This window comes from Breznakia pachnodae, from assembly GCF_030814225.1.
GTDB classification, from domain to species: Bacteria; Bacillota_I; Bacilli_A; order Erysipelotrichales; family Erysipelotrichaceae; genus Breznakia; species Breznakia pachnodae.
On record NZ_JAUSUR010000003.1, the window covers coordinates 1 to 57,671 of the forward strand.

Here is a 57,671-nt window from a genome sequence, read left to right on the forward strand (position 1 = left end):
GACGAGGAATGAGTTTCTCAGACTAGAATAGATAACTAAGAAATAGATGGAACTATAATATTAATGCAATCACTAGTGGAAGATGATTGGTCGGTGTTATAGATGGAATTCCATCAAAGTGTATACAAAAAAGATATATCTATTTCTTCATCGCACCACCTTTGAGTAAAAGGAAGGATGAAGAGAAGTTGTATCTTACAGGGCTTCAAGAAAGGTGCCTGGTATTAAGTCTTTGTATTTAATATGATTTCGTAGAAATCTTTTCTTGTGACATTTTTGAAGTTGAACTGAAAATGAATGTTTTTATAATTTATAAATATGGAAGTGCAAAAACATCAACGAAATGGGGCCTAAAATCACTTTTATGAAAAACATAAAAAACTTTACATTTTCGTGAAATAAAATAATTAATTTTCAGAAATTTTTAGTGTTGATTTGTACTATAATGTTTAATACAGGGAGGTAACACATATGATAGAAAAAATACAAAAACGTGACGGTCGTGTCATCACATTTGTGCCAGAAAAAATCACAAGAGCAATCTTTTTAGCTGCTAGTGCTGTGGCCAAAGAAGATGGTGGAGAGGCCGATTATGAAATGGCTGAAAGACTAACTGACCAGGTGACTGGTTATATAAATAGTGTTTATAAAAGAACCGTTCCAAGTGTGGAACAAGTGCAGGATGCAGTTGTACGAGTTCTGATTGAAACCGGTCATGCGAAAACAAGTGAGGCATATATTTTATATAGGAGTGAGAGAACAAGAGTTCGTAATTTAAGAACAAGACTGATGAAGTCAATTGAAGAAATTACATTCTCTGATGCAAAAGACTCTGATATGAAGCGAGATAATGCAAACATTGATGGTAATACCGCAATGGGAACGATGCTTCAATATGGAAGTGCAGTGTCAAAAGAATACTGTCTTTCACAGGTGATTAATCCTAAATATGCAAAGATGCATGAAGCTGGAGATATTCATATTCATGATTTAGATTTCATGAACATGGGTACACTTACATGTTGTCAGATTGACCTGGACAAGTTGTTTCATGGTGGATTCTCAACAGGACATGGTTTTTTAAGAGAACCACAAGATATTTCTTCATATGCGGCTCTAGCTGCAATTGCAGTTCAAAGTAATCAAAATGATCAACATGGAGGACAAAGTATTCCTGCATTTGATTTTTATCTGGCAAAGGGGGTTGCGAAAACTTTCCGCAAACTGTACATCAATAATTTACAGAAAGCGACAGAATTAATTGCTGGAAAAACGACTGATATAAAGGACATGGTTAAAAGAGTAGAAGGTCTTACAAAAAAGAAACCAACACTGGATATGGACTATGAATTCTTAGATGCATTAAATGAAGAACTGAAAAAAGAATTAAACATCAGTGATGAAACAGTTAAAAATATGAATACGTTTACTTATAAAGAAGCTCGTAATGAAACTGATAAAGCAACATATCAGGCAATGGAAGGATTCATACATAACTTGAATACAATGCATTCCAGAGCTGGAGCACAAGTTCCTTTTTCAAGTATTAACTTTGGTACAGATACATCTGTCGAAGGTAGAATGCTAATGAAAAACTTATTGCTGGCGCAAGAAGCAGGACTTGGAAATGGTGAAACACCAATCTTCCCTATTCTTATTTTTAAAGTAAAAGAAGGCGTTAACTATAATCCTGGTGATCCAAACTATGACTTATTCCAATTAAGTATCAGAGTTAGTGCAAAACGTCTGTTCCCTAACTTTGTATTTGTGGATGCACCATATAATCTTCAATACTATGATCCAAATGATTTCACTACTGAAATTGCAACCATGGGTTGTCGTACTAGAGTATTTGCGAATGTGAATGGAAAAGCTACTCCAGTAGGTAGAGGAAATAACTCATTTACAACAATTAACCTTCCACGTTTGGGAATCAAACATGGGGTTGTTGGAAAGAAAGGATTCTTTGATAAGAGCGCTTTCTTCCAAGAGTTGGATGAAGAATTAGAATTAGTAATCTCACAATTAATGGAACGTGGAGGAATTCAATCAGGAAAACGAGTGAAGAACTTCCCATTCCTAATGGGTCAAGGAGTATGGCTGGAAAGTGAAAACCTTGATTGGGATGATACATTAGAAGAAGTAGTAAAACATGGAACATTCTCAGTTGGATTTATTGGATTGGCAGAGTGTCTGGTTGCCTTAATCGGTGAACACCATGGAGAAAGTGAAGCGGCACAAGAGTTGGGGCTTGAAATTATTGGTTATATGCGTCAGAAATGTGATGAAGCAACGGATAAATTCAAATTGAACTTTACTGTTATTGCAACACCTGCAGAGGGACTGTCAGGACGTTTCACAAGAATTGACAAAAAGAAATATGGAGAAATTCGTGGTGTAACAGATCGTGAATATTATACAAACTCAAACCATGTACCAGTATATTATCCAATTTCAGCATATGACAAAATTAATAAAGAAGCACCATACCATGAACTTACAAATGCTGGACATATTGCATATGTGGAACTTGATGGAGACCCTATCAAGAACTTAGATGCATTTGAAGCGGTGGTTCGTCATATGAAAGAAAGTGGTGTTGGTTATGGAAGTATTAACCACCCAGTAGATAGAGATCCAATTTGTGGATTCTCAGGTGTAATTGATGATAACATTTGCCCAAAATGTGGACGTGATGAAAATAAGAGTTCTGTCAAATTTGATCGAATTCGTAGAATTACAGGGTATCTTGTAGGAACGTTAGATCGTTTCAATGACGGTAAAGCAGCTGAAGAGCGCGAACGTCTAAAACATAACGTTTATGAATCTCAGAGTAGCAAGTGATTTAACTTTTGACAGTATTGTTGATGGCCCTGGCCTTCGTGCAGTACTGTGGACTCAAGGATGTGTTCATGGCTGTAAGGGATGTCATAATCCAGAGACTTGGGATGTAAATGGTGGTAAGATAGTTGATACAAACGATATCATTGAATCAATTAAAGCCAGCAAATTACAATCCGGACTCACAATATCTGGAGGTGATCCATTTCTTCAGCCTGAACCAATCCTGGAGATTGTGAAAGAGATATCAAAGATACCACTATCCATATGGATCTATACAGGGTATACATACGAACAGTTACTAAAAGATCCTAAAAAAGCAGACATTTTAAACTACGTAGATGTTTTGGTAGATGGTAAATTTGAAGAGGATAAAAAATCCTATAAGTTATTATTTTGCGGATCTTCTAATCAACGTTTGATTGATGTGAAGAAAACAAAAGAAGCAAATGAAATCATATTATGGAAAAGTGATTACTCAATTGAAATTGAGTAATCACTTTTCTTTTTTTGGCATGCACAGTTTAATCTGATAACTATTCTCTTTGTTATCAGTTTGAACGAATCCATTGAGTGTCTGAACCATTTTAATGATTTGATTAAATTCAGACTCTTGCATTTTATCTTCAATTAATGCAGGAGATGCAGATGTGAAAATCTCACATGTGACAATCACCCAGCTTGTTTGAATCTTATTATAGAGTTGAATTTCATTAGGTACATCGGATGGAAGAGAACTAATAGCAATGGATACATTTAATAGAGTTGCAAAAGTAAAACAGATATCATCTTCATCAAATAGTGAATCTTCTGCAATTCTTATTAATGCATGAAACTTTATACCTTGCTGTTTGCAAATTTTACTTGCATCTAAAATGATAGAATCAACCAGTGGATTGTTAGAAAACTGAACATATTCTTCATCTATTTGTCTGGTTTTCGCTAATAATTCATCAATCATATTCTTAAGCTCTTCTTTAGAGTAATCAATAAAAGCATATTCTAAAGAATGAAGTAAATCCATATAATCATGTTTGATTTTACGTAACTCTTTAATATAATCCATATTTTGATCATAGTGATTTTTTTGTGTAGCAAGCTGTGTCTCTAATCGTTCGGTCTTTTTCATAAGTTTACTTGTGGAATCCAGACTGACATAATAGAAAAACAAAATAGTATATGAGATAAATAACATAGAGGTTAATGCAAAGTGATATATAGGAATTACGATATTGGTACTTTCTACATAGTATATAAAGGAAGCTAGTGTCATAAAAATGACATATAGAAATAGAATTGCAGAAAGAAAATTCAAGATATATTTATTCTCCATTGCCTGATAGATTTTTTTTCTTGGGAAAACAATAATGATTACTAAGAAAAACACAGTAGATAAAATAATGTTAATGGTAGCAACATAGTTCCCATCCGGTACGATATCAGAGAATAAAACATTAAACGGCATATCATTTAAGATACAATAGAGAGAATTTGTAATTCCCTGTGAAGATAGCAATATGAAAAGAACAATACTACTTGCAAATAATTTTCGCTGTATACTTGATTTAAAGAATATCATAGTGGATGCAAATGTGAAAATAAATACTACAACCATTTGTAATGGATAAATCAAGGTAGATGTAATATAAGCTACCAACGAGTTTGCGATAAACAGATAGCCATAATATATAATCTTATTTGTTCGAATAGGATATATCTTTTGGAAATAGTAAAAGGCAACAATGCAATATAGATTACCTAGCAGTGTGTAGAAAACAGGAAATGGAATAGACATTTCTATTCACCTGACTGAAGGTATTGAGAGAATCGTTGTGTAACTTGGGTATAATAAGATTTACCAATTACAAGGGTTGTGTCATCGCTCAAAGTAACTTCAGAACGATTTAATTTCTTTATATAAGCAAGATTTACGATGTAAGAGCGATGAATTCTACAGAAACTATGTGGTGCAAGTTCTTTTTCAAGATCGTCAATACGTTTATAGTATTCGTAAGTTGTATCCACACAGTTAATACACATGATTCTTCCAATAATTTCAAAATACACAATACTATTCATTGGAATAGAATAAGTAGTGGAATGTTTCTTAAACAAGAACATTCTTTCTTTTTTCTTTGATTGTTCAATTGCTTTTAGAAGCACTTGTTCAGCATGGTCAGCTGATAAATCATCTTTTAATAAGTAATGTAAAGGGTTTGAATCAAAAGAATCAAAAACATGTTCACGACTTGATGTAATAAAAATAATTTGTGCCTGACTTCCCAACTGACGAAGCTTATTTGCTACATCGATTCCATTTGTAGCTCCCATTAGAATATCTAAAACAATAATATCAAACTTAAAATAATAGTCTTCTGCATAAAATAATAAAGCTTCTCCACTTGGAAATGAAGTGATTTCAATATCTAAATTATGCTTTTGTTTAAACTTGTTGATGAAATCCTCTTGTTGCTTCAACATCAAAGGGTTATCATCACATAGACAGATTTGGATCATGTTGACCTCCCTAGTTGGCTTGTTGTATCCAACATCAATGTAACTGTAAATAAATTGTTATCAAATGTTATATTCATTACTCCGTTATACTTTTCGATTGCTCTTTTCACACTTTTGATACCTAATCCATGTTCCTCGCTATCTTCTTTGTGAGTAATAAAATTTTCATCTTCGAGTTTTGGCGGAGTTATAAATGTATTCGTAATTCTGGCGCTTAAATATCCCTCTTTATACTTTAAGGTGATATTTATCTTACGTTCTTCTAAATCTGGTATCTGAGATGCTGCTTCAATTGCGTTGTCCATAAGATTGGCAAATATGGTTGTCCAATCAGCAGGATGTAATGGAATATCAGCAGGAATATGAATTACCGTTTTGGTTTGGATGCTGTATTCTTTAGCCAGCCTGATTTTTTCAGATAATAAAATATCAAGGACTAGGTTTCCAGTTCGAATAACAAAAATTCCATGCTGTACCTGATTTAAGTCATCAAGATACTCCATTGCTTCTTCTACTTTGTTTTCAGATAATAAGGCTGAAATACAGAAAATGTGGTTTCTTCGATCGTGACGGTAAGCTGCAGTAATTTCACTTTGCTTATGTATCTCTGCATAATACATATCTAATTTTCGTAATTCTCCTTCTAACTTCTTCATTGGTATAAATAGATGTTCATTGAGTTTATCACTTTGCAGTTTCTGCAACTCAGCATTTAACTCATCAAATATTTGTACTAATTTTTTTGAATCAGGATCATACCTACTTTCTAAAGAATCATTAAGTGTACTAGCATACATGCATAACTGTTCAATTCTGTGGGCAAGAATCAGGTATGAAGTTTCAATATTGCTGTAGTCGATTTCTTGTAATTGTTGAGATGTCAGAAACTGTTGAATATAGTCTTCCAATGTTTTAATAGATAGCTCCATTTTTTTACCCCCTTCGCTAAAAAACATAAAACTCAAAAAATAAATATATTTTCATGCAAATAATTTACTTTTTAGATAGTTATATTATATAATGAATTGAGAACAATGACAATCAAAGTGCGAGAAATTATTATTAATAGATTATGATTTATATATATAAGCAAAGAAAGCGAGGGTAAAATGTTCAAGGTAGCATTAGTTGATGATAATTCACTTATTCTAAAAGAATATCTTCAAGTCTTTAATGAAATAGAAATAGAAAATAATTTGGAGTTATCAATTCTCCCTTTTGGTAGTGGAGAAGAAATAATGGATTACATTATTCGAAATGTTAATGAGCTTCCTGATCTTTTACTTCTTGATATTACAATGAAAGGAATGAGTGGCATTGATGTAGTACGTAAGATTCATAACCTTGGCATTCGTATACCAATTGTTTTTCTTACTGGTAATGAAGGTTATGCATTTCAGATTGAAGATGAAAACGTTATTAATAGTATTATAAAAAATGAAGTAGGAAAAGAAGAATTTAAGCAAATGTTTCTTGATTATCATTTCCAATATAATAAAGTAAGACAACAGTTACATTTAAAAGATGAAAATGGAAAAATAAAAGATGTAGAAATCAAAGATATCATTTACATTGATAATAAAAAGCGTGTAATTACTGCGAATGGTAAGTTTCACTTAAACGGACACAAAGAAAAGTCAGAAACATTATTTCCCCTTCCTCAATTCCTCCATACAGGAAAGTATATTATGAACTTGGCTCATGTGAAACGAATCAATGATGAAAAGATATTAATGGACGATGATGAAACGCTTACAATTCGAAAAGATGAGTGTAAGCGCTTAAAAATAGCATTTGCCGATTATTTAAGCGAATCCTTACTATAAATAAGGCTTCGCTTATTGTACTTCCAAGGTAAATAAAGTAAAATAAACACATAGTGAAAAAGGAGAAATGTGATGAAGGTCTTGGTAATTGGTAAAGGTGGTCGTGAACATGCACTGGCGGATGCAGCATATCGCAGTGAAAGTGTAAAACAGGTGTTTGCAGCTCCTGGTAGTCATGGTATGAAAGATGTTGCAACAATCGTAGATATTGCAGCAGATAATATTGATGGATTAGTAGAATTCGCAAAAAAAGAAGCAATTGATGTAACAATCGTTGGTCCAGAAGATGTGCTGGCAAATGGAGTTACTGATGCATTTCAGAAAGCAGGACTTACAATATTTGGTCCTACTCAAAACGCAGCGCAAGTGGAATCAAGTAAAGATTTCGCAAAACGAATAATGGCAGACTATAATATTCCAACTGCTGCCTATCAAACCTTCAGCAGTTATGATGAAGCACTTGCTTATGTGGAAGCACAGGGAGTGCCAATTGTAATTAAGGAAAATGGATTAAAAGCAGGAAAAGGTGTAACAGTTGCATTGAAGATGGAAGAAGCGGTTGAAGCACTTCAGATTGCATTTGATATTCCAGATAATCAAGTAGTTATTGAAGAATGTCTGGAGGGTTTTGAATTCTCACTTATGTGTTTTGTCTGCAATGAAGTAGTAATTCCTATGGAAATTGCACAAGATCACAAACGTGCCTATGATAATGATAAAGGACCTAATACTGGTGGAATGGGTGTATATTCTCCAGTGAAAAAGATTACTCCTGAAATTGTGGAATCTGCAATGGAGCAAGTAATGCGTCCAATGGCAAAAGCAATGGTAAAAGAAGGTGCACCATTTACTGGTTTCCTATATGGTGGGTTGATGCTTTGTGAAGATGGAATCAAAACAATCGAGTTCAATGCTCGCTTTGGTGATCCAGAAGCAGAAGTAATCTTACCTCGATTAAAGAGTGATTTTATTCAGACGATTCTAAAAGTTATGAATGAAGAATATGTAGAGTTAGAATGGGATGACGATGTAACTGTTGGGGTTGTAATGGCTAGTGAAAACTATCCACAATCATCAACAAAAGGCGCAATCATCACTGGTTTAGATACTGTAGATTCAAGAATTTTCCATATGGGTACAGCATTTAAAGATGGCAATTATATTACTGATGGTGGACGTGTATTACTGGTGATGGCAAGTGGTGCCACACTGGAGGAAGCGTATGAGAAAGCATATGCAGATGTCCATAAAATTAAGTGTGATAAATTATTCTGTCGTAATGATATTGGTAAGAAAGATATGGAGGATTAGTAAATGTTAAATCGTTATTCAAGAGAAGCAATGCGCAATATTTGGAGTGAGCAATCAAAGTTTGAAGCTTGGTTAAAAGTGGAAATCCTAGCTTGCGAAGCATGGAGTACCCTTGGTGAAATTCCAAAAGAAGATGTAGAAAAACTATGGAAAAATGCATCTTTCGATATTGATCGTATATATGAAATCGAACAAGATACAAGACATGATGTAGTTGCCTTCACAAGAGCAGTTAGTGAAACACTAGGTGAAGAAAAGAAGTGGGTACATTATGGACTTACAAGTACCGATGTTGTTGATACGGCATATGGTTACTTATATAAACAGGCAAATCGAATCTTAATGGAAGATTTAGGAGAGTTTCTTGATGTATTAAGACTTCAGGCAATTCGTTATAAAGATACAGTTTGCATGGGAAGAACGCATGGAGTCCATGCGGAAATCACAACGTTTGGTCTTAAATTTGCTTTATGGTTTGACGAGATGAAACGTAATATTGAACGTTTCAAAGCAGCTGCAGCTGGAGTAGAATGTGGTAAAATCTCTGGTGCAGTTGGAACATTTGCGAATACACCTCCTGAAGTACAGGATTATGTATGTGAGAAATTAGGAATTAACTCAAGTAAGATTTCAACACAAACATTGCAGCGTGATCGTCATGCAGAATACTTTGCAACGATTGCTTTAATTGGAACAAGTCTAGAAAAAATGGCGACAGAAATTCGCCACTTGCAAAGAACTGAAGTAAGAGAAGTGGAAGAATTCTTCCGTAAAGGACAAAAAGGAAGTAGTGCAATGCCACACAAACGTAATCCAATTGGTAGTGAAAACATCGTTGGATGTGCAAGAGTACTACGTGGATATATGGTGACTTCTTATGAAGATGTTGCACTATGGCATGAACGTGATATTTCACATTCTGCTGCAGAACGTATCATTGCACCAGATGCTACAGCATTGTTAGATTACATGTTGAATCGATTCAAAGGTATCTTGGCAAACTTAACTGTATTTGAAGATAACATGCTAGATAATATCAATAAAACTTATGGTGTTATTTTCTCTCAAAGATTTATGTTGAAACTAATTGAAAAAGGTTGGTCTCGTGAACAGGCATATGATTTGGTTCAACCAAATGCAATTAAATCATGGGAAGAAAAAACATCATTCAAAGCACTTATGGAAGCAAATGATGATGTGAAAAAAGCACTTACTCAAGAAGAAATTGATGATTGCTTTAACCCAAAATATCAAGTTAAAAATGTAGATGTAATTTACAAAAGAGTTGGATTACTATAAACTAAACCAAAAAAACGATGACAAATTTTGCATCGTTTTTTTAATTGTTAATACTGTTTTTAATAGAGTTAATGAAGGCTTCGGGATATATAATTCTATTACCGATATCATTGATATAGCTGGTTTCTTTTAATGTTTCTATAATTTCTTCATTACTTAGCTCAGGGTTGATTTGCCAACCTAACGCTAATACTCCAGCTGCATAAGGAATCCCCCAACTTAGTCCGCCTTGTCCATAATATTGAAATGAATGTACTCCCTCTTTATATTCTTCAGCAAGAGTTCTATAAGAGCAAGGGGTAAATATGAAATTATCCCAATAGATTTCTTGTTCATCTGTTGGGAAACCTGCTTTATAACTACTAATATCATCAGGAGAGTTTGAACTGGAATAAGCTGGACCAATAATTCCTGTTGTTTCATTAGAGCGACAATCTAAAATCATTATTCCTTCATCATTTGCTCGTTGAACTGCTTTGTTATATAATTCTTGGTTTTCTTTAAATGGAGAGCCATCACCAGAAGGTGCACCTGATATAGATATAACACGAATTTTTTGATTTTTGTCTAAAGATTGATTTTGTTCGATTATCCAATCAATTCCATCTGCGTAATATTTACTATCAAGTTTCCATGAAGGAACAGCAACATAGTATACATTTGCATTTGGAGCTACTCCAGTTGAATCACCTACTAAAACACTGGTAACGGCAGGTCCATGCATAGAACTTTCATCTTTTTTGGTGTTGCATCCTGTATCGTAATATTTAACTATTTTATCCTTAAACTCAGGATGGTCTAATAACATGTTTTGATCAATGATTGCAACATTCACACCCTCTCCTGTGATGTTTTGATCATGTAACTTTTTGATGTCTAAACCTGGATTTTTTCCATTTTCCATAATCTGTTCTGCATATAGTTCATTTCCTTTAAAGGTTGTATTTTTGTTGAATGAATAAGTAAAAATATCTTTAGCATTATATTGGTTTTCATTTAGTGTTTTTAATTCAAAAATACCTCTAACATCTTCATATGGATTTAATTTATTCGAACTTAAATCAGCACTAGTATGTGAGCAACTAACCAACAAAAAAGTCAGAAAAACTAATGTTAACTTCCTTCTCATTATATCGATTCTCCTTCCATTCTAACCAAAGTATAACATTTTTTTAATGTTTTTCATGGATTAGGATTGCAATTTTTATTTCAAGAGCGTAGAATATACATGGATAAAGAAACCACGGTAAGTAAGGTTACCATAGGGATATCGGTTGCTGCCGCAAAATAGTGGAGACACTATTCGCTGGTTAGCAGGTATTATCGAAACAAGGTAATACCTAATGCAATTACACGCCCTGTGAAGCTAAAGCTCAAACGGGGACAAGAATAGTTATTTTCCTGTTTTCGTTTGGTATGAAAACAGGTTTTTTTATGGAAAGAAACGAGGTGAAGAAAAATGGACGATGGCGTCGCGCGAAAGAAACATATAATTAAAACAGTGCTAATAGATGCTGCGTGCATTTTTCTATTAGTATAGATTATTGTTCTTTTACGACCTTATTGTCAACCAAATCCTTATTGCTAGAAAGGAGATGAAGACAATGGCAAAAAAGATAATTAACAGAAGAGAGTTACAAAAAACAGTTAACAAACAAGAAAAACAAAAAGAACTAGAATTGAAGTTGAAGAGAATGAGTTCTAGTTCACTTGATGAAGTAATGAAAGAGTTTCACACTTCAACTGAGGGGCTTCTTGATTCTCAAGTAGAGGTAAATCAAGAAGAATATGGAATGAATATATTATCTAAAAATCAAAAGGATTCTATATTCAAAAGATTATATGATGCATTTATTAATCCGTTTTCACTTATTTTGATAGGACTTATTTTCGTATCATTCTTAAGTGATGTGGCATTTGTATCGGCATCAGAAAGAGATTATACAACAATCATAATTATTACAATCATGGTTATGTTCAGTGGGATTCTACGCTTTGTCCAAGAGGGTAAATCTTCAGATGCTGCAGAAAAACTGAATGATATGATTGAAACAACTACCAATGTAAAACGAAAAGGCAAAGAACCAGTGGAAACACCACTAGATGAAATTGCAGTTGGTGATATTATTTACTTGGCTGCTGGTGATATGATTCCAGCAGATATGCGTGTATTTCAAACGAAGGATTTATTCGTAAATCAAAGTTCATTAACTGGAGAAAGTGAACCAGTGGAACGAGTATCTGTATACAATCCTGATGTGGAAAGTGTAACAGACTCAAGTAACTTAGTATTTATGGGAAGCAATGTAGTTAGTGGATCAGCTCGTGGCGTTGTAATTAATGTTGGGGATAACACAATGATTGGTGCAATTGCTGGAGAAATTGGAAATACGATTGGTGAAGAAAGTAGCTTTGAAAAAGGTGTCAACAAAGTATCAATGATTTTGATTCGCTTTATGCTAATCATGGTTCCTATTGTATTTGTAGTAAATGGTATTACAAAGAATGACTGGTTACATGCACTTATGTTTGCGATTTCAATAGCAGTTGGTTTAACACCAGAAATGTTACCAATGATAGTAACATCAAGCCTTGCCAAAGGTGCGGTTTCAATGTCGAAGCAAAAAGTAATCGTAAAAAATATAAATTCAATCCAAAATTTTGGAGCGATGAATATTTTATGTACTGATAAAACAGGTACGATTACGATGGATAAAGTAATCCTTCAATACAACATGGATGTGCATGGAAATGAAGATGACAGAGTATTGCGTCATGCATTTTTAAACAGTTACTATCAAACTGGATTGAAAAATTACATCGACCTTGCAATTATTAATAAAAGTGATGATAAAGGTATGAAGGAAGGAATCATTGAACGATACACAAAAGTAGATGAAATTCCTTTTGATTTCCAAAGACGTAGAATGAGTGTTGTGGTTCATGATCTTGAAGGAAAACGTCAAATGATTACAAAAGGTGCAGTAGAAGAAATTCTAAGCATCTGTAAATATGTGGAGTTTGAAGGCAAGGTAGAAGAAATTGATGATGAACTAGAAAATGAAGTATTGGGTGTAGTTAAGAAATTAAACCAAGAAGGAATGCGAGTAATTGCAGTAGCTCAAAAGAGTAATCCAAATGTAATTGGGGAATTCAGTGTGAGTGACGAGTCAGAAATGGTATTACTTGGATATCTTGCGTTCTTAGACCCACCTAAAGAAACGACAAAAGCAGCTATCGAAGCATTACATAATCATGGTGTAGAAGTGAAAGTGTTAACAGGTGATAATGATTTAGTTACAAAGACAATCTGTAAACAAGTTGGGCTAGATGTAGAACATATTATTCTGGGCAGTGAATTAGAAAACATGAGTGATCAAGAAGTGAAAGATGTACTTCCTACAACGAATGTGTTTGCGAAATTAACACCAATGCAAAAGGCAAGATTAGTTGAACTTATGCGTGAAGAAGATAATGTTGTTGGATTCATGGGTGATGGGATTAATGATGCACCAGCAATGAATAAAGCAGATATTGGTATCTCAGTTGATACAGCTGTCGATATTGCAAAAGAATCTGCAGATATTATCTTATTAGAAAAAGACTTAATGGTACTGGAACATGGTATCATCGAAGGTAGAAAGACATTCGCCAATATGGTGAAGTATATTAAGATGACTGCAAGTTCAAACTTTGGAAATATGTTCTCAGTGTTGGTTGCAAGTGCATTCTTGCCTTTCCTACCAATGAGCGCAGTACAATTGATTCTATTGAATCTTGCATATGATTTATCATGTACAGGATTGCCTTGGGATAATGTAGATAGTGACTATCTGATGAGACCAAAGGACTGGGATGCAAAAGGTATTTCAGGATTCATGAAATGGTTTGGTCCAATCAGTTCAATCTTTGATATTGCGACTTACTTGTTATTATATTTTGTGATTTGTCCAATGATGTGTGGAGGGTTATTGTTTCACGAAATTGCAGATCCACAAACACAATTATTATATATTGCAGTATTCCAAACTGGTTGGTTAATTGAATCAATGTGGACACAAACATTCGTTATCTACTTATTACGTACTTCTAAAGTACCGTTTGTACAAAGTAGACCATCATTGTTGGTTGGTGTTCTTACAACAATTTCAGTTGTTGTAATGACAGTAATTCCATATACTCCAATTGGTGAGTTTTTAGAATTAACACCATTACCATTTATTTACTATGTATGGATTGTAGGGTTTATGGTGCTATACTTTGCACTTACAAGTTTTGTGAAACATATTTATGTGAAGAAATATGGAGAATTATTATAACGAATAATGAGTATTAAAAATATATGATTTCCACCACTTACTGTAGTTTTAATACAGCAAGTGGTGGAAATGTAATAAATTTAAATAGAAAAGTGAACAATCATACATATTGATTGTTCACTTTTTGTTAATTGTTTTCTTTTAAATTAGCTGTTATTTTTGGTGTTATTTTCAAATTGTCCTGTTTCATCGCTAATAGAACTCCACCTTTATCAGGTGTAAGAATAGGTGGTATCAAAGTTACATTAATATTACTTAGTCTTTCCTTTAGTGGTTCAATTACAAATTCCCCACTATTGAAAACACCTCCAGAATAAGATACTAATACTACTTTGTCTTCCTTTATCTCATGGTAGATAGTTTCGATGATATCTCCAAGTTCTTTTGCTGCATCTTCATACAACTTAATTGCATGGATATCACCTTGCTGCGCAAGAATGGAAACATGTTTCGCAAGACTGGCAATTTTAGTACGATCATAGTCCCATTCCACAACACATTCCTTCAACATATCTGAATCATTTGTCCATCCCATTGTTTCCTTCATATACGAATGAAGTAATGTTTTTTTATCTCTACCATCACTTTGTCTTGTGAATAAACGAAGTAGATTAGATGCTAACCAGAATGCACTTCCCTCATCACCACCAAACGCATGATGCCATCCTCCACAACGAAATAGTTTTCCTTCTTCATTAAGCCCCATTCCAATAGAACCAGTACCTGCAATCACATTAATTCCAGGGTGACCAGCAAGTGATCCTGCTAATGCGTTTTCAGTATCATTTCCAACTTGAAAAGGAATAGGATTTAGTGCTTTTTTAACTGCTTGTTCAATCTTTGGATTATCTTCTTCTATATCTCCATATCCTGCGCATGCTGCAAAGACATTGGCGATATCCTTCCTTTGAATGTTTGCTTTTTCTAGACAGTCATTTAAACCGTCATTGAATACAGATGTAACGCCATCCAGACCACACTGTAGATAGTGGCAAGTTGGCTGGATAGAACTGGTTATAAAGACCCCGTTCTCATCACACAACGTGAACTTTGTTTTGGTTCCCCCTCCATCGATCCCTAAGTAGTACTTCATGTTTTTATTTCTCCTTTGTAGACTCGCGAATAACAAGTTTAACTGGTAAGGAAATATTCATTACCTGATTGTCTGATCCATCTAAAATATCATGCAGACGTTTGATTGCGAGTTGACCAATTTGTTTGGTTGGTACTTCCACCGTTGTAAGGGGTGGAATGGTATGTGCTGACATTGGAAGATTGTTAAATCCAATGACCGATATATCTTCAGGGCATTTTAATCCTAATGCAAATATCTTTCCCAAGATTACAGATGCTAAGGTATCACTACCAGCAAAGATTGCATCAGGTGGGTTATCACTGGTTAATAGTTCTTCTGTGTATTTTCCACAAAGTTCAAGATCCCAGTTGCAATCCTTTACCCACTCTTCTTTATATTCAATATCATGACGACGTAGTGATTCGCGATATGCCATCATTCTCAATGATGTATCAAACTTCTCGTTTTGACTTGCACCACCAATGTATGCAACTTTCTTGCAGCCAGTTGAAAAGAAGTAATCCATAACGAGCATTGCTGCTTCAATTGCATCAAAAGAAATTGAATTAATTCCTGGTAGGAATGGATCGATTCCAATGATATTTGGAATGTTTTCTTTTAGTTTATTAAAGATATCTTCAGGTAGTTTTTCCATAAGAATTAAACCATCTAAGTTTAGTTCTAATAATTCATTTAACATATCCTGATTTCTTATTTCATTATAATTTCTAGCAATCACTGGTTTGATTCCCAGATTTTCTGCCGCTTCTTCTGCTGAAGATAAAATTGAAGTAAAAAATGGGTCAGAATATTTTTCTGAAGTAAGGGCCAAGATAAATCCTACTTTCCATTGAGGATTCTTCTTGGAAGTTTTCTTTTTATAAATATAGTTCAGCTCTTTTGCTGCATTATATATGTTTTCTTTTGTCTGAGGTGCAACTTTAAATGTTGGATCTTCTGACAGTACTCTCGCTGCACTTGCCAGAGATACTCCAGCGACTTTAGCGACATCACGTAGATTTGCCATAAAAACCTCCTGTTTACTAAACATTATACTATAAAAAAAGTAAAAATCAACTTAAAAATTGAAAAATTCTTCAATGTAAGCCTTTACATCAAAATATTTTTGTGTTAAAGTCGAGGTGTAAAGATAAACACGGCGTCAATGTTTACTAAACAAAGGAGAGTTTATGTCAAAGAAATTTGCATTTATCGGTGCAGGTTCTCTGGATTTCACAAGAGACCTTGTCCGTGACATTTTAACCTTTGATCACTTTCATGATTGTGAAATTTGGTTAATGGATATAAATGAGAAAAGATTAGAGTATTCAAAAAGAGGAATTAAGAAAATTGTTGAAAAGGGTAATTATGGTGCAACCGTACATGCAACTACGGATCGAGTAGAAGCGTTAAGAGATGCAGATGGTGTGCTAATCACTGTATTACAAGGTGGTGTTGATGTATGGCGTCACGATATTGAAATTCCAGAAAAGTATGGAGTTGATATCTGTGTGGGTGATACACGAGGGCCATCAGGAATTTTCAGATTTTTAAGAACAGCACCAGTGTTACTGGATATTATAAGAGATGTGGAAAAGGTTTGTCCAAAAGCAATTGTATTAAACTATACAAACCCAATGGCAATGTTAGTAAGTTACTTACAGGCACAGACAGAAGTGAATGTAACTGGTTTATGTCACAGTGTACAAGGAACAGCATTAATGTTAGCCGATTGGCTAGGTGCAGATATCAAAGATGTCGATTATACATGTGCGGGAATTAACCATCAAGCGTTTTATGTGGACTACAGGTGGAAAGGAGAAGATGCCTACCCATTATTAAGAGAAGCAATAAAAAGACCTGAAGTTGCCAATGAAGAGAAAGTTCGCATTGAAATGTTTAAATATTTACAGTATTTCCCTACAGAATCTAGTGGTCATAATTCAGAATATAACCCTTGGTTCCGTAAGCGTAAAGATTTGATTGAAAAATACTGTATGAATGGAACTGGATGGAATCCAGGAGAACATGCTTATATTTTAAAAGAGTATTTGGATCGCGAAGAAACTTGGGAGAGTGAATACAGTGATTGGTTGGAGAATGGTGAAGTTGAACTAGATCGAGGAGAAGAATATGCCTCACATATCTTCAATGCCATCTTTGGGGACCATGAACCATTTTACTTTAATGGTAATTTACGCAATGACCGTTATATTACTAATATTGTAGATGGTGCCTGTGTGGAAGTTCCAGTTGTTGCAACTAGCAAGGGAATAACCGTAACAAAACGACTAGAATTACCACAACATATCGCAGCATTTGTAAGTCACTCTGCACAACTAGAAGAATTGGCAGTTGCGGGAGCAATTGAAGGAGATGCATATAAAATATTTAGTGCCATATTGATGGATCCGCTAACAGCAAGTGTGCTGAGTATGGAAGAAACAAAAGATATGGTAAAAGAAATGTTTGAGAAAAACAAAGAATATTTAGGGTATTTTAAAAAGATAAATTTTTAAAAGGAGATAATTTATGAAAAAGATTGCAAAACTGTTTTTATCATTAGTAATGATGTTAGGGTTAGTTGCTTGTGGAGACAGCGGATCAGATGGGGGAGCAGATGATCAAATAACACTAACATTCTGGGGACACCAGAATGAAGCATGGAATGAAGCATATCGTGAAGTAGCGAAAAAATTCGAAGAAGAAAATCCAGATATTAAAATTAACTTTGAATTTTTCCCATATGACCAATTTGAATCAAAAGTACAAACATCTTTGATGTCAGATGGTGATGGAGCAGATATCTATGAACTATGGGGTGGATGGGGAATCGACTTTGCCCCAACTGGAGCATTAGCACCAGTTTCAGAAGATATTCAAAAGAATATAGAAGAAAACTATTATGAACCAACATATGGATCATTAATGCACGAAGGAACATTATATGGATTCCCTCTTGAGTTTAATATCGAGTATGGAGGAATGCTGGTAAACGATACGCTTATGAATGAGTATGGTTTAAAAGTTCCTACTACTTGGGAAGAATTAAGAACAACAGCAAAAGATGCTACAAAAATGGAAGGTGACCAATTCGTTACCAAAGGATTTGACTTTGTGAACTGGGATTCGGTTCCTTATATCTTCACTTCAATGATTATGACTCAAGGTGGAACATACATGAATGAAGATGGAACATTCAACTTCCAGACTCCAGAAGCAAAAGTAGCATTACAAGAATTATATGACATGGTTTCAGTGGATAAAGTAACTGACTTAGAAGGATTGACAGGTGGAGGAGAATTAGAAGGATACCAACAATTATTCGCTGGTAACACAGTAATGGTTCCTCGTGGTCCTTGGACAATTGCAGAAGGTGAATTCTCATTCGGTTTAGAGTATGGAACAGACTTTGAATACGTAGGAATGCCTTGGTATGGAGACAACCCATCATTTGCAGCTGAAACAGGATGGTCAATTGCAGTTAATGGAAACACAAAAGAACAAGAAGCAGCTATGAAATTTGTTGAGTTCTTCTCTCAAGAAGATATCTTATTAGACTTTAACGTAGCTTGTGCTCAAATTCCTGCAGATAAGAATGTAGCAACCGACCCAGCGTTTGTTGAAAAAATGGAATTCGCAGCACCATTAGTTGATATTTTAGACTATGGACACTTCATTGGATACTTCAACACAGATGTATACAAAGAAGAAATTAATGACATGTTTGTGAAGTTAAATTCAGGAACATATGCAAATGTCGATGAAGCATTGGCAGCATTAGAAAAATCTTTGAACGATAAGATTAATAAATAAGATTGTTATATAGAGAAGACTTCGGTCTTCTCTAGTATATAAAGGAGAAAAAAAGATGAAGAATAAAAAATTTGTAGCCTTCGTACTTGGACCGGTCTTTCTTCATATGGCAATATTTATCGTTGGACCGATTATCGTAGGGCTAGCAATTTCATTTTTTGATTATAATCCACTTCGTTCAATCAATGAATTTATAGGGCTAGAGAACTTTCAGAGACTGTTAGGTGATGAAAACTTTACGATAGCATTGACCAATACGTTATTCTTTGTTGTTGTTACAGTTATATTGAATATCATTGTTTCCTTAGGACTGGCACAATTAATTAGTATGTTCAAATCGAATAAGACAAGAAGTTTCTTTCGAATGATTTTTTTCTTACCTTGTGTTGCACCTTTGGTTGCATCATCAGTGGTATGGGGGAAAAGTATTCTTCCAACCGTAAATGGATTGGCAAATATGATTCTAAACAGTCTTGGGTTTGCATCTGTTAACTGGTTAGGAGATCCAAACATCCTAATGTGGTCAATGATTATTTTCACTATCTGGGCCGATGTTGGATATAACGTTATTCTATTTACAGCAGGGTTAGATGGTATTCCCAAAGAATACTATGAAGCAGCTGAATTAGATGGAGCCAATGGTTGGAAGAAATTTCGTCACATTACAGTACCTTTATTAGGTAGAACGTTTGCGTTTGTAACATTGATGACGTTAATTTCACACTTCCAGATGTTCGCTCAATTCTCAGTAATGGTTTTACGTAATGGACCACAGAATTCAGGATTAGTTCTGACAAGTTATATTTATAAGATGGCGTTTGAGTACAAAGACTTAGGATATGCTTCGTCAATTTCAATGGTATTGTTTATCATTATCTTAGGAATTACGCTTGTTCAGCAAAAAGTGAACAAGGTAGATTGGGAGTACTAATATGAAAAAACGAAAAATAACAAGGGATCAGGCAGTTCGGTTTTCCATCTTTATAATACTTGGAATTCTAGCAATTTTCTTTGTACTACCATATATATGGATGATTTTAAACTCATTCAAATCAACTAAAGAGATTTTAATGAGTCCTAAAAACATCTTTCCAGAAGAGTTTACTCTTGCTGGATATGAAAAAGTACTGACACAGTCACCATTTTTCACATGGTTTAAAAACAGTGCCTTTATTACAGTAACAAACACAGTCGTTATTTTGTTTGTGAGTGCACTTGTAGGATATGTATTTTCAAAATTTGAATTTAGATTTAAAAATGTATTATTTATCATTGTTTTGGCAACAATGATGGTACCTGCACAGACAACGATGATTCCATCGTTCCTGTTAATCAGTAAACTAGGTTTATATAATACTGCAGGTGCACTTATTCTTCCATCGTTTGTAAATGCCTTTGGTATTTACCTATGTAAGCAGTTCTGTGATGAAATACCAAAAGAGATCATTGAGAGTGCGAAGTTAGATGGAGCGAGTGATATTAAAATATTCTTTAAAATTGTAATGCCAATGATTCGTCCTGCGCTGGGGGCACTGGCAATCTTTACGTTCTTAACGTATTGGAATGATTATTTGAACCCACTTATCATGTTGAGTGAAGTTAAGAAGATGACACTGCCACTGGCATTATCATTCTTTGCCCAACAGCATATGGCAGACTTATCTGCGCAAATGGCAGCATCAGCATTGATTATGGTTCCAGTGACAATTGTATTTATGGCATTCCAAAAGCAATTCATTAAAGGAATTGCAATGACAGGAATGAAGTAGAGGAGAATATATGGCTAATATAAAACTAAAGAATATAAATAAAGTTTATGATAAAAATGTACAGGCAGTATTTGACTTTAATCTTGAGGTTCAAGATAAAGAGTTCATTGTGTTTGTTGGTCCATCAGGGTGTGGGAAATCAACAACGCTAAGAATGATTGCAGGGTTAGAAGATATTACGTCTGGTGAATTATATATTGATGATGTTTATGAAAATGACAAGCCTAGTAAGGATCGAGATATAGCGATGGTATTCCAGTCTTACGCATTGTATCCACATATGAGTGTAAGAGAGAATATGGCCTTTGGACTTAAAATTAAGAAAACTCCTAAAGCAGAAATAGAAGACAGGATTCAAAAGGCAGCAGAAATATTAGAAATTACGGAATACTTAGATCGTAAACCAAAACAACTTTCTGGAGGGCAACGTCAGAGGGTTGCATTAGGTAGGGCAATCGTCAGAAATGCGAAAGTGTTTTTGATGGATGAACCATTGTCGAATCTGGATGCGAAATTAAGAGTTCAGATGCGTGCTGAAATAATAAAGATTCATGAACAGATTGGCACAACAACAATCTATGTAACTCATGACCAGACTGAAGCAATGACAATGGCAACTAGGCTTGTTATCATGAAGGATGGGTATATTCAACAAATTGGATCACCAAAAGAAGTCTACAATCATCCAAAGAATATGTTTGTGGCAGGATTTATTGGAAGTCCAGCGATGAACTTCATTGATGGTGTATATCGTGATGGAACGTTCTGTTTTGGTGAGTGCGAATGTAAATTAGAACTTCCAGAAATATTACACGAAAAAATGAAAGACTATCATGAGAAAGATGTAGTCTTAGGAATTCGTCCTGAGGATATCTACACAGAAAAAATTGTAGAGGACACATATCCTGAGGTAGCTTTTGACTATAATGTAAGTGTTAGTGAGTTGCTTGGACATGAAATTATTCTTCATGGGGCAATTGACTGTCATGAACTAATCGTAAAAGTTAATGCAAGAAATGATGTTGTATCAGGAGATACAATTAAAGTAACTTTTGATGCAGATAAAATTCATTTCTTCGATAAAGAAACAAAAGAGGCAATTTTCTAATGAAACTGCCAAAACCTCAATGTATCACAGATCAACATCTAATCACACAACCAAAGTTTCCAGTTGTGGATATTCATACCCACCTAGGAAAGTTAGTGATTGGTGAAGATTATAAAGATCAATACAATATGGAGGACTACATCAAAGAACTTAAAACCTATGGTGTTGTTCATACTGTAAATCTAGATGGTGTCTGGGGAAATGATTTAGACCAGATGCTGGATAAGGTTCATCCTTATGAAGACTTTGTAACTACCTTTTGCTGGATTGATGTAACAAGAATTGATGATGAAAACTTTGAAGAATGGATTGTGGAACACCTTCATAGTGCTTATGAAAAAGGATGCCGAGGCATCAAAATGTGGAAAGTAATTTCTTTGAATCAAAAGGATAAAGCTGGTAACTACATACGTACCGATGATGATCGTTTACAGATTGTCTATCAAACAGCAGCTAAACTAAACATGCCAGTACTTATCCACATTGCAGATCCAACTGCATTCTTTGAAGAAGTAAATGAAGAAAACGAACGTTATGATGAGTTATGCGAAAATCCTGACTGGCAGTTTGGAAAACCAGGGCAAATGAAGTTTGAAGAACTAATGCAAATGCAGGATAACATGATTGAAAAGAACCCACAGACAACATTTATTGTTGCTCATGTTGGATCGTATGCAGAGAATCTAAAACATGTAGCAGAACGCTTAGATCGTTATCCAAACATGTATGTGGATATCGCTGCAAGAATTGCGGAACTAGGCAGAGTGCCATACAGTGCAAGAAAATTCTTTATTGATTATCAGGATCGTATTCTATTTGGTACTGATGAGACCCCTCTTGATTTTGCACAGTATCCAATCTGCTATCGTTTTCTTGAAACCTATGATGAGTATTTCCCATATTGGGAAGAAGGTAGTTTCCCTGGTCAGGGAAGTTGGTATATCTATGGAATTGGATTGCCAGATGAAGTACTTGAGAAAGTATATAATAAAAATGCAATAAAGTTATTAATGTTAGAATTGAAAAAAATATAGGTTTCCTATATTTTTTTTTGACTAATGAAAAGAGATTGTTACAAATTGTAAGTGGTGTATAAACTATTTGCAAATACATGGTATAATAATGTCGAAACATTATAGAGAGGGATTTACTGTATTTTATAAAGGAAAATTGGTAGGATATAGTAATATTAACGAGGTAATTATATGAAGAAAATATTAATTATTGAAGATGAAGCAAATATTAGAAAATTATTGGCTTATGATTTAAAGCATGCTGGCTTTGAAGTCACTGAAGCAGAAGATGGTCAAGTCGCAAAGGACTTGTGCGACAAAGAACATTTTGATTTATTACTGATTGACTGGATGCTTCCAAATGTAAGTGGAATCGAACTAGTAAAACATTTCCGTGAAAAAGACATCCAAAGTGTCTTAATTATGTTAACGGCGAAAGATGAAGAGGAAAATATTCTTGAAGCATTTGAAGCAGGAGTGGATGATTATGTAAACAAACCATTTTCACCAAGAGTATTACTTGCAAGAATTCGCTCTCATTTAAAGAAACATGATGAAAGCGAAGGCCTGGACTTTAATGGACTTATTGTTGATGATAAGAAACGTAAAGTATTTCTTCAAAAAGAAGAAATTCCATTAACGAAAAAAGAATATGATTTATTACGTTATTTTGTAATGAATGCCAATATTGTATTATCAAGAGATCAAATCCTAAATGATATCTGGGGATTTGATTATGATGGAGATACAAGAATTGTGGATGTACATACATTTAAATTAAGAAACAAACTAAAAGGAAGTTCTGTACAAATTAATTCCAGTCGTGGGGTTGGTTATATTTTAGAGGCAAGAAATGAATAGAGAAAGAATTCGTCAAATTCTTACTATATTGATTTTCGCATTTCTTGCAATTGCTGTTTTTGATATAACACCGTATTTGGTAATTATCGCAATGAGTCTTGTTTTTGGATTTATCATCTATGAAATGCAAAAAGATGAAGAAAAAAGATCAAGAATTGAAAGTACCCATCTAATGAATCAAGTAAAAACATCAAGTAGTGATGTGAGTTTGAAGCAGGATCAGTTATATACATTAGTAGCTAATATCCCTCTTCCACTTGTATTGTTGGATTCAGATGGAAAAGCAGTTTTATATAATTCGTTTTTTGAACATTTCAGAAGAAATGATGATGATATCGAATTGACATATAATAAAAATGATTTTAAGAAAAGTGTACATCGTTTTGTAAATGATGCTTTTATCTTTGAAAAAGAAATTAGCAAGCCAATGAATATTGATGGTGTGGATTATGAAGCAATCAGTGTTCCTATCACTACTGATGGAAAGTTTAATGGCTGTGTTATTCTTTTCCAAGATATTTCAAAGGCTAAAGAAAAAGAGCAGATGCAAAAACAGTTTATTGCAGATGCATCTCACGAGTTGAAAACACCAATCAGTGCCATCAAAGGTATGGTTGAGATTTTAAATCGTGAAGGTTTTGACGATGAAGAAATACGCAGTGATTTCTTACATCAGATTGAAAAAGAAAACGCAAGACTAGAATCAATTGTTCAAGATCTATTGCAGTTATCTAGGTTGTCCAATGATATGTTAGTGTTAAAACGTGAGTCTCATGACTTCACAAAAGTTATAGATGCATGTGTAGATTCGCTTGAACATAAAGCAAGAGAAAAAGGTATTGAGATTGTGAAAGATTATCAGACCCATGGAAGTGTGTTTGTGGATTTTGAACAAATGGAAGTAGCAATTAACAATCTGCTAGCAAATGCAATTGCTTATAGTGATCATGGAACGATATATCTAAGAACATATTATGATGAAGATGAATGTTATATCTTTGAAATAGAAGATCAGGGTCAAGGAATTGAACCTGATAATATTGAAAAGATATTTGAACGTTTCTATCGAATAGATAAGGCAAGGTCAAGATTAAGTGGTGGTTCTGGACTTGGATTATCCATTGTAAAATCTATCATTGAGGCACATACAGCGGAAATGGAAGTACATAGTGAATTGGGTAAAGGTACAACTTTTAAAATTAAAATGAAGTACTAGTGAACCGTATTTGAAAAAAATCTCTCTAAATTAATAGAGAGATTTTTTTGTTGGAGGAGCATATATATATGGAACGAAGAAAAATAGATTCAAAATATGTCATTCAATTACAAGAAGGTGATACTTCTGTTTTTGAATATATCTTTGATTTTTATCGAAACTCTATCTATTATTTTGCAATAACTTATGTTCGAAATAAAGCGGATGCAGAAGAAGTGGTTCAAAATACATTTATTATTGTATTTAAGCAAATTAAAAGTTTAAGAAACCCTGATTCTTTTCATTCGTGGATTCATAAGATTGCATTTCGTAGTGCAATGAGAGTAATCGAAAAGAATAAGAGTAGAAATATAGTAGCGTTAGAAGAAGATTTTGGTTTGGAGAATATTGAAGAGAGACAGGCGAGTCCTTCAGAAATTTTAGATCGAAATGAGATATCTACTGTAGTAGGTAAAGAAATGGAAAATTTATCACCAAAGTTATTGGCGGTAGCTCAATTAAAATATTTCGATGACCTTACCGTTTATGAAATAGCAGATGTACTTGATATACCAGTAGGTACCGTAAAGAGCAGATTGATGAAGGTGCGAGAAAAATTACAACCAATTTTAGATGATGGCGGTTACTCTCCATCAAAATATCTAAGTGTAACGATGGTACCAATTGTGTTTGAAGCATTTAAAAAACTTATTGATCAACAAACGATGTCACCTAAATCAGTAGAGATGATTGAAAAAAGTATATTGGCAACTGGTGCAGCAGGAACTGGCGCAGTTAATATTGCAACAATTCTAAAAGCATGTGGAATACTTACAGTAGGTAGTGTTGGGGTATTTACAGTCTATACACAAGTGAATACAGTGGAACCAATAATTGAAAGTGTTGCTTATTATCAAGGAGTAACCAATAAAGATATAGATGTTGAACTGTTGTTGAATGAGAAGATATCTGAAAGTGAAATAAGTGTTAAGTCTAAGGATAAAGATGTGGAATTCTCATTGGACAATAATAAGTTAGTGTTTGTAGTTCACCAAAATGGTGATTATACTGTTGAGATAAAAGATGAACAGGAAGTAATTTCAGTTAGTAATATCGATAAGAATAATCCTGTTCTTACTGAAGTGAATTATGAAGATAATAAATTATCTTACAAGTTTAAAGAGAAAGAATCTGGACTTGATTTAAGTAGTTCTTATTTTGAAGATAAGGATGGAAATCGTTATAAATTATCAGAACAAAATTATATTGAAGGTGAGTTTAGCGGAACAGTAATTGCCTACTTACAAGATTACGCGGGAAATTTTGGAAAGTACGAGTTTGATATATAGACAATTATGAGAAAGATATTATGGAGGGCAATACGAGCATTTATATGTGTTATATTAGTGGGCGGATTAATTAACATAACACATACAAATGAAATACAGGCTACAAGTGTTAAGTTCAATTTACAGCATACTTCATCAATGAAATGGCAGAATGGTGATGTGCTAAGTACTGTACCAGGTGCAGGCAGCGAAAAAAGTGTACCAGGAAAATCAAAGTTAGTTATTTATCTTTCTATTAATAACAACTCTGGTGATATTAAATCAAATATTTCATTTCTGAGAAAAGAAGGATTCCAATATTATAGTTATTATTCAGGAGTGCTTAAAATCAATGGTGTAAATGCAACTGAAACACAATACAACAAGTTTATAAATGAAAGTGGTGTTGAGACAACCCTTGGTTCTGCTACTCAAACGTATGAACTGTCAGTAGAATCAACAGGTTCAACTACTCAAAAAGTAATGGGTGATTTAAAGATACAATCAAGCTCTGTTACCTCAGGTAGAAATACCTATACATATGAGCAAGTGTTTTATGGTAATTTTGATTATCCTAAAACATATACTGTAAATTTTTATGATGAAACAGGTAGTCTGATTACCCAGACAGCTGTAAATCAGAACGAAAATGTTGAACTACCAGTTTTCACAAAAGATGGATATACATTTCTAGGATTTAATTCACTTCCTACAGGTAAGGGAGATTTTTTTGATGGAACAAACATCACCAAGAACTGGGATGTATATGCGACTTATGAACAACTTCAACATCAGGTTAATTTTTATGTAAATGGAGAATTATATAAAAGTATTTCTGTACTTCATGGCGATGATGTAAATGCTATCGAAGACCCTAGTTTGGATAATAAGGTATTCAAAGAATGGGATGGAGACTTGAAGAATATAACTGAAGATCGAGAAATTCATGCAGTTTTTGATGATAAAAAAGAAGATAAAGATATTCATATCAGAGAAATAGAAGTAAAAAAAGGACAAAATAGTTTAGAAACGAAAGAGAAAGCTGTGAAAGAAAATGCATCAACAAATGCGTTTGAAGTATTTCTTCAACAGGCATCACCAGTTGATATTGTTAATTATGGATTAGTTATTGTTTTATTTATTGGGATTATTCTTTTGTTTATAGTTAAAAGGAGAAAAAAGAAATCATCTACAAAAACCTAAAGTTCTTTAATGTTTAGTGGCTAAAAACATTAAAAAATTATTTTCAAATAAAAGTGAACCCTTTTCAAAGTTGACTGCACTAAATTGTGTAAGAAGCTAGGAAAGGATAGAACTTGTTTGTTAATTGAAGGAGGGCAAGAAATGAATAGAAAGAGAATTGGTGCTTTAGGTAAAGTGGCTTTAGTTTTCTTATTAACACTCACATGCTTTAATGCATTTATATCTGCACAAGATGAAAATGCTGCTGTGGAATTTGATATAGAAAGTACTGTAACTTTAAACGAAGACAAAACAAGTGCGACTATAAGTTTAGATGCACAGAGTATAAATGAACAGTATACGTTAAGTGAGATTATAGATCCAAATGGTACAACCATGGATTTCAGTAATCTAAATTATGAAGTTACAGAAGATGGAACTTATAATTTTACAGTTACCTATACTTATTTAGAAAATGAAGAAATAAAAGAAGAGACCTATGAGAAACAGGTGAAAGTAGAAGGTATTGATAAAAGTGATGCCGAAGAAACTCCTGTAGAGACACAACAAACTCCAGGTTTACGTTCAACGATTACAAATGGAAATGTATCTATTGATATTCCTGATTATGATGAATTAGTTGGATGGAATAATGGCGATGTAAAAGATATGCAGGTAACTGTAGATTTTGGTGACAGTACAACTGCCAACAAAAAGATTAAAATTACCTTACCTGAAGGTTTGCGTTTTGAATCAATTACAGTAAAAAATGGAACTAGTACAACAGGTGCAGATGCATCCATTTTAAGTGTGTATGGAGATTCAGATCCTAGAGCGACAGCGATTTCATCAATGACGATTCCAAAAAAGGAAACAGTAGCTTCAAAGGGTGCAACATATGGAAGTGTTGAATACGAAATGATCAACACGACTGAAAAAGTTGTATTGGAATTTAAAGTAAGTGTGGATATGTCTAGATATTATGGACCACACACAATTTTAAATGAAATTACTGCAGAAGCAACAAAAGGTACAACAAATGAATTGGTTGGTGGAAGTGTTGTTACTCAAAGTGTTGACGCGATAGGAAGTACAGTTGGTTCTGGAAATATTACTTATTACTCAACAACATCTGCAGCAGGTACAGCAACAGTTCTGTCAAGCACAGGAACAAGTACTGAACAAGGTCGTGTACATAGAATTGATACAGGATTATTAAGTTGGACAACAAAGGTTACGAATCGTTATGCGAAAAGTAAAACTTATGAACTGTACTATCCTAAAGGAATGGAATTTAGTCATATTCAAGTATCTGAAGGATTTCCAGGAAGTTATGAAATTGTAGATATTGATGATGTAAATGGGAAAGTTACAATGAAAGTAGATGGTTGGACAACACGTCAACAATTTTGGGTATGGTATACAGTACCAGTAGGTACAACAGCAGGTACCTATACTGTAGATGGGAAAGATACAGTTACTTATACATGGTATGACGATACAACTTCTACTTATACAAGAACGAGTGCGAATTATAGTGTTGAAGTAATTGATCCTTCAGCTACAAAAGATAAGATGACAATTACTCAAAGTAGAGATATTTATTCGGATACAACAGTTGAAAATGCATTTCAATATGGACCGCAATTTATTATTGCGAATAAGCAACCAAAAGTAACAGAAAATCAAATTGCAGAATTTGAAATTGATTCAAACTGGCAAGTGTCTAGAGTGCATTTACCTTTTGATAAATCAATTGCAGGAAATGAAATTACAAATATTCAGTATAAAACGAATAAGAATGATTGGCGAACATATACACCAAGTTCAGCACTGTCAATGAATGGTGCTGTAGCTGTTTTAACTAAAAGTGATGTAGGATTGGATGATGATGAATACTTTATTGGAGTGAAAGCAAATGTTGGATCTTTCAGCACAGAGTATGTAAGTGTATCATTGATTTCAAATACTGCTACGGTTAATACATATGGGATATTTAAAAGTGGGGTAAGTGCAACATCGGCTGATGTTACCTTCCGTATGTATGAAGAAGGTAACGAGACAGATACAACTGAGCAAATCACAAGAAAAATAATTAAGGCAACTGGATCAAATAGAACGATTTTAAGTGCTTCCACTTTAACGTTCTATGACATGGATGATAATGTGATTACAAGTGTGACAGCTGGAAATCAATTCCAGACAAAAGGAACAATTTTAATAAACTCAAATACCGCACATGGTATGCATATTCTTGAGAACCCAGAAATTTATATTCGTGAAATTGATGGAGTAACTATTAATACATCTAGTATTTCTTTGAAAAATTCTGACGGAAGCGATGTTACTTTTTCGGTTAGTGAACACACGAATACTTATGGTGAAAAAATTTATAAATTAACAACACAAGATTCATGGATAGGACAATATAAAGGTGAAAACCAAGAATCAAATAGATATACTATAAGTTTTACATCGGCTACAAATGTGAATGCAACTGGTAATTTTGATGCCAGAGATTTCCTTGCTTTTGGAAATAAAAGTACGGGAATGGTAGCGACAGATGACACAAGTGTACCAACATTCACAGATATTTATGATTTTGATGGAGATGGTGATTATACAAATAAATTATTATCAGTAAAAACGAAATCATTTGGAATCAATGAAAATAAGAATGTACTGGTAGAAACATTTTTAGCTTTAGAAAATGAAGATCCAAAAGATCCGTATGTTGAAGGTGATGTTAATACGCTTGCATATTTCACACCAGGAACTAACGCGGATTATATTGCGAAAATAACAAACAATGGAGATGTTCCAGCAGATGCAATGGACATTTATATTCCAATTCCTAAGGAAGGACAAAACTTTGGTACAACTTTCCAAAGTGAAGACTTTAAATGGGATATGAAACTAACAGGTGCAATTACAGTGCCCGCTGGATTTAAAGTTTACTATGCGACAAATGCATCAGAAACGAACTATAAAACAACAGCAAACTACACAGAGTATCCTTCAGATTATTCTGATGTAAATATGGTGAAAATTGTGGCAACTGCTGAAATACCAGTAGGAGCAGAAAGGGAATTTAGAGTTCCTTTAAATGTAGATGAAACATTTGCAACAGCTACAAGTGGCAATAAAATAGGAACTAGAAATATCTTTAATCCGAGTTATCGTGTTGAAAGTGATAAATTTATTGGAGATTTAACTGGTACTAAGGCAGGAACCGAATTAGTAATTGCAGAGATTGGTGGAACTGTTTTTATTGATAATAATGGAGATGGTCTGTATAAAGCTGAAGATGGAGATACTGCTGTAAGTGGCCATGAAGTGAGATTGTGGAAACTAGTAGAAGTTCCAAGTGGGACTGACTATTATGAAGAAGTGATGGATAGTAGTGGTACTAGTCAGGTGAGCGTGACTACGAATGCAAATGGAGTGTACTTATTTGACTATACAACAGGTATGGGATATGGAACATATGCAGTGGAATTTGTTGAGAAAACAGGTTCTACATATCAATATACTGTCAACAATAATAGTGTAGGTAATGAAGGAATCAATAGTGATGCAATTGTTGCAAATGGTATTCCAAAACCAGAAGATAATTATCGAGGATGGGTGTTGGATATTGATGCAACCAAACCGGTCGCAAAAACTATTGGATGTGGATTCTTGGAATATGATCCGCCAGTTGATTTAACATTAACAGTTCCAAGTGATACACAAATAGTGAAAGTGGGAGAAACAATTACTGTAACACCCACAGCAATCACACCGGATTTCTGGGAAAGTATTAAACATACAACACAAGCATATACTTGGGAATTGGTAAATGCTTCAGATGCTACATATGTATCTCTTGCAAATAAAACTAGTAAAACAGTAAGTGTAACTGGTGTAGCTAAAACAACAGGAACACAAACAGTTGATGTAAAACTTACAATTAAAGATATTTATGGACAAACGAAGAGCAAAGTAGTAAAAGTGAAAGTAAATACATCTACCCCACCAACATTAACTACACCAGTGATTGATACCTATATTGGGTCAGTGGTAGATTGGTTAGGAAGTGAAGTAACTGCGATAGATGATAATGGAGATACAATCACATTAGTATCAAGTGGAGCTGGTAAAAATGTGGAATGGAACAATAGTAGTGTTCCAATGATTCCTGGAACAGGTGCACTTACAACAGCAGGAACATATAATGTGGAGTATAAAGTAACTGATGCATATGGAAATACAACTACACAAAACCGTATAGTAAAAGTAAATGGATTACCAACGATTAGTTCCTCAGTTCAGACATATACATTGGGAGATACTACAATTGCTACACAAGTGGCAGGAAAGGCGATTGCTAGTTATCCAAAAGCGAGTGATACTGTTAGTGATGCACCAACAGATACAGCAATTACTACAGGAATCACTTATGCAATCAAAAGTGGGCCAAGCACTACAGGTTTTACAAAGGCAGGAAAATATGTAGTAGAATATACCGTAGTGCATGCAGGAATTACTGCAAAATGTGAAGCTGATGTATTGGTAAATGATGAAACTTCGAAAATTGTAAATGACCTAACAATAAGAGGGGATAATATTGTACTTACTCAGGATGAAGCAAAAACATTCACAAAAACAGATGCGATTTCAAAAACAGGTATAAAAGCATATGAATATATAAGAACTGATGGAGTCATTACATCAGTAGATGATATCAGTGGTACAATCACAAGTACTGATGTAACTGATATTAAAAATGTAACTGCAAAAGGTGGAGAATTCAGACTTACATTCACAGCAACAGGAACGAGTGGGACAATCACAAAAGAAATCCTAGTTGTAGTAGAAGGAACTGAAATCCAAGAGAATGATGGAATCGTAGTAAAAGCAAAAGGATTCACGATTGCAAATACAGATGCAATTGGATTAACGGATGCAATTGCTCAAAGTAGTGGTAATGGAAATGTAAGTGCATATCTATTAAAAGATGAAACACCAATAGCTACAATTGAAGCAAGTACGACAGAACTAGCTGCCATCAATGCAGTGGGATTAGCAGGAGCTACTGAAGACTTAACATTTACTGCGAAAGATAATGGTAAAACTTCAACAATTACAGTAAGTGTAGTAGTAAGTCCAACTCTAGTAGGACCAACAATAACTGCAAATGACTGTGAACATTATGTAGGAGATGCATTTGATGTATTGCATGATGTAACTGCAGAAGATGCAACTACTACACCAGTTACATTAAAAACAACGGGGACAGACAAGAATACAGTAGTAACGCACAGTATTCCAAATGGTAGTGATAAATTCACAACAGCAGGAACATATGAAGTGAGTATCAAAGTAACTGATCAATTTGGAAACGATTCAACGGAAACTAGAAAAGTAAAAGTGAATGGGTTACCAACAATCACAGTACCAGTTAAAACATATTATTTAGGTGATACTACAATTGCTACACAAGTAGCTGAAGCAGCAAGTGCTAGTTACTTAAAAGCAGATGATACAGTAGGAACTGCACCAACAGCAACAGCAGTAACAGGAATCACCAATACAATCAAAAGTGGACCAAGTACAGACTATAGTGAAGTAGGAACGTATGTAGTGGAATATACAGTTACAAATACAGATGGAAAGACAGCAACGAAAGAAGTGAATGTCTTAATTTTGGATGACACTACAAAAACAGAAAATGACCTAGCAATAAGAGCAGATAATATCGTTCTTACACAAGATGAAGCAAAAGCATTAACCAAAGCAGATGCAATAACTAGAACAGATGTGAAAGCGTATGAATATATAAGAACTGATGGAATTATTACATCAGTAGATGATATCAGTGGTACACTCACAAGTGCGGATGTAAGTGATATTAAAAATGTATCAACTAAAGGTGGAGAATTCAGACTTACCTTTACTGCAACAGGTTCTAAAGAAACAATTACAAAAGAAATCCTAGTTGTAGTAGAAGGAACCGAGATTCAAGAGAATGATGGAATTGTAGTGAAAGCAAAAGAATTCACAATAGCGAATACTGACGCAGCTACACTAGATGACACAACTGCACAAGGCAATGGAAGTGTAAGTGCATATCTATTAAAAGATGAAACACCAATCGTCGATATTGAAGCTGATACAACTGATCTAACAGATATCAATGCAGTGGGATTAGAAGGGGATACAAAACCTCTAACATTCACAGCTGAGGATAATGGTAAGACATCAACGATTACAGTAGATGTGACAATTAGTGCAACATTAATCAAGCCAACAATTACTGCAGATGATTGTGAACATTATGTAGGAGATAGTTTTGATATGTTACATGGAGTAAGTGCAGAAGATGCAACGAATACAAACATTCCATTATTAACTACTAGAGCATTAACAACTACAGTCGTTACACACAACATACCAGTAACGGATGGAAAATACACAACACCTGGAACATATGAAGTGACATATGAAATTACTGATCGCTTTGGAAACACACAGACAAAGACAAGAACAGTGAAAGTACATGGATTAGTTGAGATTGAAGCAACAGCACAAGAATATTTAAGTGATGATGCAACAATCTTAAGTCAGGTAGAAAGCGCAGCAAGTGCAAGTTACATGAAAGCAAGTGATGGAGCAGGAAGTGCACCAGTGAGTATAGACTTGAGTTCTGATATTAAAGTAACAGTAGACTCTGGACCTGATGGAGCAACTGACTTTAGTAAAGTAGGAATTTATAAAGTTACATATACTGTAACGAACATAGATGGTAAGAGTGATAGTATTACTATTGATATATTAGTATTAGATAATGGAACTGTAACTGATTCAACTGGAACATTGCATATCAGTGCTAAGAGTTTCAAACTAGCAAATGCAGATGCAAAGGCATTAACCGATAAGCAAGCAATTCAACTTGCAAATGCACAAGCGTTTAAAGTAAATAAAGACGCTGATGGAAATATTATTGGATATGAAGATATCAGTGCTAATATTGATGTTTATGCTCATCAACTAAGTGATATTCAAACTGCTGATGGACAAGGTGGAATCTATGATTTAATCTTTGAAGTAACGGATGGTAATAAAGAAGTACATAAACGTGTAGACGTAATTGTGTTGGGTAAAAATACACCTGAACCAGAATCTAAACTTGCAATTACAGCAAATGATTTTACAGTGACAAACAAAGAAGCACAAGTACTTACAAAGGCACAAGCATTAGAATTAGCAAATGCGAAAGCGGTTGTGATAGATACAGATCCTTCATCTGTAACTGACTTAACACTAAGCGTAAATGAAGATCAACTGAAGGCAATTAATTCAACTAATAATAAAGGTGGAGTATATGATTTAGAAATTACTGCATCATATACGGATGAAAAAGGTGAATTGATTACTAATAGAGTTACAATAAAAGTAACCGTTAAACCAGTATCATCTGCTTCAACTGCACCAGGCACAAATAGTAATGCAAGTGTAGGAACAGGAGACTATACAAACACAATGTATCTGATGTTAATGTTATTAATTAGTGTGGGATATATTGTACGAAAAAAAATAGTTTGATAACGAAAGTAGTTTAAACAGTGAAAAGAACCGGTAAATACTGGTTCTTTTTACTGTTTAGGTTACTTATATAATATAAAAAGTGAAATTATTTTATATAAAAATGAAAAAAAGATGAACCAATTGGAAAAAAGTCCCCTCTAATAGTTGAAGGGTAACTATAAAGAGGGCGACATTATGGAAAATAGTAAAATTGAAAGTAAATATATTGAGTCATTTATGAACGGTGATATTTCAGCATTCGAAGAAATATTTAACTTCTATAAAGACTCGATTTATTATTTAGCGATATTATATGTGAAAAACGCAGCAGATGCCGAAGAAATTGTTCAGTCAACGTTTATAACAGTCTACAGAAAAATTGGTGGATTGAAGAGTGTTGATTCTTTTCATTTTTGGATTTACAAAATTGCATGTCGACATGCAATTTCTGTCTACAACAAGAACAAGAAAAGTAATACAGTTCAGTTTGAGGACACTTTTGGTGTAGAAAATATTGTCACAGAGCAAGAAATTCCTAATGAAATGGCTTCTAATCTGGAACTTGTTGAATACGTGAAGAAAATTGTACAAGGATTACCACCCAAAATGACAATAGTTGCACAACTACGTTATTTCGAACAATTATCAGTAATTGAAATAGCAGAAATCTTAGATGTTCCAGTAGGAACGGTAAAATCCAGATTAATGCGAGTACGTACGTATTTAAAACCAAAGATGAAAGCAAAAGGGTTTACACCTGAAACATATTTATCAGTTTCAGCTAGTCCATTATTATTTGGAGTGTTTCAATCACTTATCAAAGAATCTGCACCAATGATGAATGCTGGTGAGATTGTACGTTTGGCAGGAACTGCTGCAGGTGGGATTTCAGCACAGTTAATAGCCAAATTTGTTGGGATTGCATTACTTGGAGGAGCACTAAGTACAGGTGCTTATCATTTGATGAGTGAAGAAACGAAGTATATTGAACAAATTTCCTATAATGATCAGCTTACAAAAAACAATCTAGAAGTAGAAATGTTATTAAGTAGTGACAGTAATCCAGATATCATTGAAGTAACCAAAAACAATCAGGTTTTGGATGTGCAGGTGGATGGAAACACAGTGACTTTTATAGTGGAAGAAAATGGTGAGTATAACATCAACGTAGATGATGATCGTGCGATTGTGAAAATCAATAATATTGATAAAAAGAATCCAATTTTAAGTGAAGTAGCTTATAGTGATAACACTCTTAGCTATACAATTAGTGATGATTTATCAGGAATTGATTATGAAAAATCTTATCTGGAAGACATGGATGGTAATCAATATCGATTAAATTCAGATAATACTGTACAAGGAGAATTTATAAAAGATTTATACATGCACCTTTACGATACAGTGGGGAACTATGGAAAATATGAAATTAACATCAGTAAGTAGAAAAAGTATTATTTTCTTTGTTTTCCTGTTTTTGCTAAGTTTTACTTTTTCTAATTCAATACATGCGGCAGAGAAGGTAAAAAAAGTACAGATTCAGCAAAAGGTCAATATGAGTTGGCTGGATAAAGGTGATGAGAAGACAATTGAAAGTCTAGCTTGTGGAGTTCAAATTCCAGTTAATTCAAAACTGAAGATTACAGCTCAGATGAAGAATAAAGGGGGAGATATTACAGCTGTAATTCAATTTATAAACAAAGATGGATTCGATTATTATGATTATTATGATGGTGTTTTAAAGATTGATGGAAAAAATGCCAGTAAGGAACAATATAATCAATTAATTGATGATGGATTATCAATAAAATTAACTACTTCCTATAAAAAAATTGAATTGGAAGTAAAATCAATAGGATCTAGCAATGATGAAGCAGTATTAGATATAAAATACAGGTACACATCATCAAAAAAGGAAAAAACAGTTACAAAGAGCGAAATATTTTGTGGTCAGTTTGTATCTACTAGTGCAACCTATGATGTAACCTTATATGACTATGATGGAACACTAATCAGCAAAAGAAAGGTAGCTTCAGGGGAGTCATTAAAAATACCTGAAGTAAAAAGAACAGGATATTCACTGTTGGGATTTAGTAGCGATCCATATGGAGAGAGTGGTTATTATAAGAGTGAATCAGTTTCGCGTTCATTAACACTATATGCAGTTTACGAAAAACAGCAGTTTTCCGTTTTTTTCTATGTCAATAATGAAATATACAAAGAAGTCATGATTGATTATGGTGAAGATGTAAAAGAAATTGAAGCACCAACACTTACAGGTATGAAATTCGAGGGCTGGGATGGAGACTTTAAAAATGTAACTGAGAATAGAAACATTATAGCGAAGTATTCAAAAGTTGAAGCACATAGTTCTACATCAATTTCATTTAAAGAAATTGAAACCAAAAATGGAAGCGATAAAAACGATACAGAAAAAACAAAAATAATTAGTCGGAGTTCAATGGGCAGTAACTCGACTGATAAAGGAATAGAAATAAAAAATAAGAAAGAGGACGGGTTAAATTATTTAGGTATATGGGCAGTAGGAGCAATCATAGCAATGGTTATGTATTGGCTTTATAGAAAAAGAATAAAAAGAAAAAGGGAACCAATCTAAACAAACGTCTCTCTAGATAGTGAACGGGTTATTATTTTATCACTTAGGAGGGCATACAATGATAAAAAATAAATGGAAAGAAAGATTTGATAAAACTTTCAAATTAACGATTATACTGACGTTATTAGTTGGTATTTTCACAACGAATTACAGCTCAATTATAAAAGCTGAAGATGAACATGATTTTAAGATTCAGTTAAATTGGTTAGATGATAATAAGCAGATTTTAACTGAACCTTTAGCGGAACAGTCTCCAACATCGTTTGATGCAAAGACGTTTGCTTATCATATTCGTTATGAAAGTGTACATGAAGCAGAAATTGGAGAAGTAGAAATACGTGTACCAAGATATATTTTTAATACAAGAGATGGAAACGGTGTTGAGTTGTCTGAGATAGGAGTTGTACATTCCTCAGAAACTGGTGGTGCATCGTCTTTTCGCTATACAATTGATACAGAAACAAATGAAATAGTGATTACCAACTACGCAAAAATAAATGCTGGAACACTTTTTGATTGCGATGTTCTTTATAAATATAATCCAGGAGAAATCGCAAATGGAACAACTAGTGAAATTAAAGCAACTGTAAAAACGGTAGAAGAAGGTGTAGAAGTTACTGGTGAATCAAATGCATTAACTACAAAAGTAAATACAACAATTGGTAGTATTAAATCTTTTAAAGGAATAGAAAATCAATATATTCAATGGCAAAGTCATTGGGGGACTCCAGATGCAGATGCAGATAAATATTACTATGTATATTGGCGTACAAACTATTATATGGATGGTCAGAGTCAACCTGCAACAATTACAGTAGAAGATATTATGAAAGCTGACGATGAAGGTGAAATCATTGCAATTTCTCAACATCCAAATACTGCAAGTGTATCAGAAACTGGTTTAGTTTTTGGTGGAGATCTCAGCACAATTCAGTTTACAGCCAATTCCTATGACAGCAGAAGAGCATCAGTAGGAGTTTTGGTTCGTTATCCAAAAGAAAAAGAAGATAACTCAAAAACAACAAAAGTAGAAAATACAATACGTTATACTGCTACAGGTGTAGATGATGGGTCGGTTTCAAATGACTATACACAAACATATACCATTATAGATGGTGATTATGAGTATAATGAATTTGGAGTTAGAATCTCAAAGGAAGCGATTAGTGATGGAAGTGTCAGTTTATACAATGCTGCAGTAACAACCCTGCAAAATGGTAGTGAGTTTAATTTTAATCGTAGCTTTGTTGCTCGATTATATGTCGAAGGAAAGAGTATTGCACCATATAAAGCAGAGTTAATTGATGATTTTGTATCAATTAAAAGTGATAGTGGAACTGCATTTGAACAATTAAACCCAGATGATTACATGATTCTAAGTTTTAATGCACGTTCTGAGGAAACTCAAATGGTAAAGGATCCCAATACAGGAAAATGGGTAGCACAGAAGGTTGATTCTGCAACTCCATTAAAAGTTTATGTTCGTGTCTTGGGAGTTAGTGAAAATGATGGATGGGTAGAAATTACCAACCCAGATCCTACTAAAATTACTTATAGTTATGAAGATGGTACAATACCTGCCAATGCATATCAAATAAAGATTGTACAAGATGAATGTGTAGAAGATCTTTCAATGATGATTGATAGAATTGTATATCAGATTCATCCGACTGACCATGTTGTTGAAAAAAGTGGAATGACAGGAGATCCAGCTGATTCTATTATTAAAGCAACAGATACATCAGCTACACTTCGTAATGAAGCTATGACTTATGTGTATGACAATACAGGAACAAGAGTTGCTATACCAGAGACGGATGATTATGTAGGAAATGATGAAACAGATATTCAAATGCGTCGTGATCGAGATTTGGCAGTGTATGGATCTTATGTTCAAAGACAAATGGCAGAAGTACAGCTAGGTTCTGTAACAATGTCAACAACTGCAGGGAAAGCATTACAAGAGTATAGTAATAATACTGCGGATGCATCATTTGATTTGAGGTATCAGTTATCTTCGCTTACTACAATAACTGGTGGTGGACTTAGTGAACAGGAACTTGTTGAAATGGATGGTTTTGCGCCACAATATCATGGAACATTTTATGACTTATTACCTCTAGGAATGATGTATGATTCTAGTAAAGGAATCACTGTATATGGACCAAGAGGTGAAGGTTATGGAACATTAGATGGTGTAGAAGTAATTGAAAACTATCGAGGTTCAGGAAGAACGATGTTAGTTATTAATGTTAGTTATTCACCTGGTTATAATTATGTGGAATCACTAGGAATAGTTCGATCAGGATTTCAAATTGATGTAAATACAAAAATTTCATGGGCAGCTGCCGCAGATTTTAATAATTCATTGCACAATCAAATGGCATTTATGAGTGAAGAAGAGTTATATGGAGAATTAGCTGACGATGGTTCCTATTATGGAGAAGGAACTTATCTAGGAAGTGATGAACTACAGGAACTGTTTAGTGATTTAAACAATGATGGGATTACTGATAGTAAAAATGTTAGTTATGGGCAAAGAGTTTCCACAGTTAAAGGAACAACTTCTTCTGAAGTTGGATTTCAAAAAAAGGCTAAGAATCGACAGGACTCAATATATTCTTTAACTGGTGCAACAGCAAATGCAATGGACTCGTACAGTTACGAACTACGTTTGACAAATTCCGATGCAGTATCTGCAAAAAATCTTATTTTTTATGATAGATTAGAAAATGCTGTACCAAATGGAGAAGAGTACTGGCAAGGAACATTCACGGGTATTTCTACTGCTACAGCATCTTTGCAAGGTGCTGATCCGGTAGTATATTATTCGCTCAATCCTGATGCACCATATGATCTTGACAATAATCTTGATGATGGTACAAATGGTTGGACAACAACACAACCGGACAATCTAGCAGATGTGAAGGCCATCGCAGTAGATTTGAGAAAAGATTCTGAAAATGAAGAATTTATATTGGGTAAAGAAGAATCAGTTGCGGTAACAGTTTATATGAATGCACCTGAAGAATATAAGAAAGATTCTGAAGGTAACGCGTTATATGCATATAACCAACCACACTACACTGGTATCACAAATAATGCAGGTAGTGAATTACCAGCAGACATGGATGGGAATATAACAAAAGTAGAACTATTGGATAAGGTAGTTAGTATTCGTAAATCTTCTAATCCAATAAGTGGAAGTAAGGATGATCCTAAACAGGTTGCATTGGGTTCAAATATTAGTTATGAGTTAAGAATAGAAAATACTGGAAACCTAGGGATGACAAATGTTCATATGGAAGATGTATTGCCGGATGGATTAGAACTGAGTGAAGAGAATTATAATGATATCCATATTACCAATAATAGTGTTTATTATGGAGTGATACATGATCAAGATGGTATAAATGTTACTAGAGAAGGACAAAAACTTTCTTTTGTGTTTGATAATATTTCGGCCAAAGAATATTTGACTATTTATGTGAAGGTAAAAGTAAAAGAAAATGCTTCGGGTAAATTGTTTGATAATACTGCAAAAATTACAGAGTTTAATGGAGCACCTCATTTAGTGGAAAGTAATACGACATATCATCGTTCACTTAATGCACCAATAAAAAGTACAGATCAAAGTGATACAAGTGGCTTTGTACAACCAGGCGATATAATAACGTATACTTTAGATTATGAAAATGATCGTGATCGAGCTACCTATTTGCAGATGCGTGATGAACTGCCTGTAGATGTAATCTATCAGCCAACAACAATGAAAGTATTCATTGATGATGTAGAGGCAGAACTAGGTACAGATTATAGCTTTAGTGATTTTTCTGTATTCTCGAAGCGATTAATATGGGAATTTGATAGTGTTCCTGATAAAAGCAAGGTTAGGATTGAATATCAAGTTAAAGTAAAAGAAGATTTAAGTGCTGGTATTACGATTAATAATATCGTATATTCCAGAGTAGACAAGAATCAATATACATATTTTGAAAGTGAAACTACAAATACAGTAAATCCAGTAAAGACAGTATCACCAGGACAATCAACTTCAGTTGGTCTTGGACAGGAATTAACTTATACTGTAACTTATAAAAATACGAGTGATGTAACTCAGGATGTTTTAATTAAGGATGCAATACCAACCGGAACAACCTATGTGAATGGCAGTGCAGTCGCTAAAGAAGGTGGAGCATTCCATTCAAATACCGATTTTGCGAATGATACTGTAGAGATGAGTTTTGCAGCTGTTGATCCAGGAGAAATTGTGGCATTGGAATTCAAAGTTACAGTAAGTGATATCTCATCGATTACACAGGTAGAAAATACGGGAACAGTGAAAGTTGATAATGATCCAGAGGTTACTACAAATAAAGTAGTTAATAAAATTGAACAACCACCAGTAAAAACAAATGATAAAATTGAAGTAGGTGGAGCAGTAAAACCAGGTGATACAATTACGTATACTCTGAAATATAAAAATGAAGGGACTGCCTCTAAATACTTAGAGTTTGTAGATGAATTACCTGAAGAAGTAGTTTTTGCAGGTGAAGATACAATTAAAGTAACATTAGATGGAAGTGAAATATCTGAAGGTTCATCTACATTTAGTTTTGATGCTACAGATACAGCTAATTCAACTGAATTAAAGTGGATATTTGATAGCTTGGCAGGTGGTAAAGAAGTAATAATTACGTTTGATGTAAAAGTAAAAGACACTTTACAACCAGTTGCTGGAACCGAAATTGAAAATACATTAGAGTATCGTTTATCAGACAATGATGTTTATACAGAAACAAGTACAAAAAACTATATCAATGGAGTGAAGTCTGTAGATGTAGGTGATTTAACAATTGTAGAATCTGGAGACACTCTTATCTATACAATTGAATATTTAAATACTACTGATGTAAATCAAGCAGTGGTGATAAGAGATGCAGCACCTGCTGGCACAACGTTAATTGCAGGCAGTGCCAGTGTGGTAGATGGACCAGCAATAACACCAGCTGAGACTGGAAATGATGTAGAGTGGTCTTTCCCTACAGTAGCTTCTCAAGAAACATTAAAAGTACAATTTAGTGTAAAAGTAGATTATGGAATTACAAGCGAAGTAATTAAAAATACTGGTGAAATTGAAGTAGATGGTTCAACCATTACAACCAATGAAGTTAAAAACCCAGTAAATCCAAAGCGTTCAGACATAGGTGAAGGTAATGGAGTGACAGCAGGGGATATAATTGAATACTCAATTCGTCACGTTAACTACTCAAAAGATAGCCAGAAAGTAGTAATTACGGATACGGTACCAGCAGGATCAACACTAGTTAGCGATAGTGCTAAAACTACTGCGGATTCTATAGATGCATCAGACATTGAAATAGATGGAAATAAGATTACATGGACATTTGATGAAGTAAAAGTTAACGAGAAAGCTGAAGTAACTTTTAAAGTAAAAGTGAACGACAGCGGTGTGGTAGAAGAGATAAAAAATACTGGTGGAATTGAGTTAGATAATGACCCATTGGTACAAACGAATACAATTACCAATCCAATTGATCCAAAAACGGCATCCCCTGCGGAAGGCTCACAAGTATTTGTGGGTGATGAGATAGAGTATACAGTGCGTTATAAAAACAATTCAAATGAAGAACAGGAAGTACTAATTGAGGATACAATTCCAACAGGTACGAAACTTGTTGATAACAGTGCTGTGATAAGCCCAGATTCAGATGTAACAACAACAGATATTGTTGAGTCGAGTGCGAAAGTATCTTGGAAGTTTGCAAGTGTACAACCAGGTAAAACAGCAAAAGTGACATTCAAGGTTAAGGTTACTGAAGATGCAGTAAACAGTGTTACAAACCAGGCGGAGATTACTGCAAACAACTATAAAATCACAACCAATGAGTTGACTCATAATGCCGAAAATGAAGCAGAAAAAACAAATGACAAAATTGAATTTGGTGGAGCAGTAAAACCTGGTGATACAATTACGTATACACTAAAATATAAAAATGACAGCAATGAGAAAAAATATCTTGAATTTGTGGATGAACTTCCAGAAGAAGTAACATTCTTAGGTGATGATACAGTTCAAGTAAAAGTTGATGGAACTGCGATTGGTGGAAACGATGGTGTTTATACCTATATAAGCAAAGCCACTACAAACTCTACAGAGTTAAGATGGATTTTTGATGAAGTCGCAGCTGGCGAAGAAGTAGTAATTACCTTTGATGTAAAAGTAAAAGATACATTGCAACCAGTAGTTGGTACTGAAATAGAGAACACCTTAGAATATCGATTATCAGATAATGGTGCATATAAAGAAACATCTACAAAAAACTATTTAAATGGATTGAAGTCGGTAGATGCAGGTGATCTAACACCAGTAAAATCGGGTGATACACTGATTTATACAATCGAATATATGAATACAACAGATGCAAATCAATCCGTTGTAATCAAGGATGCAGCACCTACAGGAACAACACTTGTAAATGGAAGTGCAAATGTAATAAATGGAACTGGAACAATATTAGAAAATGCTGGTTCAGTAGAATGGACATTGCCAGTTGTTGCACCACAAGAAGTAATAAAAGTGGAGTTTAGTGTAAAAGTAAATGAAAACACTACTGAGAATGTTATTAAGAATACAGGAATAATTAATGTAGATGGTAATGATTTAGAAACAAATGAAGTTCAAAACCCTGTAAATATTAAGAGTGTAAATCCAGGGAATGGAAATGGAGTTTCTGTAGGGGATATTGTAGAGTATACAATTCGCCATGAAAACTACTCAACTCAAAATCAGAAAGTGGTGATTACAGATATTGTGCCTGCAGGAACAACATATGTTGCTGATAGTGCTACTGTAACTGCTGATTCAATTGATGCAACAAGTATAAGTGGTATAAGCTTAGGACCAATTATGTGGACCTTTAACGAGGTAAAACCAGGTGAAGTTGCGGAAGTAACTTTTAAGGTAAAGGTAACAGGAACAGGTATAGAAGAGATTGAAAACACAGGGATGCTTAAGGTGAACAATGATCCATCTATTAAGACAAACTCAGTTATTAATCCTGTAGAACCTAAAAAAGCATCTCCAGGTGATGGAAATGGCGTAAATGTAGGTGATAAGATAAGCTATACTGTTCGTTATAAAAATAACTCAACTGAGGTACAAGAAGTACAGATTGATGATGTGATACCAACAGGTACAAAACTTGTAAGCGGAAGTGCTGCTGTAACAGCAAATTCTGAAGTTACAACTACGGATATACTTGAAGGAAACGATAAAATAACTTGGAAGTTTGCAAGTGTACAGCCAGATGAAACTGTTGAAGTAACATTTGATGTAATCGTCACAAAAGATGCAGTTAATGTGGTAACTAACACTGCAGATATAAGTGCAAATGGATACAAGGTAATCACCAACGATGTAAAAAATCCAATAGAACCTAAAAAATCAAATCCAGGAAATGGAAATGGAGTTTCTATAGGTGAAAAAGTAGATTATACAATTGCTCATACAAATGAGACAACAGCTAATCAAAAAGTAGTAATTAAAGATACAATACCTGCGGGAACGACGCTGGTAGAAGATAGTGCAAAAGTAACGGGGGATTCAATTAATGCCACTGATATTACGGTAAGTGGTACGACAATCACATGGACGTTTGACGAAGTTCAACCTGGTGAAAAAGCAGAAGCTACCTTCCAGGTAAAAGTAGTTGGAGGATCAGGAATTGAAGAGGTGACGAATGCTGGATCAATTCAAATAAATAATGATCCACTAGTAACGACCAATGAAATCATTCATCCAGTAGCACCAAAAACGGCAACACCTTCAGATGGTTCAGAGGTATTTGTAGGTGATGAGATTGAATACAATGTTCAATACAAAAACAATACAGATGAAGCACAAGAAGTACTTATTAGCGATTTAATACCTAATGGAACGAAATTGATTGATAATAGTGCGGTAGTGACAAATGACTCTGATGTGATGACAACGGATATCCTTGAATCTAATGATAAGGTAACGTGGAAATTTGCAGTTGTACAACCAAATGAAACAGTAAAAGTATCGTTTAAAGTGAAAGTGACAGCAGATGCGGTTGATAAAGTAACAAACAAAGCTTCTATCACTGCAGGCGATTATGAAGTGGAAACTAATAACGTTACTCATAGTGTTGAAAAAGAAGCAGAGAAAACAAACGATAAAGTTGAAATTGGTGGTGCAATCAAACCAGGGGATACAATCACCTATACATTGAAGTATAAAAATGAAAGTAATGAGAAAAAATATCTGGAGTTTGTTGATGAATTACCAGAAGAAGTAGACTTTTTAGGTGATGACACGATAAAGGTAACTGTAGATGATGCAGAGATAGCCAGTGATGCTGGAGTATACACATATACAAAAGCAGATACAACAAATTCAAAAGAACTAAAATGGATTTTTGATGAAGTAGCAGCAGGTGAAGAAGTAATTATTACCTTTGAAGTAAAGGTAAAAGACACAATTGAGCCAGTTGCAGGAATGGAAATTGAAAATACATTAGAATATCGTTTTACAAATACTGGTTCTTATTATGAATCAGCAACAAAAAATTACATCAATGCTGTAAAAACAGTAGATGTAGGAGATTTAACTCCTGTAAAATCAGGAGATACTCTTGTGTATACCCTTGATTATAAAAACACAACAAATGCGAATCAAGAAGTTGTAATTAAAGACTCGGCTCCTGCAGGAACAACAATCGTTTCTGGAAGTGCAGAAGTAGTAAGTGGAACTGGAACACCAGCAGAAACAGATGGTGATGTTGAATGGACATTTGCAACGGTAGGACCTCAAGAAACAGTTAGTGTTAAATTTGCAGTAAAAGCAAAAGAGAAAACATTAGTTGAAGTAATCAAAAACAAGGGATTGGTTGTAGTAGATGGTACATCTCGTGCAACCAATGAAGTAAAGAATCCATTAAATCCAAAGGATGTAACGCCTGGGGATAATTATGGAGTTAGTGTAGGAGATACGCTTGACTATACAATTCGTCATGTGAATTACTCAACAGAAGATCAAAAAGTAATTATTACAGATACAGTTCCAGCTGGAACAAAACTAGTTGCAGGAAGTGCGGAAGTGACTTCAGGGTCAATTGCAGCAAGTGATATTAGTATTAATGGAGATCTTATTACTTGGACTTTTGATAAGGTTGAACCGAATGAAAAAGCGGAAGTAACGTTTAAAGTAAAAGTAGTTGGTGGTTCAGGAATTGAAGAAGTTCAAAATGCTGGTGGAATACAAGTAAATAACAATCCTTCAGTAGTTACAAATAAAGTAACGAATCCAATTGATCCAAAAACAGCTACACCAAAAGATGGTAATGGAATCAATGTAGGTGACAGAATTGAGTATACAGTTCGATACAAAAATAATTCGACTGAAGCACAAGAAGTAATAATTGAAGATGAAATTCCAGTAGGAACAGACTTGATTTCAAATAGTGCAGCAGTTCATGCTGATTCAGATGTATTTGTAGCAGACATTAGTGAGTCAACTAATAAAGTAACTTGGAAATTTACAACTGTACAACCAGGCGAAGAAGTAAAGGTGGTCTTTAGTGTGGTTGTGAATAAAGATGCAATAGATGTTGTTACAAATGAAGCAAGTATATCAGCTAATGGCTATAAAGTTAAAACGAATGAAATAGAAAATCCAGTAGAATTAAAAAAAGCAACACCTGGCAATGGTAATGGAGTAAATGTAGGTGATGTAATAGACTATACGATTGAACACACAAATAGAACAGATGAAAATCAAAAAGTAGTAATTACAGATGTGGTACCAGCGGGTACACAATTGATAAATGGAAGCGCAGATGTGACTTCAGGTTCAATTGCTGCTAGCGATATTACGGTAAGTGGAACTACAATTACTTGGACATTTGATGAAGTAAAACCAAATGAAAAAGTAGAAGTTACGTTTAAGGTGAAAGTAATAGGTTCAGGTATTGAAGAAATCGAAAATGCTGGAGAAATTACAGTCAACAACAATCCAATAGTGACTACCAATAAAGTCACAAATCCAGTAGAACCGAAAACGGCAAATCCAGGAGATGGTAATGGTGTGAATATCGGTGATAAAATTGATTACACGGTAAGTTATAAAAATAACTCTACTGAAGTACAAGAAGTTATTATTGATGATAAACTTCCAACAGGAACGAAACTTGTAGCAGGAAGTGCACTAGTTGGTGTGAATTCGGATGTCACAACAACAGATATAAAAGAAGATACAGATAAAGTAACTTGGAAATTTAATAGTGTACAACCAGGTGAAACCGTAGAAGTAACCTTCAGTGTTATCGTCACAAAAGATGCAGTAGACGAAATTACCAACAAAGCAAATATATCGGCAAATGGATACAAAGTAAAAACAAATGAAGTAAAGAATCCAGTAGAACCGAAAAAAGCAACACCAGGTAATGGAAATGGAGTAAATGTAGGAGATACAATTGGTTACTCAATTGATCATACGAATAAAACTTCCGAAAACCAAAAGGTAGTAATTAGTGATACTGTACCAGTGGGAACTACTTATGTAGATGGAAGTGCAAAAGTAACGAAAGATTCCATTAAAGCAGATGATATTACAGTAAGTGGAAATATTATTACTTGGACATTTGATGAAGTAAAACCAAATGAAAAAGTGGAAGTAACTTTCAAAGTGAAAGTAACAGATCCTGGTACTGGAGAAATTGAAAATGCTGGAGAAATTATTGTAAACAATGATCCTCTGGTAATTACTAATAAGGTAACAAATCCAATAGGAGTAAAAACGGCGAATCCAGCAGATGGAAGTGGAGTAAATGTAGGAGATAAAATCGACTATACGGTACGTTATAAAAATAACGCAAGTGATGTTCAAGAAGTGATCATCGATGACAAACTTCCAACAGGTACGAAACTGGTTGCAGGAAGTGCAGCAGTTAGTCCAAACTCAAATGTGACGACAGCAGATATAAAGGAAACATCAGATAAAGTAACTTGGAAATTTAACAGCATACAACCAGGTGAAACAGTAGAAGTAACATTTAGTGTTATCGTCACAAAAGATGCAGAAGATGTAATTGCCAACAAAGCAGATATTTCAGCGAATGGTTACAAAGTAAAAACCAATGAAGTTACCAATCCAGTTGAATCTAAGAAAGCAACACCAGGTAATGGAAGTGGAGTGAATGTAGGAGATACAATTGATTATTCAATTGATCACACCAACAGAACAGAAGATAACCAAAAGGTAGTAATTACAGATACAATTCCAACAGGGACAACGTATGTAGATGACAGTGCAAAAGTAACAAAAGATTCACTTAAAGCTAATGATATCAGTGTAAATGGAGATCTTATTACTTGGACGTTTGATGAAGTAAAACCAAATGAAAAAGTAGAAGTAACCTTCCAAGTAAAGGTTACTGGCGAATCTGGAGAAATTGAAAACGCTGGAGAGATTATTGTGAATGATAATCCTTTGGTTGTTACAAATAAAGTTACCAATCCAATCGCACCAAAACAAGCGTTAAATGAGTTTGAAGATGGAATGGTTTATGTAGGAGATGAGATTGATTATCAAATCAGTTATAAAAATAATACTGATGAAGCGCAAAAAGTGGTAATTACTGATCCGATCCCAACAGGAACGAAGTTAGTGAGTGGAAGTGCAGATGCAAGTATTGATGATGTGGAAATCACAGAAACTGATGATAAACTAACTTGGATATTTGATAGTGTTGCGCCTGGTGAAGAAATAAGTGTAACATTCAGTGTAAAAGTAACGAAAGATGCAGTAGATGAAGTTAAGAATACAGCATCAATCAAAGCAGGTGATTATGATATTGCGTCGAATGCAGTAACACATAAAGTAGCAAGTCCTAAATTGGAGCTTGTTAAGACATCTTCTTATGACAAATCAAAAGATTTAGTCTTTGGAAGTGAAGTGGAGTATCAGATTACCGTAACTAACTCAGGTAATGGAGATGCAAATAATGTAGTTGTAAGAGATGCAATTCCAGAATTCACAAAATATGTAGATGGAAGTGTATCGAATATTGAAGTGAATGGAGTTATGGTGAATGGCAAGAGTGTTGTTTATGATGGAAATGACTATGTACAATGGGAGATTCCAGTTATAAAGGCAAATGAAAGTGTAACCGTAACCTTCAAAGTAACAATCAATGCCGACTTTAACGGCGAAGTAACAAATATTGCAGAAGGTAAGATTCTTGAAAAAGATAATACAGGATGTGAAGATAAGTTTACGCCAAGTAATAAAGTAGTGGATAAGTTTGTTACTAAAGATGGAAGTAAAAATCCATCAAAAGATCCTTCTAAAAACCCATCAGTAGCACCAGGTACAGAAGGGGCGAATACAGGAGATACAACGAATCTTAATACAACGACAGCGCTTGCATTCATTAGTTTGATGGCAATTGTTGCGATAATCAAAAGAAGAAAAAGAGCATAATTCTAAAAAGAGACAATCATTCAAGTGATTGTTTCTTTTTTTAACCGTTTCTTAACAAAACATTTATAAGCAGTTTATGTAAGAGATTTATACTTTAAGTGGCTAAAGGGAGGAATTTTTATGACGAAAAAAATATGGGGGATTGCACTTGTGTGTAGTTTACTACTTGCCGGATGTGGTGGAAGATCATCAGGTAAAGATGGTGCATCTAACTATATTGTAGGAGGTTCTACATCTGTACAGCCACTGATGGAGCAACTGGCAGAAAAATACAATGAATCAACAGGAGCTCTAGTTACTGTACAAGGTGGTGGATCTAGTGTTGGTACCAAAGGTACAATCGATGGAACATTTGATGTAGGTATGGTTTCAAGAGACTTAAAAGAAGATGAAGCTGAAAAGTTAGATGAAACGATAATTGCATGGGATGGAATTATTGTGATTGTTAACAAAGATAACCCCGTACAAGATTTATCCCTGGATCAAGTAAAAAAGATTTTTACTGGAGAAATTATCAACTGGAAAGATGTTGGTGGTGAAGATAAGGAAATCGCAGTTGTATCAAGAGAAGAAGGTTCAGGAACGCGTGATGGGTTTGAATCGGTTGTTGGATTTGAAACGGCAGAATTGATTAGCAATTCAGATATTCAAAATGCAACAGGATCAGTGATTAGTGATGTGTCTGGTAATACCCATGCAATTGGTTATATTTCACTAGGCTCAAATTCAAACCAGGTCAAAGCTGTTAGCATTGAAGGTGTGAAGGCTGATGAAGATACAATTAAAGATGGAAGTTATAAATTGCGAAGACCATTTACATTATGTGTGATAAAGGGAAGTGAAGAAGCAGAAGCACTGTTTGAATTCATATTCTCTGATGAAGGAAAAGCGATTATTCAGGAACAAAAATATATTCCTGTAGAAAGAGCAGAGTAAATGAGCAAGCACACAATTGTGTGCTTTTGCACTAGAGAGGAGTTCTATGAATTCAATTGAATATAAGAAAAGATTAGATAGTGTATTTAAAAAGATTGTATTCTTTTTCACTTTTATTTCGGTTTTGGCACTTGCTGCAATATTGATTTTTACCTTAATAAAAGCATTACCATTATTTAAAGAAGTAGATATTATTTCATTTATTACATCTGATGTCTGGGCACCAACAAGTGGTCAGTATGGAATCTTATCATTTATTGTGGCAAGTGTTCTTACAACGATTGCTGCTGTAATTATTGGGATCCCAGTTGGATTATATACAGCTATTTTTATTAGCGAAATAGCACCTAAGAAAATTGGAAATGTCGTATTGTCAGCAGTTGAAATATTAGCAGCAATACCAAGTGTTGTTTATGGATTCTTTGGATTAACGTTAGTAGTTCCCCTTGTTCAGGAAGTATTTGGATTACGTAGTGGTTCAACTTTACTAACTGCTTCGATTATTCTGGCACTTATGATTTTACCAACCGTAGTATCACTTTCGACATCTGCATTAAAAAGTGTTCCTAAAACAATTGATGAAGGATCGCTGGCTCTAGGTGCTACCAAAATACAAACAATTTTTAAAGTGAAAATACCATATGCAAAAAGTGGTATTCTGACATCGTTCTTATTGGGGTTAGGTAGAGCGCTTGGGGAAACAATGGCAGTAATCTTAGTTGCTGGTAACTCTAACGCAATGCCAATCCTTAATCCTCTATATGAAGCATTCTTAAGCGGAGGACGAACGCTTACAGGAAATATAGTAATGGAGTTGGCATATGCGAGTGGAACGCATGAGGCGGCTTTATTTGCGACAGGAGTTGTATTATTTATCTTTGTAAGTATTATTAACATCTTCATTTTATTTGTGAAGAAAAGAGAGGTGTAGAGTATGAGCAGGAAAGTAAAAGACAATATCCAACTTGCTCTTATCTGGATTGCAAGTGCAATTACTATTCTTTCTTTAGTTCTAATTGTAGGATTTGTATTAAAGAATGGATTATCTCATATTAGTTTTGATTTCTTATTCAATAGTTACAGTGTAAGTAATCATGAAAACAGTGGTATATTGCCAATGATTGTTGGAACGATTTATATCGTAGTATTAACCCTGTTGATTGCAACACCTATTAGTATCTTCAGTGCTATTTACTTAAATGAATATGCAAGAGATACAAGAGTGACTAGAATTATTCGTTTTGCAATTGATGGGTTAGTAAGTGTACCTAGTATCGTATATGGATTGTTTGGATTTAGTCTGTTTGTAACAATACTACAGCCACTAACCAATGGATATTCGATATTATCAGGTTCCCTAACCTTAACTATTATGATCTTACCAATCTTAATTAAAACGATTGAGGAAACATTAAAAACAATACCTAATGACTTGCGTGAAGCCTCTTATGGTTTAGGTGCAAGTAAGGTGCAAACCATATTTAAAGTAATTTTACCTACAAGTATGAGTGGTATCATTAGTGCTATCATCTTAGGAATGGGTAGAATTATTTCTGAGAGTGCCCCACTACTTTTAACAGCAGGAATGGTATACTATATGCCAGAGGGAATCTTCTCATCAAGTAGAACATTAACAACGCATTTATATTATTTAGCTAGTGAAGGTGTTAACGACGCAGCTAAATCACAAGCATATGCAACAGCAACCATCTTAATTATCTTAATCGTATTATTAAATTTATTAACAAAATGGGTTGCAAAAAGAATCAACAAGAAAGTAGGTAAAAGCTAATGGAAGATATCAAGTTCGATGTGAAGAATTTAGATTTATATTATGGAGATTTTCAGGCATTAAAGAATATTAATTTAGAAATTAGAGCAAATAAAGTCACAGCATTAATCGGACCTTCTGGGTGTGGGAAAAGTACCTTTTTAAGAACGCTAAATCGAATGAATGATTTAGTAGATGGTGTACGCATTGAAGGTGATGTAATCTTTGATGGAAGTAATTTACTATCTTCACAAACGGATGTGATTGGACTTCGTACCAAAGTAGGTATGGTATTTCAAAAACCAAATCCATTTCCTATGAGTATTTTTGACAATGTTGCATATGGACCAAGATGTCAGGGAATTAAAGACAAAAAAGAATTAAACGAAATCGTGGAAACGTCATTAAAGCAAGCAGCTTTATGGGATGAAGTACAAGATCGTTTAAATAAAAATGCAATGGGATTATCTGGTGGACAACAACAACGTTTATGTATCGCCAGAGCAATCGCAATGAAGCCGGAAGTCATTCTTATGGATGAGCCAACAAGTGCGTTAGATCCAATTGCTACAAAAAAAATTGAAGAATTGATTGATGTATTGAAAAAAGAATATACAATATTAATTGTAACCCACTCAATGCAACAGGCATCAAGGGTAAGTGACGATACAGCATTCTTCCTATTGGGAGAAGTTATTGAATTTGATTCTACTTTAAAATTATTCTCTAATCCAAAAAACAAGAAAACGGAAGATTATATTACAGGTAGATTCGGATAGGAGGTCCATATGATCAAATTAGATAAGAAGTTAAAGAAATTGGAGACGAGTGTTATCCACATGGGTGAACAAGTAATTGAACAACATCGCAGATGTGCTAAGGTACTGACAAACTACGATGACAAGTTGGCTCATGAAATCATAGACAATGATGAAATCATTAATAACTACGAAATAAACATCAATGATCAGGCAATTGCTGACATTGTATTGCTTCGTCCAGTTGCTACTGATTTACGTCGTGTACTAGTAGCAATCAAAATTGCATCTGATTTAGAAAGAATCGGAGACTATGCTAAAGGATTGGCAACGTATATTTTGAAGAACAGTGATGAAGATGAATATGATCACTTATTAAATCATGCAGTAATCATGGAAAACAAACTGATTCAAATACTAGAAGCAGTTATGAAAAGTTACCAAGAAAAAGATGTACAAAGTGCATATGAAATACCAAAAGAAGATGAAGCTTTGAATAATTTATTACGTGAATTTCGTCATAAATTAGTGGAAGAAAAAGATCCAAATTTAAAACATGTATTCTATCTCTCTAATTTGTTTAGAAACATTGAAAGAGCAGGAGATCACAGTGTAAATATTTGTGAACATATTGTTTACCTATGTAAAGGTATCCAATATGACTTTGATAAAGTTTCAGCACTATAGAACGAACCCTTTTCAGTTTTATAATGTCTTAATAAATGAAGGAGAAAAGTTATGGATGAAAATTTTATGCAAGATAACTTACCTTTATTTATAGGGGTATTTGCAACAGTGTGTATTGTAATTGTAGTTTTAATGATTGTTTCTAGTAGGAAACAGAAAGCAAAAAAGAAGACATTGTTGTCTTCCAATGACAATTTAGTAGAGGTTGAATTCGATTATCCAGCCGTACCAAGAGAGCGAGTTATTATGAATCCTGGTACAACTGAATATGTACTTCACTCAGTAAATGGCAAAGCTGCTGATTTAATTAGCCGTTCTATTTTAGTTCCTGCAGGGAAATTAGAACTTGATGTTGAGTTCTATCAATTATCAATGGGTAAGAAAATTGCCAAGTCATTAGCCAGAAGTGAAATAACATTTGCAATTGAAAAAGGTAAAAAGTATCAGATTACATACAATTATTTAGATAAGATATTTGAATGTAAGGAAACAAAGTAAAAGTGAGAAATTAAATCTCACTTTTTTTGTGAATCATAGCTTGAAAACGAATGCCTGAGGATACTTGTTCTTCTCCATCAATAACAAATCCTAACTTCTCATATGCAGGAATTGCATATGGAGATGAATGTACCGTAATTGGTTGCTTACCATCATACCAGTTTCGTAGTACATGATTAAACAACTGTTTTGCAATGCCCTTGTGATGATAGTCTTTATTCACAAACATCAACGTAATTGCACATGGCTGACGCATGGCAATCATTCCAACAATCTTATTATCTATACTGGCGCCAAAAATAATAATTTTATCTTCATCCATGAGATGAAGAATATTTTCGACATTAGTATAGCTCAAAAATTCATCTACACCTTCTTGTGTATAATCGTTACCTACAAATTCCATAAAGGTAGTTTCCACAAGTTTCATCGTTTCAATTATTTTGTCTTTGGTTTTAATCTCGTTAATTTGGATTTTCATAAAATCTTATCCTCTTCTGTTATCTTAAGTATATAATAAATATATACTGATAAATAGTACGTTTCACAAAAATTTCACATAGAAAACGGCTGAATTCCATACATAAACGAAGAAAGTGCTATATAATAGACTCAGGAGAAACTATATTATGAAAAGATTACTAATTGTAGATGATGAAACAAACATAAGAGATATCGTTAAAAAGTATGCACAGTTTGAAGGTTATGAATACTGCGAAGCTGGAGATGGATTAGAAGCGATTGAAGTGATGAAGAAGGAAGATCACATTGATCTAGTAATCATGGATGCAATGATGCCGGAACTAGATGGATTTAGTGCATGTAAAGAAATACGTAAGTTCAGTAATGTTCCTATTTTAATGCTGTCAGCGAGAGGTGAAGAATATGATCGAATCCATGGGTTTGAAATCGGTGTAGACGATTATGTAGTAAAACCATTCTCACCAAAAGAATTAATGATGCGAATTGCAGCAATTTTAAAAAGGTATCAGCGAGAAGATAACTCAGAAAAATTTGTTTATGATACATTTGAAATGAACTTCACTTCAAGAGTAGTAAAGATTGATAATCAGAGAATTGAACTTTCACCAAAAGAATACGATTTATTATTTTATTTGGTAAACAATAAAGATATTGCTCTTACTAGAGAGCAGTTAATTTCAAAAGTATGGGGTTATGATTTTTATGGAGATGATCGGACCCTTGATACACATATTAAGTTATTAAGAAAAAAACTGGGACAATACAGTACAACAATTGTCACATTGAGAGGAGTAGGTTATCGTTTTGAAACGAAAGAAGATGAGTCTCAGGAGTAGAATAATTATATATATTCTAGCTTTTGCGATAGTTATAATTGCGATTCTTTGGTTATTCCAGATAGTGTTTCTGGATGATTTTTATCGTGCAATAAAAACAGGGCAAATCAAAGATGCATCTTCCAATATATTAGATGTTATTAAAGATGAAAATGCTACTAAAGATGAGTTAGACACGTACATCAGTGAACTTGAATATAATAGTAATTATTGTGCTGTGGTGTTAGACAAAACTCAATATGGTACATATGCATTGTCAGGAGAGGACTATGAGCGGATTCTTTCTCGTAAAGTATGTGTTCAAAATGGAGTGGATAAAAATGCTATTGAGAGCTTATTAAAGAATGCAGGTAAAGCAGGAGGCTCGAAAACAGAATTTACGCAGCAAACCTTTACATTTACTGCTCAGAAAAGTACAAGTTTCACATCGATGTATTATGGAAAAATTGTGGATCTTAGTGATAAAGAAGGATATTTTATCTTTGTAAGTGGTAGTCTAACACCAATTGATGAAACTGTATCAACATTGGAAAGACAACTGTTAATTATTACAGGGGTTCTAATTTTCTTATCATTAATTGTAGCTTACATTATTGGAGAAGTTACTTCAAAGCCTATTCATAAGACAAATGAAAAAGCAAAGAAGCTGGCCGAGGGTAAGTTGGATATTTATTTTGATGGAAAAGGATATCTTGAGATTGATGAATTAAACGAGACTTTGAATTATGCAGTTCAGGAACTAAGTAAGGTAGAGACGTTACGTAATGAACTGATTGCCAATATGTCACACGACTTACGAACACCGTTAACGATGATTGGTGGATATAGTGAAGTTATTCGTGACCTTCCTGGAGAAGATACAAAAGAAAACATTCAGGTAATTATTGATGAAACAAAACGACTGACAAATTTGGTAAACAATATTTTAGAATTATCAAAATTACAGGCAAATACAGAAGAATTAAAAACAGAACAGTTTAATTTAACTGATTTAATCAGAAGCACAGTTACTCGTTTGAATAAAATGATTGAAAATGATAACTATGAAATTATTGTTGAATCAAATGAAGAAGTGTTTGTGAATGCTGATCATGATAAGATTAATCAGGTTATTTACAATATTTTAGGAAATGCAATTCATTATACAGGTGAAGATAAGAAGGTATATGTACGTCAGATTGTTCTTGATAACCGAGTGCGTATCGAAGTGGAAGATACAGGTAAAGGTATTAAACAGGAAGATATTCCATATGTTTGGGATCGTTACTATCAGCTAAAGAAAAATCATAAGCGTCAGGAACTAGGAACCGGTCTTGGGTTGAGTATTGTGAAAGGAATATTAGAACTGCATAGTGCAAGCTATGGAGTTCTCAGTGAGAAAGGAAAGGGTGCAATTTTCTACTTTGAACTCTTTATAGAGTCAAAAAAGTGATTTTTGTAACAAAAATATAACTCCCTGTTCATTAGAATGGTCATTTTATTTTACACAGTATATAATGTAATTAGAATGGAGGGGCTATATTATGA

Annotated in this window: 36 protein-coding genes and 1 riboswitch (1 of these 37 running past the window's edge); of the genes, 29 read left to right on the top strand and 7 right to left on the bottom strand. The window is 34.1% G+C overall.

Going from position 1 to position 57,671, the window contains the following annotated elements; all coding sequences use genetic code 11:
• The first annotated feature begins 471 nt into the window (after positions 1–471).
• On the top strand, positions 472–2,844 hold the full coding sequence (locus J2S15_RS08475; protein WP_307407294.1) for an anaerobic ribonucleoside triphosphate reductase: 2,373 nt from the start codon (positions 472–474) through the stop codon (positions 2,842–2,844).
• Positions 2,822–3,337: an anaerobic ribonucleoside-triphosphate reductase activating protein gene (nrdG, locus tag J2S15_RS08480; RefSeq protein WP_307407296.1), complete on the top strand. Its 516-nt coding sequence runs from the start codon at positions 2,822–2,824 to the stop codon at positions 3,335–3,337. Before J2S15_RS08475 ends, nrdG begins: the two co-directional genes overlap by 23 nt.
• Here nrdG and J2S15_RS08485 read toward each other — a convergent pair whose 3' ends face one another.
• From J2S15_RS08485 to J2S15_RS08495, 3 genes are read right to left on the bottom strand one after another with little or no spacing between them, the layout of a single operon-like run.
• Positions 3,338–4,636, bottom strand: a complete 1,299-nt coding sequence (locus J2S15_RS08485) for a hypothetical protein (protein ID WP_307407298.1) — start codon at positions 4,634–4,636, stop codon at positions 3,338–3,340.
• 2 nt (positions 4,637–4,638) lie between these two features.
• A complete protein-coding gene (locus J2S15_RS08490; RefSeq protein WP_307407300.1) occupies positions 4,639–5,358 on the bottom strand; it encodes a LytR/AlgR family response regulator transcription factor in 720 nt (239 codons plus the stop codon).
• Positions 5,355–6,287, bottom strand: a complete 933-nt coding sequence (locus J2S15_RS08495; RefSeq protein ID WP_307407302.1) for a sensor histidine kinase — start codon at positions 6,285–6,287, stop codon at positions 5,355–5,357. The genes J2S15_RS08490 and J2S15_RS08495 overlap by 4 nt, the downstream gene beginning before the upstream one ends.
• A 180-nt stretch (positions 6,288–6,467) precedes the next feature.
• Here J2S15_RS08495 and J2S15_RS08500 point away from each other — a divergent pair, with 180 nt between their 5' ends.
• The 3 genes from J2S15_RS08500 (at position 6,468) to purB (ending at position 9,794) form a co-directional block, all read left to right on the top strand.
• Entirely contained in the window at positions 6,468–7,184 is a 717-nt protein-coding gene (locus J2S15_RS08500; protein WP_307407304.1) for a LytR/AlgR family response regulator transcription factor, read from the top strand.
• Between the two features lie 72 nt (positions 7,185–7,256).
• Positions 7,257–8,495, top strand: coding sequence for a phosphoribosylamine--glycine ligase (purD, locus tag J2S15_RS08505; RefSeq protein WP_307407306.1), 1,239 nt, complete (start codon positions 7,257–7,259; stop codon positions 8,493–8,495).
• A gap of 3 nt (positions 8,496–8,498) precedes the next feature.
• Positions 8,499–9,794, top strand: a complete 1,296-nt coding sequence (gene purB / locus J2S15_RS08510; RefSeq protein ID WP_307407308.1) for an adenylosuccinate lyase — start codon at positions 8,499–8,501, stop codon at positions 9,792–9,794.
• Between the two features lie 40 nt (positions 9,795–9,834).
• On the opposite strand, the gene J2S15_RS08515 is transcribed toward purB, so the two are convergent.
• Positions 9,835–10,923 (bottom strand): S8 family peptidase, encoded by a 1,089-nt coding sequence (locus J2S15_RS08515; RefSeq protein WP_307407311.1) that lies wholly within the window; start codon positions 10,921–10,923, stop codon positions 9,835–9,837.
• A 106-nt stretch (positions 10,924–11,029) separates the two neighbouring features.
• Positions 11,030–11,183: riboswitch (M-box (ykoK) riboswitch) on the top strand.
• Positions 11,184–11,398: 215 nt separating this feature from the next.
• On the opposite strand from J2S15_RS08515, the gene mgtA reads away from it, so the two are divergent.
• A complete protein-coding gene (gene mgtA / locus J2S15_RS08520; RefSeq protein WP_307407312.1) occupies positions 11,399–14,113 on the top strand; it encodes a magnesium-translocating P-type ATPase in 2,715 nt (904 codons plus the stop codon).
• 127 nt (positions 14,114–14,240) lie between these two features.
• Here the strand turns inward: mgtA and J2S15_RS08525 are convergent, their stop codons facing one another.
• Both J2S15_RS08525 and J2S15_RS08530 read right to left on the bottom strand, forming a co-directional pair.
• Entirely contained in the window at positions 14,241–15,206 is a 966-nt protein-coding gene (locus tag J2S15_RS08525) for an N-acetylglucosamine kinase (protein WP_307407314.1), read from the bottom strand.
• 4 nt (positions 15,207–15,210) lie between these two features.
• The gene (locus J2S15_RS08530) at positions 15,211–16,215 is read right to left on the bottom strand and encodes a LacI family DNA-binding transcriptional regulator (RefSeq protein ID WP_307407316.1); all 1,005 of its coding nucleotides are present in this window, start codon (positions 16,213–16,215) and stop codon (positions 15,211–15,213) included.
• A gap of 163 nt (positions 16,216–16,378) precedes the next feature.
• Between J2S15_RS08530 and J2S15_RS08535 the strand changes: the two genes are divergently transcribed.
• From J2S15_RS08535 to J2S15_RS08630, 20 genes are all read left to right on the top strand, one after another.
• Positions 16,379–17,707: a family 4 glycosyl hydrolase gene (locus J2S15_RS08535; RefSeq protein WP_307407317.1), complete on the top strand. Its 1,329-nt coding sequence runs from the start codon at positions 16,379–16,381 to the stop codon at positions 17,705–17,707.
• 13 nt (positions 17,708–17,720) lie between these two features.
• Entirely contained in the window at positions 17,721–19,004 is a 1,284-nt protein-coding gene (locus tag J2S15_RS08540) for an extracellular solute-binding protein (RefSeq protein ID WP_307407319.1), read from the top strand.
• Positions 19,005–19,059: 55 nt separating this feature from the next.
• A complete protein-coding gene (locus tag J2S15_RS08545) occupies positions 19,060–19,935 on the top strand; it encodes a carbohydrate ABC transporter permease (RefSeq protein WP_307407321.1) in 876 nt (291 codons plus the stop codon).
• Between the two features lies 1 nt (position 19,936).
• Positions 19,937–20,773: a carbohydrate ABC transporter permease gene (locus J2S15_RS08550; protein ID WP_307407324.1), complete on the top strand. Its 837-nt coding sequence runs from the start codon at positions 19,937–19,939 to the stop codon at positions 20,771–20,773.
• Positions 20,774–20,783: 10 nt separating this feature from the next.
• On the top strand, positions 20,784–21,881 hold the full coding sequence (locus J2S15_RS08555; RefSeq protein WP_307407326.1) for an ABC transporter ATP-binding protein: 1,098 nt from the start codon (positions 20,784–20,786) through the stop codon (positions 21,879–21,881).
• A complete protein-coding gene (locus J2S15_RS08560) occupies positions 21,881–22,915 on the top strand; it encodes an amidohydrolase family protein (RefSeq protein ID WP_307407328.1) in 1,035 nt (344 codons plus the stop codon). The genes J2S15_RS08555 and J2S15_RS08560 overlap by 1 nt, the downstream gene beginning before the upstream one ends.
• A gap of 171 nt (positions 22,916–23,086) precedes the next feature.
• Positions 23,087–23,755, top strand: a complete 669-nt coding sequence (locus J2S15_RS08565) for a response regulator transcription factor (protein ID WP_307407330.1) — start codon at positions 23,087–23,089, stop codon at positions 23,753–23,755.
• Complete coding sequence (locus J2S15_RS08570; RefSeq protein WP_307407332.1) at positions 23,748–24,971, top strand: sensor histidine kinase; 1,224 nt, start codon at positions 23,748–23,750, stop codon at positions 24,969–24,971. The genes J2S15_RS08565 and J2S15_RS08570 overlap by 8 nt, the downstream gene beginning before the upstream one ends.
• A 68-nt stretch (positions 24,972–25,039) precedes the next feature.
• On the top strand, positions 25,040–26,299 hold the full coding sequence (locus tag J2S15_RS08575) for an RNA polymerase sigma factor (protein ID WP_307407335.1): 1,260 nt from the start codon (positions 25,040–25,042) through the stop codon (positions 26,297–26,299).
• Positions 26,300–26,305: 6 nt separating this feature from the next.
• Entirely contained in the window at positions 26,306–27,481 is a 1,176-nt protein-coding gene (locus tag J2S15_RS08580; RefSeq protein ID WP_307407337.1) for an InlB B-repeat-containing protein, read from the top strand.
• A 141-nt stretch (positions 27,482–27,622) separates the two neighbouring features.
• Positions 27,623–35,047: an immunoglobulin-like domain-containing protein gene (locus J2S15_RS08585; RefSeq protein ID WP_307407339.1), complete on the top strand. Its 7,425-nt coding sequence runs from the start codon at positions 27,623–27,625 to the stop codon at positions 35,045–35,047.
• Positions 35,048–35,224: 177 nt separating this feature from the next.
• A complete protein-coding gene (locus J2S15_RS08590) occupies positions 35,225–36,475 on the top strand; it encodes an RNA polymerase sigma factor (RefSeq protein ID WP_307407341.1) in 1,251 nt (416 codons plus the stop codon).
• Positions 36,444–37,646 carry an InlB B-repeat-containing protein gene (locus J2S15_RS08595; RefSeq protein ID WP_307407343.1) on the top strand — a complete coding sequence of 401 codons (1,203 nt, stop codon included), beginning with the start codon at positions 36,444–36,446 and terminating at the stop codon, positions 37,644–37,646. The genes J2S15_RS08590 and J2S15_RS08595 overlap by 32 nt, the downstream gene beginning before the upstream one ends.
• 58 nt (positions 37,647–37,704) lie before the next feature.
• A complete protein-coding gene (locus J2S15_RS08600) occupies positions 37,705–50,175 on the top strand; it encodes an isopeptide-forming domain-containing fimbrial protein (RefSeq protein ID WP_307407345.1) in 12,471 nt (4,156 codons plus the stop codon).
• Between the two features lie 120 nt (positions 50,176–50,295).
• The gene (locus J2S15_RS08605; RefSeq protein ID WP_307407347.1) at positions 50,296–51,111 is read left to right on the top strand and encodes a phosphate ABC transporter substrate-binding protein; all 816 of its coding nucleotides are present in this window, start codon (positions 50,296–50,298) and stop codon (positions 51,109–51,111) included.
• A 46-nt stretch (positions 51,112–51,157) separates the two neighbouring features.
• The gene (pstC, locus tag J2S15_RS08610; protein WP_307407349.1) at positions 51,158–52,042 is read left to right on the top strand and encodes a phosphate ABC transporter permease subunit PstC; all 885 of its coding nucleotides are present in this window, start codon (positions 51,158–51,160) and stop codon (positions 52,040–52,042) included.
• Between the two features lie 3 nt (positions 52,043–52,045).
• On the top strand, positions 52,046–52,903 hold the full coding sequence (pstA, locus tag J2S15_RS08615; RefSeq protein WP_307407351.1) for a phosphate ABC transporter permease PstA: 858 nt from the start codon (positions 52,046–52,048) through the stop codon (positions 52,901–52,903).
• Positions 52,903–53,661, top strand: coding sequence for a phosphate ABC transporter ATP-binding protein PstB (pstB, locus tag J2S15_RS08620; protein ID WP_307407353.1), 759 nt, complete (start codon positions 52,903–52,905; stop codon positions 53,659–53,661). Before pstA ends, pstB begins: the two co-directional genes overlap by 1 nt.
• A gap of 9 nt (positions 53,662–53,670) precedes the next feature.
• Positions 53,671–54,327, top strand: coding sequence for a phosphate signaling complex protein PhoU (gene phoU / locus J2S15_RS08625; RefSeq protein WP_307407355.1), 657 nt, complete (start codon positions 53,671–53,673; stop codon positions 54,325–54,327).
• A 51-nt stretch (positions 54,328–54,378) separates the two neighbouring features.
• Positions 54,379–54,825, top strand: a complete 447-nt coding sequence (locus J2S15_RS08630; RefSeq protein WP_307407357.1) for a hypothetical protein — start codon at positions 54,379–54,381, stop codon at positions 54,823–54,825.
• Between the two features lie 10 nt (positions 54,826–54,835).
• On the opposite strand, the gene J2S15_RS08635 is transcribed toward J2S15_RS08630, so the two are convergent.
• The gene (locus J2S15_RS08635; protein WP_307407359.1) at positions 54,836–55,306 is read right to left on the bottom strand and encodes a GNAT family N-acetyltransferase; all 471 of its coding nucleotides are present in this window, start codon (positions 55,304–55,306) and stop codon (positions 54,836–54,838) included.
• Positions 55,307–55,454: 148 nt separating this feature from the next.
• Here J2S15_RS08635 and J2S15_RS08640 point away from each other — a divergent pair, with 148 nt between their 5' ends.
• The 3 genes from J2S15_RS08640 to J2S15_RS08650 form a co-directional block, all read left to right on the top strand.
• A complete protein-coding gene (locus J2S15_RS08640) occupies positions 55,455–56,144 on the top strand; it encodes a response regulator transcription factor (protein ID WP_307407361.1) in 690 nt (229 codons plus the stop codon).
• Entirely contained in the window at positions 56,113–57,576 is a 1,464-nt protein-coding gene (locus tag J2S15_RS08645; RefSeq protein WP_307407363.1) for a sensor histidine kinase, read from the top strand. Before J2S15_RS08640 ends, J2S15_RS08645 begins: the two co-directional genes overlap by 32 nt.
• A gap of 91 nt (positions 57,577–57,667) precedes the next feature.
• Positions 57,668–57,671, top strand: the 5' end (the start) of a protein-coding gene (locus tag J2S15_RS08650) for a hypothetical protein (RefSeq protein ID WP_307407365.1). Its footprint extends 413 nt past the window's final position; the window shows 4 of its 417 coding nt (coding positions 1–4); it begins with the start codon at positions 57,668–57,670; its stop codon lies beyond the right edge, outside the window.

What these genes read in the sequence shown, in the direction of transcription:
- J2S15_RS08535 (WP_307407317.1), top strand. Translation starts at nt 16,379, where the DNA reads ATGTCAAAGAAATTTGCATTTATCGGTGCAGGTTCTCTGGATTTCACA.
- purB (WP_307407308.1), top strand. Translation starts at nt 8,499, where the DNA reads ATGTTAAATCGTTATTCAAGAGAAGCAATGCGCAATATTTGGAGTGAG.
- pstA (WP_307407351.1), top strand. Translation starts at nt 52,046, where the DNA reads ATGAGCAGGAAAGTAAAAGACAATATCCAACTTGCTCTTATCTGGATT.
- J2S15_RS08475 (WP_307407294.1), top strand. Translation starts at nt 472, where the DNA reads ATGATAGAAAAAATACAAAAACGTGACGGTCGTGTCATCACATTTGTG.
- J2S15_RS08545 (WP_307407321.1), top strand. Translation starts at nt 19,060, where the DNA reads ATGAAGAATAAAAAATTTGTAGCCTTCGTACTTGGACCGGTCTTTCTT.
- J2S15_RS08525 (WP_307407314.1), bottom strand. Translation starts at nt 15,206, where the DNA reads ATGAAGTACTACTTAGGGATCGATGGAGGGGGAACCAAAACAAAGTTC.
- J2S15_RS08575 (WP_307407335.1), top strand. Translation starts at nt 25,040, where the DNA reads ATGGAACGAAGAAAAATAGATTCAAAATATGTCATTCAATTACAAGAA.
- J2S15_RS08560 (WP_307407328.1), top strand. Translation starts at nt 21,881, where the DNA reads ATGAAACTGCCAAAACCTCAATGTATCACAGATCAACATCTAATCACA.
- J2S15_RS08530 (WP_307407316.1), bottom strand. Translation starts at nt 16,215, where the DNA reads ATGGCAAATCTACGTGATGTCGCTAAAGTCGCTGGAGTATCTCTGGCA.
- J2S15_RS08640 (WP_307407361.1), top strand. Translation starts at nt 55,455, where the DNA reads ATGAAAAGATTACTAATTGTAGATGATGAAACAAACATAAGAGATATC.
- phoU (WP_307407355.1), top strand. Translation starts at nt 53,671, where the DNA reads ATGATCAAATTAGATAAGAAGTTAAAGAAATTGGAGACGAGTGTTATC.
- J2S15_RS08515 (WP_307407311.1), bottom strand. Translation starts at nt 10,923, where the DNA reads ATGAGAAGGAAGTTAACATTAGTTTTTCTGACTTTTTTGTTGGTTAGT.
- mgtA (WP_307407312.1), top strand. Translation starts at nt 11,399, where the DNA reads ATGGCAAAAAAGATAATTAACAGAAGAGAGTTACAAAAAACAGTTAAC.
- J2S15_RS08580 (WP_307407337.1), top strand. Translation starts at nt 26,306, where the DNA reads ATGAGAAAGATATTATGGAGGGCAATACGAGCATTTATATGTGTTATA.
- purD (WP_307407306.1), top strand. Translation starts at nt 7,257, where the DNA reads ATGAAGGTCTTGGTAATTGGTAAAGGTGGTCGTGAACATGCACTGGCG.
- J2S15_RS08485 (WP_307407298.1), bottom strand. Translation starts at nt 4,636, where the DNA reads ATGTCTATTCCATTTCCTGTTTTCTACACACTGCTAGGTAATCTATAT.
- pstB (WP_307407353.1), top strand. Translation starts at nt 52,903, where the DNA reads ATGGAAGATATCAAGTTCGATGTGAAGAATTTAGATTTATATTATGGA.
- J2S15_RS08540 (WP_307407319.1), top strand. Translation starts at nt 17,721, where the DNA reads ATGAAAAAGATTGCAAAACTGTTTTTATCATTAGTAATGATGTTAGGG.
- J2S15_RS08590 (WP_307407341.1), top strand. Translation starts at nt 35,225, where the DNA reads ATGGAAAATAGTAAAATTGAAAGTAAATATATTGAGTCATTTATGAAC.
- J2S15_RS08495 (WP_307407302.1), bottom strand. Translation starts at nt 6,287, where the DNA reads ATGGAGCTATCTATTAAAACATTGGAAGACTATATTCAACAGTTTCTG.
- J2S15_RS08635 (WP_307407359.1), bottom strand. Translation starts at nt 55,306, where the DNA reads ATGAAAATCCAAATTAACGAGATTAAAACCAAAGACAAAATAATTGAA.
- nrdG (WP_307407296.1), top strand. Translation starts at nt 2,822, where the DNA reads ATGAATCTCAGAGTAGCAAGTGATTTAACTTTTGACAGTATTGTTGAT.
- J2S15_RS08550 (WP_307407324.1), top strand. Translation starts at nt 19,937, where the DNA reads ATGAAAAAACGAAAAATAACAAGGGATCAGGCAGTTCGGTTTTCCATC.
- J2S15_RS08490 (WP_307407300.1), bottom strand. Translation starts at nt 5,358, where the DNA reads ATGATCCAAATCTGTCTATGTGATGATAACCCTTTGATGTTGAAGCAA.
- J2S15_RS08630 (WP_307407357.1), top strand. Translation starts at nt 54,379, where the DNA reads ATGGATGAAAATTTTATGCAAGATAACTTACCTTTATTTATAGGGGTA.
- J2S15_RS08585 (WP_307407339.1), top strand. Translation starts at nt 27,623, where the DNA reads ATGAATAGAAAGAGAATTGGTGCTTTAGGTAAAGTGGCTTTAGTTTTC.
- J2S15_RS08595 (WP_307407343.1), top strand. Translation starts at nt 36,444, where the DNA reads ATGGAAAATATGAAATTAACATCAGTAAGTAGAAAAAGTATTATTTTC.
- J2S15_RS08500 (WP_307407304.1), top strand. Translation starts at nt 6,468, where the DNA reads ATGTTCAAGGTAGCATTAGTTGATGATAATTCACTTATTCTAAAAGAA.
- J2S15_RS08565 (WP_307407330.1), top strand. Translation starts at nt 23,087, where the DNA reads ATGAAGAAAATATTAATTATTGAAGATGAAGCAAATATTAGAAAATTA.
- pstC (WP_307407349.1), top strand. Translation starts at nt 51,158, where the DNA reads ATGAATTCAATTGAATATAAGAAAAGATTAGATAGTGTATTTAAAAAG.
- J2S15_RS08600 (WP_307407345.1), top strand. Translation starts at nt 37,705, where the DNA reads ATGATAAAAAATAAATGGAAAGAAAGATTTGATAAAACTTTCAAATTA.
- J2S15_RS08570 (WP_307407332.1), top strand. Translation starts at nt 23,748, where the DNA reads ATGAATAGAGAAAGAATTCGTCAAATTCTTACTATATTGATTTTCGCA.
- J2S15_RS08555 (WP_307407326.1), top strand. Translation starts at nt 20,784, where the DNA reads ATGGCTAATATAAAACTAAAGAATATAAATAAAGTTTATGATAAAAAT.
- J2S15_RS08605 (WP_307407347.1), top strand. Translation starts at nt 50,296, where the DNA reads ATGACGAAAAAAATATGGGGGATTGCACTTGTGTGTAGTTTACTACTT.